The sequence below is a fragment of the Streptomyces sp. N35 genome (assembly GCF_016464295.1).
In the GTDB taxonomy this organism is placed as follows: Bacteria; Actinomycetota; Actinomycetes; order Streptomycetales; family Streptomycetaceae; genus Streptomyces.
Genome location: NZ_JAEIMH010000015.1, coordinates 6,224 through 63,894, shown reverse-complemented (window position 1 = coordinate 63,894; position 57,671 = coordinate 6,224). Strand labels below are relative to the sequence as shown.

Here is a 57,671-nt window from a genome sequence, read left to right as displayed (position 1 = left end):
GGCAAGCAGGTCTACGAACTCGGTATCGCGGACGCGATCTTCGAGGGCGCGGACTTCCTGGAGCAGTCGCTGATCTGGACCGCGTCCGTCCTCAAGGGCGAGATCAAGATCGAGCGCGCCGAGATCGACCGCGGCGAGGCCTGGGACCAGGCCGTCGCCAAGGGCCGCTTCATCGCGGACAGCAAGGTGCACGGTGCGGCCCCGGCCGCGTACCGCGCCCTGGAGATCATCGAAGCCGCCAAGTCCGGTGATCTGCAGGCCGGCTTCGACGCCGAGGACACCGCGCTCGCCGACCTGATCATGGGTGGCGAACTGCGCTCCGGCATCTACGCGTTCAACCTGGTGCAGAAGCGCGGCAAGCGCCCGGCGGGCGCCCCGTCCAAGGACCTGGCCCGCCCGGTCACCAAGGTCGGCGTCGTGGGTGCGGGCCTGATGGCCTCGCAGCTGGCGCTGCTCTTCCTGCGCCGCCTCGAGGTACCGGTCGTCCTGACCGACATCGACCAGGAGCGCATCGACAAGGGCGTCGGCTACGTCCACGCCGAGATCGACAAGCTGCTCCTGAAGTCCCGTATCAACCAGGACAAGGCGAACCGCCTCAAGGCCCTGGTGACGGGCTCGCTGGACAAGGCCGCCGGCTTCTCCGACGCCGACTTCGTCATCGAGGCCGTCTTCGAGGAGATGGGCGTCAAGCAGCAGGTGTTCGCGGAGGTCGAGGCGGTCGCTCCGGCGCACGCGATCCTCGCCACCAACACCTCCTCGCTGTCGGTGAGCGAGATGGCCTCGAAGCTCAAGCACCCCGAGCGGGTCGTGGGCTTCCACTTCTTCAACCCGGTCGCGGTGCTTCCGCTGCTCGAGATCGTGCGCGGCGAGAAGACCGACGACGCCTCGCTGGCCACGGCGTTCGGTGTCGCCAAGAAGCTGAAGAAGACCGCGGTGCTCGTGAAGGACGCCCCGGCGTTCGTCGTGAACCGCATCCTCACGCGCTTCATGGGCGAGATCCAGAACGTGATCGACGAGGGCACCCCGGTCGCCGTCGCGGAGAAGGCGGTCGAGCCGCTCGGCCTGCCGATGTCGCCGCTGGTGCTGCTCGAACTGGTCGGCCCGGCCATCGGTCTGCACGTGTCGGAGACGCTCAACCGGTCCTTCCCGGACCGCTTCACGGTCTCCCCGAACCTCGCCGCCGTGGTGAAGGCCGGCAAGCGCGGCTTCTACGTCTACGACTCCGGCAAGCCGGAGCTGGACCCCGAGGTCGCGGCGCTCCTGAAGCAGGGCGATGTCGTCCTGACCGAGGAGCAGGTGCGGGACCGGGTCCTCGACGCGGTGGCGCAGGAGATCGGGCTCATGCTCGACGAGGGCGTCGTGGCCGAGGCCCAGGACATCGACCTCTGCCTGATCACGGGCGCCGGCTGGCCGTTCCACCTCGGTGGCGTGACGCCGTACCTCGACCGTGAGGGCGTGTCGGAGCGGGTGAACGGCAAGCGGTTCCTCGCCGCGGGCGTGGCGAGCGTGCCCGCGTAAGCACACCGGGCACTGCGCACGGGCCGTACGGGAGTTGATCCTGTACGGCCCGTGTGCGTTCGTGCGTCCCCCGGGGACCGGTGACGTATCAGTGAGCGGACGCGCTCGGACGTCTGGTCGGACATGGGCTCATTCCGCAGGCATGGGGACAATGGGTCCATGTCCACGCTCCTGATCATCGACGCCGCCAACGTCATCGGCTCCGTCCCCGACGGCTGGTGGCGCGACCGGCGCGCGGCCGCCGTACGCCTGCGGGACAAGCTCGTCCCGTACGCGACCGAGGGCCTGCCGCCCGCCCACCCGGGCCCGCTCGACATCGTCCTGGTCGTCGAGGGCCGGGCGCGCGGCGTGGAGAGTGTGCCGGGGGTGCGCGTGGACGAGGCGCCCGGCAGCGGGGACGACCGGATCGTGGAGCTGGCGGCAGCGGCCGCGGGCCCGTGCGTGGTCGTCACGGCCGACCGGGAACTGCGGGGCAGGGTGGGCGAGTCGGGGGCGGTGTGCTTGGGTCCGCGGGCCGTGTACTAGGGCCACCCGCGGCGTCGACGGAACTCGGGTTCGATTACCTTGGTGCGGACACCATCGACACCGTGGGCCGGCCCTCCCCCCACCCGGGCCCCACTCCCCTGCGCGTACGCGACACGTCCGCGGCGCGGGGCCGTGAGGAAGAGGGACCCGCACCATGTCGCACGCAGCCCCGCAGGGCCGCCGCGCCCGCAGCGGCCGACCCGCGCGCCGCCGCAAGGGCCGCATCGTCCTGCTGACCCTGCTCGCCCTGGTCCTGGCGCTCGGCGGCACCGCGTGGTGGCTCTACTCGGACCTCAACTCCAATATCTCCGCGGTGGATCTCGACAAGGCCCTGGGCAAGGACCGCCCCGAGAAGCAGGCGGCCTCCGGCCAGAACCTGCTGATCCTCGGCTCCGACTCCCGCGCGGGCGCCAATGCCTCCCTGGGTACGGGCCAGGCGGCGGGCGCCCGCGCGGACACCGCGCTCGTGGTGCACATCCCCGAGGGCCGCACACGGGCCACCGCCGTGAGCATCCCGCGCGACACACTGGTGACACGCCCCGAGTGCGCCAAGGACGACGGCTCCACACTGCCGCCCGCGAAGCGCGTGATGTTCAACTCCGTGTACTCCACGGCGGGTCCGGCCTGCGTGGTCAAGACCGTGGAGGCGATGTCCGGAGTGCGGATGGACCACTTCATGGAGATCGACTTCGCGGGGTTCAAGGGTCTTGTCGACGCGATAGGCGGGGTGACCGTCACCGTCGACGAACCGATCGAGGACAAGTCCAGCGGCCTCTCGCTGACGAAGGGCACCCACAAGCTGGACGGGACGCAGTCCCTGGCCTTCGTGCGGACCAGGCACGGCGTCGGCGACGGCAGCGACCTCGGACGGATAGGGCTGCAACAGCAGTTCATGGTCGCGCTGCTCGGCGAGATCAAGCGGCAGGACCTTCTCGGCAGCCCCACCAAGACGTACCGCATCGCGGACCGCCTCACGGAATCTCTCACGACGGACGCCGAGCTCGCGTCCCTGACCGCGCTCGCGGACTTCGGCCGGAGCCTCCAGGCGATCGATCCGTCCACGATGGAGACGGTGATGCTGCCCGTCGCCTACGACCGGGCGGACCCGAACCGGGTGGTCGCGGCGGAGCCCCAGGCGGGCGCCCTGTGGAAGGCGCTCCGCGGCGACCAGCCGGTCCCCGAGTCCGCCAGGAAGTCCCCCGCGACCGGCGGTTGAGCACCTGGGCCCGCGCGGGATCACCCCGGCCCCGAGCGCTCGTACAGCACGGTCCCTCCCACCACCCCCGCCCGCTGATACCCCCCGCGCTCCAGCGCCTTCCGCAGGCCCTTCACCCGCTCCACCCCGTACGGCTTCCCGCGTGCGTCGTCCACGACCAGGGCCGGCGGGCGGGTGGTCATCTCCTCGCGGAAGGTCGTCCAGCCGCCGCGTACCGCGTACTTCTCGCCCACCTGCGGGCCGTTGCGGCCCCCGCTGTAGTTGGTGAGCAGGCCCGCCGTCAGGAAGCGGCTGGCGGGTACGCGGTCGGCCAGCCAGTACGTCTCGGGATGTATGCCCCAGATGAGGACGCGGTCGCCGGGCTGGGTGCGGGCCTGCACGGCGGCGGCGACACGGGCCGCGTGGGCGAGTTCGGGGCGCGGCGTCAGCAAGCCCCACACAAGGAAGAACACGCAGGTGCAGGCCGTGGTCAGCAGGGCCGTGGGAAGCCAGACCCGGGGCAGGATCTGCAGCGCGGCGGTGCCCAACAGGACGAGCGGCGGGATGAGTTGAAGGTAGTAGTGGCCGAAGAAGTGGAATCCGAGGCAGACCGCCGCCGTCGACGAGCCGAGCCAGAGCCAGAGGTCGGCGGCTCCGGTGCGGGCGATCCGCAGCACGCGCACGATCGGCTGGAGTACGCCCGCGCAGGCCACGGTCAGCAACGCGGTGTTGCCCAACGCCCGGAAGAGCACGTGGAGTTCGGAGCCGGCGAACGAGGCGTAGGCTCCGGAGCCGGTGACCGTCCAGAAGAGGAAGCCGGTGGGGGTGGTCACCAGGGCCGCGGCGAGCAGCGGCGCGAGGCCACCGGCGGCCAGGCGCAGCAGTGCGCCGCGGGGTCGGCCGGACTGCCACAGCAGCCAGAGCACGGGCAGCAGCACCGCCGCACCCGTCTGCTTCGTCAGAAAGGCGGCGGCGACGGCGAGGCCCGCGCAGCCCCAACGGCGCCGGTCCGCACACCACATGGCGGCCGCGGTGCACGGCAGCATGAAGACCTCGAAGGTGGCGGCCTGGGTGTCCTCGGGATTGAGGCCGATGGACAGCAGCACCGAGAGGATCCCGGCCGTGCGGCCGGCGCCGTCGCCCCAGCGGCGGCGGGCGAGTGCGGCGAGCAGCGCCGCGGTCAGGAACACCGCCGCGATGGCGAGGATCTTCAGGGGAACGAGGGAGTCGTCGCCGAACAGTGCGAACGCGCCCTGGTAGAGCCAGGGCACGAGGGGCGGCTTGCGGTCGACCACCGTCTCGTACAGCTCACCGCCCGAGCCCAGCATCCTCGCCTGGGTGGCGAGAAAGCCCTCGTCGGGGTTCCACACCGGCCAGACGAAGGACGGGATCCGGGTGACGCAGGCGAGCACGGCGAGGACCGCGAGCAGTCTCGGCCAGTAGCGGGTGCCTGCTGAGGACGGTGCGGGCTGATCGTCACCGGTACGCGGCCGGGGCACCGGACGCGTACTGGTCCGGTGAATGGGCAGCCCCTGTACGGAACGTGACGACGCGGAAGGCTCGGCGAGCATAGGGGCCAAGCTAACGGCCCCGCAGCCCTCACCGAAGCGGGACATACGGGGCCGAAGGGTTACGCAGGAAACTCACGTGTGATGACAGGGAGTTGTGCGCCGGGGTCAGCGGCCGGGTCAGTCGACCACCGGTTCACGTGGCGGCAGATGCTTGCCGAGGCGGCTGTGCTTGCGCCCGTACAGGAAATAGATGATCACGCCGAGGACCATCCAGATGCCGAAGCGCAGCCAGGTCTCCGCGGGCAGGTTGAGCATCAGCCAGAGCGAGGCCGCGACCGAGAGGATCGGGACGAACGGGACCAGCGGGGTGCGGAAGGAGCGCGGCAGGTCGGGGCGCTTCTTGCGCAGGATCACCACGCCGATGGCGACCACGACGAAGGCGAACAGGGTGCCGATGTTGACCAGTTCGGCGAGTTCGTCGATCGAGGTGAAGCCGGCCACGATCGCCACGATCACACCGAGCAGGATCGTCGAGCGGTACGGGGTGCCGAAGCGCGGGTGGACGACGGAGAAAGGCTTGGGCAGCAGTCCGTCACGGCTCATCGCGAAGAACACCCGGGTCTGGCCCATGAGCAGGATCAGGCAGACGGTCGTCAGGCCGACGGCCGCGCCGAAGCTGATCAGGCCCGCCCAGAAGGGATGGCCCACCGATTTGAAGGCGTCGGCGAGCGGGGCGTCCGTCGAGAGTTCGGTGTACTTCTGCATACCGGTCACGACGATCGAGACCAGCACATAGAGCAGGGTGCAGATGAGCAGCGAGCCGAGGATGCCGCGCGGGACGTCCCGCTGCGGGTTCTTGGTCTCCTCCGCTGCCGTGGCCACGATGTCGAAGCCGATGAACGCGAAGAAGACCACGGCGGCCGCGGTGAAGATGCCCATCACGCCGAAGTTGGTGGGCGCCCAGCCGAACATCAGCTGGATCAGCGGCGAGGTGATGTCGCTGCCGGCCTCGCCCGGCTGGGACGGCGGGATGAACGGGTTGTAGTTGGAACCCGTGATGAAGAAGGCGCCGACGAGGATCACGACCAGTACGACGCTGACCTTGAGGGCCACGACGACGGCGCTCACCCGGGAGGAGAGCTTCATCCCGGCGATCAGGATGCCCGTGAGCAGCAGGACGAGCAGACAGGCCAGGATGTCGAAGCCGAAGTCGCCGTCCCGCGTTCCCGTGAGGGCGTCGGGCAGGTGCAGACCGGCCGTGTCCATCAGGGAGCGCACATAGCCGGACCAGCCGACCGCGACCACCGCGCAGCCGAGCGCCATCTCCAGGATGAGGTCCCAGCCGATGATCCATGCGGGCAGTTCACCGAGGGAGGCGTACGCGAAGGTGTACGCGGATCCGGCCACAGGGACGGTCGAGGCGAACTCGGCGTAGCAGAGCGCCGCGAGCGCGCAGACCAGGCCGGCGACCACGAAGGCGAGGGCGACGGCCGGGCCCGCGGTCTCCTTGGCGATCTTTCCGGTGAGGACGAAGATGCCGGTGCCGATGATCACGCCGACGCCGAAGACCGTGAGATCGAGGGCGGAGAGCGATTTCTTGAGTGCGTGCTCGGGTTCCTCCGTGTCACGCATCGACTGCTCGACGGATTTGGTGCGGAACAGTCCGCCCCCGGCGTTGCGTGTGTCCTGCGGTGTGGTCACCGGTGTGCCTCCCTGCGCTCGTGTCGAGGGCCATGATCGGGATGGTGGGCCGACGGGTACCCGTGACCGGGCCCTACGCCACAGGACCGGCCCCCCCCGGCCCCCCGGTGAGGGCCGCCCGGCCGGGGCCTTGATGACGCTCGGTGCCAAAGATCAGTCCCGGGCCGGCTCCACGGTCTCGCTCGCGGCGCTCTCGTAGCGGCCGTCCAGCTTGGACACCAGACCGGTGACCTGGCGCGCGATATCCGGTGCGGTCAGGCCGATCTCGGCCATGACCTCCTTGCGCGAGGCATGGTCGAGGAAGCGCGGCGGGATGCCGAAGTCCCGCAGCGGTACGTCCACGCCCGCGTCGCGCAGCGCCTGGGCGATGGCGGACCCGACACCGCCGGCGCGGCCGTTGTCCTCGACGGTGACGACGACGCGGTGCTGCTCCGCGAGCGGGGCGAGCGCCTCGTCGACCGGCTTCACCCAGCGGGGGTCGACGACCGTGGTGGAGATGCCCTGCTTGTCGAGCAGACCGGCGATCTCCAGGCACATCGGGGCGAGCGCGCCGACGGAGACAAGGAGGACATCCGGGCGGTCCGTGCCTGCCTTGCGCAGCAGGTCCATGCCGCCGACCTTGCCGACCTCGGGCACGGCCGGGCCGACCAGGCCCTTGGAGAAGCGCACGACGGTCGGTGCGTCATCGACGTCGACGGCCTCGCGCAGCTGCGCGCGCAGCTGCTGGGCGTCGCGCGGCGCGGCCAGGCGCAGGCCCGGGACGCACTGCAGGATCGACATGTCCCACATGCCGTTGTGCGAGGCGCCGTCCGTACCGGTGACGCCGGCGCGGTCGAGCACGAAGGTGACACCGCACTTGTGCAGGGCCACGTCCATGAGCAGCTGGTCGAAGGCGCGGTTGAGGAACGTCGCGTACACGGCGAAGACCGGGTGCAGCCCGCCCGTCGCGAGCCCGGCGGCGGAGACCGCGCCGTGCTGCTCGGCGATGCCGACGTCGAAGATGCGGTCGGGGAAGGCGGCCTGGAACTTCTTCAGGCCGACCGGCTGCAGCATCGCGGCGGTGATCGCCACGATGTCCTTGCGCTCCCTGCCGAGCTCGACCATCTCGTCACCGAAGACGCTGGTCCAGTCGGCGCCGGAGGCGGCGACCGGCAGACCCGTGTCCGGGTGGATCACGCCGACGGCGTGGAAACGATCGGCCTCGTCCTGGACGGCGGGCTGGTAGCCGCGGCCCTTCTCGGTGAGGCAGTGCACGATCACCGGGCCGCCGAAGCGCTTGGCGCGCATCAGGGCGGACTCCAGGGCCTGGATGTCGTGGCCGTCGATCGGGCCGACGTACTTGAGGCCGAGGTCCTCGAACATGCCCTGCGGGGCGATGAAGTCCTTGAGGCCCTTCTTGGCGCCGTGCAGCGTCTCGTAGAGCGGGCGCCCGACGACGGGCGTCTTCTCCAGGAGGTCCTTCGTACGGGACAGGAAACGCTCGTACCCGTCCGTCGTGCGCAGGGTGGCCAGGTGGTTCGCGAGGCCGCCGATGGTGGGGGCGTACGAACGCTCGTTGTCGTTGACGACGATCACCAGCGGGCGGTCCTTGGCGGCGGCGATGTTGTTCAGCGCCTCCCAGGCCATACCGCCGGTGAGGGCGCCGTCACCGATCACGGCGACGACATGGTCGTCCTTGCCGAGGACCTCATTGGCCTTGGCGAGGCCGTCGGCCCAGCCGAGCACCGTGGAGGCGTGACTGTTCTCGATCACGTCGTGCTCGGACTCGGCGCGCGAGGGGTAGCCGGACAGGCCGCCCTTGGCGCGCAGGTTCGAGAAGTCCTGGCGGCCGGTGAGCAGCTTGTGCACATAGCTCTGGTGGCCGGTGTCGAGCAGCACCCTGTCCTTGGGCGACTCGAAGACGCGGTGCAGGGCGATGGTGAGCTCGACGACGCCGAGGTTCGGGCCGAGGTGGCCGCCGGTCTTGGAGACCGCGTCGACCAGGAAGGTCCGGATCTCAGCGGCCAGCTGGTCCAGCTGCTCATGGCTGAGCCGGTCCAGGTCGCGCGGCCCCTTGATACGGGTCAGCAGGCCCACCCGTGCCTCCTAGCGGTTGTGTTTCGGTCGAGCTGAAAAAGCGGTGCCGGGTCTGTCGAGTCTAATGTTCCGCCCGGCAAGGGCGTCGTCGGGTATGTCACGCGTTCGGCGGTACGGAGAGGTGTTCGCGCGGTGTACTCGTCCGGTCCGCCTCTGTGCACCACCGTGTACGGCCCTGTCCCGCGAGGACGCCGGGTGGGCGCTGCGGGTTGCGCCTGGCGCGGGCGCAATTCCCGCCTCCCCGGCCGAGCCGCGAAAGCCCGGCCCGCACCGCTCACCGCTCGGCCACCGAAAGGGTCACGTCCGGCACGTCCGGCTGTACGGAGATGTCGTCCTGTACCGGGACGCCCTTCTGCGCCGAGACGTCCTCCTGTGCGGGGACGTCCTCCTGTACGGAGACATCGTCCTGTACGGAGAGTTCGCCACCGCCCCGCCCGCAGCGCTTGCACGCCCCGCGGCGGCGCAGGTGGTACGCGAGGGCGGCCACGCCGAGCGCCGCGCCCCACACCGCCCAGAAGACGCTGGGGCCCGTCACGCCCCAGCCCGCTTCGTCGCCGACCATGCGCAGGCTCATCAGCCCCGCGGGGATCAGCGCCACCGCGACGACGGTGGCCGGGATCACTGCGAGCGGCGGCGGCACCCGGCGGCCCGCCAGGAACAGCGTCCAGCGGGGGAACACCTCACCCCAGCGCGCCGTCAGACCGTGGGTGAGCGCCGCCCCGCCGAGCGACACGAGTCCCATGGCCAGCCCCGTCTCCGGCATGCCCGGGGTGTTCTGCATCTCCGCCAGGAATTCGTCCGTGATCCCCAGCGGCCATCCGAAGTACCACGCGACCCGGGTGACCTCGTACGGGATCTGCGAGAGCACCGCCACCCACACCGCCCGCCGGCCCCAGCGGCGCAGGGCCGCCTGATCCGTGCCGTGCCGGTGGCCGCGTCCGCAGCGCACGCACGATCCGGCGGTCCAGCGCCGGTACGCGAGCGCCGCGAGGGCCCACAGCAGGCCGCCGGCGAAGACGATGATCAGGTGCACGCGGTGCCAGTAAAGAATGTCGGCCACACCGTCCTGCGGTCCGGGCACCCCGGTGAAGGCGAACACGATCAGGACGGGCCACAGCGCGGCCACGGCGATCAGTGTGTAGTCGGGGATCACCAGGGCCAGCGCGACCCCGCTGCCCCAGCCGTACCAGAGCAGCGCGGTGCGCAGCCGCCCGTGGCCGAAGCCCCGCGCCAGCGCCACCCCGGCGGCCACGCCGAGCAGGCCGAGAACACCCGCCACCGTGCCGACCGCTTGCGCCGGGGCGCCCTCGAGGAGCGATGCGGAGCGGTGGTCCTCGTCGATGGGCGCGAACGGGTAGGCCACGGCATCCCCGCCGAGCGCCCAGTACACCCCGAACACGCCGTACAGCAGCGACCACAGCGCCGCCGCGTAACCGAACCAGTTGACCTTCATCGGCCCTCACCTCCGCGTCGTTTGATCCGATGGCGCTGTCCTTCGCCTGGATCCGATGGCTCGATCCTTCGCCGTCCGGCGTCGCGTCCGCCCCTGCCGATCGGCCTCGCTTGCGGCAGGTACGGCGGGACGGGGGTGCCGAACGGCAGGGGGCGGGCGTACGGGCAGGTCATAGGGTCGCGGTCATGGACAACAAGGGGCGGGCGATGGCGCGTTGGGCGGGGCCGGTGGCCGGTGCCTGCGGAGGTGTCTCGCTGGTGGTGACAGCCGCCCTCACTGCGACCGGCGGGTCAACGGGCCCTGAGGCACTGGCCGTTGTGGAGCTCGGGGCGCTGCTGGCCCTGACGGTGTTCGCGGCCCGCTGGTCCGCCCGGCGCGCGGGGGTGGCGCTGACGGCCCTGGCCGCGGCCGCCGGACCGCTGTCGCTGCTGCGCCGGGCGCCGGTGACGCAGGCGCTCGTCGCGGGCGTGGCCGCCTGGCTGCTCGTGGCGCTCGCCGCCGTGGGGACGGGGCTGTATCTGCGCCTGCTCGACCGGCGTCGCGAGCGGTCGGTCCTGGCGGCACAGCGTGAGCAGCGGCTGCGCCTCGCTGCCGATCTGCACGACTTCGTGGCACACGACGTGAGCGAAATGCTGGCGCTGGCCCAGGCGGGCCAGATGCTCGCCGCGCACGATCCGGCCGCCGGGGCGGCCCAGTTGGCCGCGATCGAGTCGGCGGCCCGGCGCGCGCTGTCCTCCCTGGACCGCACGGTGCATGTCCTGCACAGGGACGGCGCCGGGGCGCAGGAGGCGGGCCGGGCACCGCTGCCGGGTCTTGCCCAACTTCCGGAGCTGGTGGGCCGGTTCGACGCGGCGGGCGGCGCGCACGCGGTGCTCGACTGCTCCGCCCAGGACGCGCAGATCTCGCGCGAGGTGTCCATGACCGCCTACCGGGTGGTCGTCGAGGCGCTGACGAACATACGGCGGCACGCACGGGACGCGACCCGCGTGGAGGTCACGGTGACGGGTCCCGGTGCGGAAGGGCTGCGTGTGCGCGTACGCGACGACGGCAGGCCCGTGCGCCCCGGGTTCCGCAGGACGGGGCGGGCCGGCGGCGGCCGCGGCCTGGCCGGTCTGTCCGCCCAAGTGGCCGCGCTGGGCGGCGAGTTGGCCGCGGGTCCGGCGCTGGGCGGCGGCTGGCGGCTCACGGCCCGGCTGCCGGCACGAGGGCCGGAGCGGTGAGGCCTGCGCATGACATGATCGGCACAATGGACCACGCCACGCCTGGGGCCTGCCCTACGACGACGGCGGCGCCGTGACGACGGCGACCCCGTGGATGGCGACGCCATGACGGCGCCCCCCGGGACGACGGCGTCCCCGGGACTACGGCGACCTCGTGACGCCGGCAACGCCATGAAGACGGCGGCCCCAAGACGACGGCGACCCATGAAGACGGTGCCCCTATGACGATCCGCATCCTCCTCGCCGACGACCAGCAGGCGATCCGGTACGCGTTCCGGATCCTGCTCGACGCGCAGCCGGACATGACGGTGGTCGCCGAGGCCGCCGACGGGAAGTCAGCAGTGGAACAGGCCCTGCATCTGCGCCCCGACGTGGTGCTCGCCGACATCCGCATGCCCGGGCTCGACGGCCTGGAGGTCACCAAGGCGCTGGCGGGACCGGAGGCCGCCGACCCGATACGGGTGGTCGTGGTCACGACGTTCGACCTGGACGAATACGTCCACACCGCGCTGCGCAACGGCGCCTCGGGGTTCCTGCTCAAGCGCTCGGGCCCGGCGCTCCTCGCGGAGGCGGTCCGCGCCGCGGTCGCGGGCGAGGCGCTGATCAGCCCGCAGGTGACCGTACGGCTGCTGAGGCAGCTGACGCCGTCACCGCGCGCCCGTACCGCCCCTGCGCCCGCCCCGTACGAACCGCTGACCGAACGCGAACTCGCGGTGGTGGAGCGGGTCGCGCGCGGCGAGACGAACGCGGAAATGGCGGCCGCCCTGGCCTTGGCCCCCGGCACGGTGAAGAACCATCTCGCGGTGATCCAGCGGAAGTTGAACGCCCGCAACCGCGTGGCCGTGGCGGTCTGGGCCTGGGACACCGGTGTGGTGAGCTGAACCGGCTCCGAGCCGGACCCGCGCACCCCGGCCGGCCGGACGCCGAAGCCCGGCGCCTGCCGGGCGGGAAAGCCGAAGCCCGGCACCCCGCGAAGAGGCACCGGGCTGGGGCGTGAGCGGGATTACGCGCGGCCCGCCGACTTCTGGGTCTTGCGGGTGACCGAGTCGATGACGACCGTGGCGAGGAGCACTCCACCGGTGATCATGTACTGGATCGGGGTGGCGATGCCCTCGAGCGCGAGTCCGTACTGGATCGACGTGATGACGAGGACACCGAGCAGGGCGTTCCAGGTGCGGCCCCGGCCGCCGAAGAGGCTGGTGCCGCCGATCACGGCCGCGGCGATGACGTTCATCAGGAGGTCACCGGCGCCGGCGCTCTGGTTCGCCGCCGCGATCTTGGAGGCCCAGAAGAGACCGCCGACCGCCGCGAAGAAGCCCGCGATGGCGAAGACGGAGATCCGGATCGCCGTGACGTTGATACCGGCACGGCGCGAGGCCTCGACGCTGCCGCCGAGCGCGAAGATCTTGCGGCCGTACGCGGTGCGACGGAGCAGGAAGTCCGTCGCGACCAGCACGATCGCGAAGAGCAGCGTGGCGAGCGGCAGGCCCTTGTACTGGTTGAACATGATCGCCACGGCGAACGCCGCGACCGCGAGCAGCACCGTACGAAGAATGATCTCGCTCAGCGGCCGGGACGGAATGCCCGCGGCCTCACGGCGGCGGGCGGCGAAGAAGGCCGAGAAGAAGTACAGGGCCACGGCCACGACGGCGAGGCCGTACGCGGCGGCGACATCGGTGAAGTAGTACGTGGTGAGCCTGCCGACCACTCCGTCGCCGTCGATGTTGATCGTGCCGTTGGAGCCCAGGATCTGGAGCATGAAGCCGTTCCAGAACAGCAGGCCGGCCAGCGTCACGGCGAAGGCGGGCGCGCCGATCCGGGCGAAGAAGAACCCGTGCAGGGCGCCGATGACGGCGCCGGCCGCGAGGGCGGTGAGCACGGCGAGCCACTCGTTGACACCGTGCGTGATGCTCATCACGGCCATGATCGCGGCCGAGACACCGCTGACCGAGCCGACCGAGAGGTCGATCTCGCCGAGCAGCAGCACGAAGATGATGCCGACCGACATCATGCCGGTGGCCACCATGGCGACGAAGATGTTGTTGAGGTTCTCCGCGCCCAGGAAGGCCGAGTTCAGGCTCTGGAAGATCGCGCAGATGGCGATCAGACCCACGACGACCGGCATGGCGCCCAGGTCACCGGCGCGCATCTTGCGCTTGAACTCGCCGATGTAGCCGGCGAAGCCCTGCTCGCGCACGAGGAGACGGGGGTCGACGACGGTGACGGCGTCCGCGGCCGCGGCCGGGGCGTCAACCGGCGCTTTGGTCTTGTCGATGCTCACTTCTGAGCCTCCGCGTTACTGCGCGCCGCACGACGGGTCACGGCGTTCTCCGTGGCTCCGGTGATGGCGGAGATGATCTCTTCCTGCGAGGTCGTCCTGACCTCGAACACACCGTTGTTGCGGCCGAGTCGCAGGACGGCGACCTTGTCCGCGACGGCCTTCACATCGGCCATGTTGTGGCTGATGAGGATGACCGCGTGGCCGCGCTCGCGCAGCCGCTCGACCAGGTCGAGCACCTGCGCGGTCTGCTCGACGCCGAGTGCCGCGGTGGGCTCGTCCAGGATGACCAGCTTGGGCTCGCCGAGCAGCGAGCGGGCGATGGCCACCACCTGGCGCTGACCGCCGGAGAGCGAGGCGACGGGGATGCGCACGCTGGGGATGCGGATCGACAGGGTCTGCAGGAGCTCGCGCGCGCGGCGCTCCATCTCGACCTCGTCGAGCACGCCGCGGCGGCGGATCTCGCGGCCGAGGAACAGGTTGCCGACGACGTCGATGTTGTCGCACAGCGCGAGGTCCTGGTAGACGGTCGCGATGCCCAGGTCCTGGGCGTCGTGCGGCTTGTTGACGGTGACCTTGCTGCCTTCCCACTCGATGACGCCGTCATCGATGGGGTGCACACCCGCGATCGTCTTGACCAGGGTGGACTTTCCGGCACCGTTGTCGCCGACCAGGGCGACCACCTCGCCGGCGTGGACCTCGAGCTCTACATCGGTGAGCGCCTGGACGGCACCGAATCGCTTGGAGACCCCGCGCAACGCCAGCACGGGCGTAGCGGACACGTGAACCATCTCCTTCGCCGCCTGAGCCTGACCCGGCGGGAGGTTGTACAGAGGAGTGAGGGGTGTTCCGTCCGGCGCCCCGCCGTTGAGCTGCGGGGCTTTCGGCGGCGGGGCGCCGGACGTGCTTCCACGGGAGCGCGACTTCAACAGGTGCGCAAGTCCCGCAGGGAACAGGGGAGTTGCCTTACGGCAAGTCCGTGGGGCCGAAGGGCTGCCGGTACGGCGGCCGCCCCTGGGCCCCTGGGGACTACTTCAGGCCGATCTTGTCGCAGGCGGCCTTGTACTTGGCCGTGCAGATCTCGTCGACGGTGTAGTAGTTCTCCTTGATGACCGTGTCCTTGATGTTCTCCTGCGTGAGGGAGAGCACCGGGACGATCACGGACGGGATGCCCTTGTCGGTGCCGCTGTCGACCGTGCTGGTCTCCAGGCCGGCGCCGTCCAGCTTGCCCGTCTTGGCGATCGAGACGGCCATCTTGGCGACGGTCTCGGCCTCGGCCGGGTAGGACTTGAAGACGCTCATGTACTGCTCACCGGAGATGATGCGCTGCACGGCGGCGAGCTCGGCGTCCTGGCCGGTGACCGGCGGGAGCTTGGCGAGGCCGGCACCCTTGAGGGCGGTGATGATGCCGCCCGCCATGCCGTCGTTGGCGGAGTAGACGCCGTCGATCTTGTCCTTGCCGAGGGCGGAGATGGCGCCCTCCATGTTGGCGTTGGCGTTCTCCGGCTTCCACTCCTTGGTGTCGTACTCCTTGCCGATCTTCACCTTGCCGTCGAGGACGGAGTGGGCGCCCTTCTTGAACTGCGCGGCGTTCGGGTCGGTGACGGAGCCGTTCATCATGACGATCTGGCCGCCCTCGGCCTTGTCGCCGAGCGCCTTCAGGAGGGCCTCGCCCTGGGTCTTGCCGACCTCTTCGTTGTCGAAGGAGGTGTAGGCGGAGATCGGGCCCTCGGCCAGGCGGTCGTAGGCCACGACCGGGATGCCGGCGTCCTTGGCCTTCTTCACACCGTTGGCGACGGCCTTGTAGTCGACCGCGTCCAGGATCAGCACGTCGACCTTCTTGGTGATCATCGTGTCGATCTGCTGCGACTGGACGGTCGCGTCCTGCTTGGCGTTCAGGTACTCGAGCTTGCCCTTGCCATTGGTGAGCTTGCCGATCTGCTCTTCAATGATGGGCTTGTCGAACTTCTCGTAACGAGCCGTCTGGTTCTCCGGCAGGAGCAGACCGACGGTGATGTCGTCACCCTTGGCCTTGCCGCCGTTGGACTCTTCGGCCTTGTCGCCGGACTCGGCGGCGCTACCACAGGCGGCGAGAGAAACAGCCATGGCGGTCGAGGCGATGGCTATGGCCGCACGACGCATACGCGTATTCACTGGGGAAACCTCCCTGACGAGGCCGCGTCGTTGCGGCCGAGGTGGCAGTGAGTCAACTCGGCCCCGTTGCCAGCGTCAAGGAGTTAATACTTAACGAGATGACAACGGTGCCATTCGTTATCTAAGTGAAGACAGGAGTCGGCGCCGTACGGAGCTCGCCATCGACGGCGGCGCCCTGGACGGATTGGTCGATCAAGGTCGAATCGCCCATCTCGCTGAGCGCGAGGGCGAGGGCCCCGAGAACCTCGGCGCGGCCGCCAAGTGCCCCCGGGAGTACGGAGAGTTGGCGGGCCGCACTGGGGATGGCATAGCGTCCCACCGACTCGCGGATGGGCGCCAGGACCAGCTCGCCGGACTCGGCGAGGTCCCCGCCGAGCACGACCCTCGACGGGTTGAGCAGATTGCAGAGATTGGCGACCCCGCTGCCGATGTGCCGGCCCACGTCCGAGATCACCCGGCGGCAGCCGGGGTCCCCTTCGCGGGCGAGCGCGACCACCTTGTCCATGGTCAGGTCCGTGCCGTGGCTGGACTGCAGCAGCGGCAGCACATAGCGCGCGGCCGCGAAGGTCTCCAGGCAGCCGCGGTTGCCGCAGCGGCAGACCGGCCCCGACTCGTCGAGGGTGATGTGCCCGATCTCGCCCGCCGTGCCGCCCGGGCCCCGGTAGATCTCCCCGTTGATCACCAGGCCCGCGCCGACCCCGCTGGCGACCTTGATGTACGCGAGGTCCTTGACCCCGCGCCCGCTCCCCCAGACCAGCTCGCCGAGCGCGCCGAGGTTGGCGTCATTGTCGACCGAGACCGGGACGCCGAGGCGTTCGGACAGCTCCTGAGCAGGGTTGATGCCCTGCCAGCCCGGCAGGATCGAGGTCGAGCCGAGCGTGCCGGACTCCACGTCGATGGGGCCGGGGACACCGAGTCCCACGCCGGCGACCTTGGCGCGGTCCACGCCGGTGGACTCGATCAGCCGGCTGACCAGGACTTCCGCCCGGTCGAAGCCCTGCGCCGAGGACGCGTCCACGTCCAGCGGCTCGGACTCCTCGGCCAGCACCTGGTGCGCGAGGTTGCCGATGGCGACGCGTAGATGCGTATGCCCGAAATCAACCCCTACGACCAGGCCCGCGTCCCCGCTGAGCGAGACGCTGCGGGCGCGGCGGCCGCCCGCCGATGTGGGCGTGACCTCGACGGTTCCGCCGTCCTTGAGCTCGCGCACGATATTGGAGACTGTGGCCGCTGAGAGGCCCGTCGTCCTGGCGATCTCCGCCTGGGTGAGCGAGCCTGCCATCCGCACGGCCCTCACGACCCGCTCGAGATTGGCCCGGTGCAGCGACGACTGCGACCCCGGAGTCTGCACGACGACCTCCTTGCCGGGGCCGCGGCGTCATTGCAGCCCCCCGACTATCTCCAACTTATGAACTCTAAGCTGAGCCTGAGGGGTTGCGCCCCGTCAAGCCCTTGAGAGAAAGAGAACGGACGGAACGAGGACTGGCCCGGGGTCACAATTCGGACTACGACCTGGTGAGCGGAGTGATCGAGTCCGCCGCACGGCAGAGCGCCCGCCACGCAGTGGAGCCCGGGCTGCGGCAACCCGGGCTCCACTCCGTACAAGAAGGGTCCGCTTCACGGACCCCGCCGTCAGACCCGGCGGGCAGTCGGACAGAGGACAGCAGGTGTCAGCGGAAGGTGCCCTGCGACACTGAACCGGCAATCCGGCGCTGGAAGATGACATACACGATCAGCACAGGCACCACGGTGATCACGATCGCCGCGAACAGCGCACCGTAGTCGATGTCGTAGACCTGTGAGGCCGCGTAGGCGGACATCCCCTGGGTCAGGACCCAGTTGTCCTGGTCGGTGTTGAGAGCCACCGGCAGCAGGAACTGGTTCCAGAGTCCCAGGAAGTTGAAGATCGCCACCGCTGCCATACCCGGGCTGGCCATCGGCAGCATGACCTGGAAGAACGCCCGCCAGTCACCGGCACCGTCGATCAGCGCGGCCTCGTAGACGTCATGCGGCAGTGACCGGAAGAACGAATAGAGGAAGAACATCGTGAACGGCAGCGCGAACGCGACGTACGTGAGGATCAATCCCAGACGCGTGTTCAGCAGCCCGAAGTTCTGCAGCTGGAAGAACAGCGGCACGATCGCCAGGAAGACCGGGAAGGTCAGTCCGGCCAGCATCGTGTAGTAGATCAGCCGGCGGCCGGGGAACTGGAACCTGGCAAGGATGTAGGCGCACATCGCGCCAAGGAGCATGACCAGGACCAGTGCGGAGACAACGACGATCACCGAGTTCAGGAAGTACGACCCGATGTTCGCGTCGGACCACGCGTTCGCGTAGTTCTCGACCTTCCACTCCGTGGGGAGCGAGAAGGGCGACGACAGGATGTCGCCCGTCGACTTGAACGACGACATCAGCACCCACAGCATGGGCACGATCACGATCACGGCCCATACGGAGAGCAGGGTGTGTGCGATCGCCGCGAACCTGCGGTCGCTGCTGTTGGTCCTCTTCACCAGCTTCTGGTCGGCCACCAGGCTCGGGTCGACGGCTGTGGCGCTCATCGAGCACCTCCTTCAGCTCCAGCAGGCAGAGCCCCGCTTTCAACGCCCGCAGGTGGAGCCTTGCGCCGGGGGGCCTTCTCCTTCTTGTCCTCGCCACCGCCGGTCAGTCGGTTGACGGTGAACACCAGCGCCGCGAACACCAGGGTGACAACAGCGAGGACGACACCCATCGCGGTCGCGTATCCGAACTGCCCCTTGCGGAAGGCGGTGGTGAACAGATGCTGGCTGATCGTGAGCGTCGAGTTGTCCGGCCCACCGTTCGGCAACAGCGCCTGGACGAAGACGAAGGCGTCCAGCGCGGCGATACCCAGATAGATGTACGCCGTCTGCACGCTGTCCCGGATCGCCGGCAGAGTGATCGAGATCGTCGTCCGGAACCGCCCGGCCCCGTCGATCTTGGCCGCCTCGTACAACTCGCCGGGGACACCCTTGATCGCCGCGATGAAGAGCACCGCGTAGAACCCGACGAGCCCCCAGACGAAGACGAACATCAGGGCCGGCATCGCCGTCGACTTCTCGCCGAGCCAGGCGAACGACTCGAAGTCGAGACCGAGTTTGTTGAGCATGCCGTTGAGCAGGCCGGCGTTCGGGTCGTACATCTGGGCCCAGATCAGACCGACGATGATCGCCGGAACGACGTAGGGGAAGAACGAGATGATCCGGTAGAACGACGCACCCTTGATCCCTCGGACGGGGCCCTTGCTGGGCCCGCCCAGGGTGATGGCCACCGCGACCCCGAGGGCGAGCGTCAAGGTCACCAACGGCACTACGGCCGCAAGCAGCGCGACGTTGCGCAACGCCTTCAGGAAGACGTCGTCCTCGAACATCTTGGTGAAGTTGTCGAGGCCGACGAAGTTGTAGTCGGGGCTGTATCCGCGCCAGTCGGTCATCGCCCAGTAGATCGCCTGGATGAACGGATACAGGACGAAGAGGACGAAGACGGTCAACGGGATACCGAGGAACGCGAGGAAGAACGTCACCCGGTCGAAGGTGAGCTTGCGGCGCCGGGGCCGCCCGCGGGTTCGGTTTTGGTGATCGTGTCACTCATGGCGGTACTAGCTGACCTCGAACTTCTCGATGGAGTCGTCTTCGCGGATCTTGTCGGAGATCTTCTGCAGAGCCGAGGTCAGGCCCTTGGCGTCGAGGTCACCGGCGAGGAAGGAGTTCCACGGCACCAGCATGTCGGTGTTGATGCCGTACGCGCCGACGAAGTTGAAGGTGAAGATGTTCTCGCCCGCGGCCTCGAGCATCTTCGACTGCGAGACGAGCGCGGATGAGCCGTAACCGTCCGCGGGCACGGTGCCCTTGACGATGGTCGGGGCCAGCTTCGTCTTGGAGAAGTTGGAGGCCGCCTCGTTGGACAGCATCGCCCGCAGCACCTCCTTGCCGCCGGCCGCGTTCTTGCCCTGCTTGGGGACGATGAACGGCTCGCCCGCGGCTGCGTGGACCGCCTCGTAGGGCATCTTCGAGCCGGAGGTGAGCGTCATGGACGGGATGCCGGTCATCTTGAAGTCGGCCTTGGTGGCGTCCTTCATCTCGTTCTCGATCCAGCCACCGGTCGGGTAGAGCAGCGCCTTCTGGTCGTTGCTCCAGATCGCCTGGGCCTTCTGGAACTGGGTGCCGGAGCCGCCCGGGACGAACATCTTCTCCTTGACCATCTTCTCCATGATCTTGAGAACGCCCTGGACGGCCGGGAGCGACCAGGAGTCCTTGTCCAGCTTCTCGAGGGCGATGCGAACCTCGTCGCCACCCTCCTTGATCGCCGACTCGATGAGCAGCGTCTGGTAGTAGGTCGCGGCTTCCTTGCCGTGGACGAAGAGGTACTTGCCCTTCTCCTTGGCCTTCTTGCCGAGCTCGTACGCCTCGTCCCAGGTCTTCGGGGCGGTCCAGCCGTTCGCCTCGAACAGCGACTGGGAGTACCAGACGCCGTAGACCGTCATCACGTAGTTGAGCGCGACGAACTTGCCGTTGTACGTACCGGGGTCCTTGACGCCGGCGTACACCGTGTCGGCGATCTTCTTGCCCTCGTAGTTGTTGGCCTCGAAGACGTCGTCCAGCGTCTCGAGCTGCTCGAGGATGCTGAGGAAGCCGATCTGGTCCTCACCGGAGTTGTCGATGAGGTCCGGCGGGTTGCCGCCGACGAAGCGGGGCTGGAGCTGCGGGGCGATGTCGACGACCGGCTTGACGTCGACCTTGACACCGGCGATCTGCTTCGGGACGACCGTGCCCGCGAAGGTGACGTAGTCGACGCCGTAGCCACCGTCGAAGATGGCCGCTTCCACCTTGGAGTTCTTGGCGACGCCGAACGGGTTCTTGGCCGAGGTCTCGCCCTTCGGCTTCTTGTCCTCGCTGTCGGAGGAGGGAGAGCCACATGCAGTCGCCATCGATGCCGCGGCCGCTGCTGCGATCGCCCCGCGGAGGAACGTCCGCCTGTCAAGAGACCCCATACGAGTCGTCATCTCTGCATCCTCACTGATCGATTCGATCTTCCTGGTTTCACTGCGTGTTCGGCCGCCAGGGCCAGGTCGGCGATGCGCTTGCCGCACTTACCTGTGAGTGCGGCTTCGGATGAGTCTCCGCGTGGGATATCCGCGTGGGACATCGACGGAGAGGCACATCCGGGGCGTTTCACCGTTGTTTCGGAGCCGCTCAGCGGAACCGATGGTGATCAGCTGCGAGATGCACGGCGCCGTGACCGACGCTCCTGATCAGATCGCGATGATCTACGCCGAGGGTGGATCCCCTACTCAAGTCCTCGCCTCCCCAGGACTCAGGCGGTGCAGCGGAATCCACCGGCGCCCGCGAACAGTTGAAGCTCTAAGTGCTGCTGCATTCATGAGATGGGTGAACTGTTGACGCCAGGGCGTTCCAGGCCCCCTGCTCCCCCGCCTCGCACCCGCTTCCGCAGGATGCTCGGACGCCGACAGGTATAGTCCACTTCCCTTCAACTGGGCAAGATCGAATGCAGGTTTGGATGCCAGTCTTTCCTGAGTTGAGACCTCACGGATATCCAGCGCCCTGAGCACCCGGGACCGGAGGGGAGCATTCCGGGCGTTCGGGAAGTCCCAGCAGAGCGCTCGAAACGGTCCTGCGCCCTGCTGGCCCGACCTCGCGGCCCGCTCCCACATGCCGCTCCGGCCGATTCCCGCCACCACTCCCCCGCGCGGCACTGCAACACCCTTGACACCACTGGGCACTTGGCGACCTACTGGACGATGCGCCGACCGTTGACAACGTTGTCCACATCGAGGGAGGGACGCTGATGCCTGGGTCTTCTCGCAGATCCCCGCGCAGTCACCACCGCCGCAGACCGTCCAAGTCCATAGCCATGCTCGGCACGGCCTGCGCCTTGGCCGTGATCATGTCCGGCCAGGGCGCCGCCGTCGCCGCGCCGCCCCAGGCGCCCGCCGCGGCCAAGGAGTTCACGTCCTCGTTCGAGGACGACCAGGCGCCGGTCGACTGGCGCAACACCCCAGAGACGGGACCCGACGGCAAGAAGCGGGCCGCCGGGGTCGACGGCGGATTCAGCAGTGGCATTCCGGGCAATGTCACCGACCGCGTCACCGAGGTCCGCGCGAGCGGCGAGAACGCGGGGTCCGGCGAGGTCAAGGAGAACCTGGTCGACCTGGAGTCCTCGTCCAAGTGGCTCACCTTCGCGCCGACCGGCTGGGTCGAGTTCGATCTGGACGATCCGGTCAAGGTCGTGACGTATGCGCTGACGTCGGCCAATGATCACGCCGAGCGCGACCCCAAGGACTGGAAGCTGCAGGGCTCCGCCGACGGCAAGGAGTGGACGACCCTCGACACCCGGACCGGCGAGAGCTTCGCCGAGCGCTTCCAGACCAAGACGTACGCGTTCGAGAACTCCACCGCGTACGCGCACTACCGCATCGACTTCACCGCGAACAACGGAGCGGGCGACGCGCTGCAGCTGGCCGATGTGCAGTTCTCCGACGGCGATACGAGCCAGCCGGTCCCCGAGGACATGCAGAGCGCGGTCGACCGCGGGCCGAGCGGCTCGCCGACCGCGAAGTCCGGCGCCGGGTTCACCGGGAAGCGGGCGCTGCGCTATGCCGGGACGCACAAGCCGGACGGGCGCGCGTACTCGTACAACAAGATCTTCGATGTCGATGTGGCGGTCGAGCGCAATACGGAACTCTCGTACCGCATCTTCCCGCAGATGCCGGAGAGCGAGCCGGATCTCAAATACCCGGCGACCTTCGCCAGTGTGGATCTCGCCTTCACCGACGGGACGTATCTGAGCGATCTCGGCGCGGTCGACGCGCACGGCGGAAAGCTCACGCCGCAGGGGCAGGCCGCGGCGAAGCGGCTCTACGTCAACCAGTGGAACCACGTGGCCTCGGACATCGGCCGGGTGGCACGCGGAAAGACCATCGACCGGATTCTGGTCGCGTACGACGCACCGAAGGGGCCGGCGAAATTCCGCGGCTGGCTCGATGACATATCCATCGCCCCGAAGGCGCCCGAAAAGGTGCACAGCAACCTCTCGGACTACGCCTCGACGACCCGCGGCACCAATTCCAGCGGAGGCTTCTCGCGCGGCAACACCTTCCCCGCCACGGCCGTGCCGCACGGCTTCAACTTCTGGACGCCGGTGACCAACGCCGGCTCGCTCAGCTGGCTCTACGACTATCAGCGGGGCAACAACGCGGACAATCTGCCGGCGATCCAGGCGTTCAGCGCCAGCCATGAGCCGAGCCCGTGGATGGGCGAGCGCCAGACGTTCCAGGTGCTGCCGTCCAAGGACGCCGGAACGCCCGAACTCGACCGGTCCAAGCGGGCGTTGCCCTTCACCCACGCGGACGAGACCGCGAAGCCGCACTACTACGCGGTGAAGTCGACGAACGGCATCACATCCGAGATCACGCCGACGGACCATGCGGCGCTGATGCGCTTCACGTATCCGGACGACAACGCCTCGGTGATCTTCGACAACGTCTCGGACAAGGCCGGGCTCACGCTCGACACCGACAAGGGCGTCGTGACCGGGTACTCGGACGTGAAGAGCGGTCTGTCGACCGGAGCCACGCGCCTCTTCGTGTACGGGACCTTCGACAAACCCGTCACGAGCGGCGCCGCCTCCGGGGTGAAGGGCCACTTCCGCTTCGACGCGGGCGCGGACCGCACGGTGACGATGCGGATCGCGACCTCGCTGATCTCGGTGGACCAGGCGAAGGCGAACCTGGACGCGGAGCTCCCGGCGGGCCGGTCGTTCTCCGCGGTGAAGTCCGCCGCGCAGAAGCAGTGGGACGACATCCTCGGCCGGGTGACGGTCGAGGGCGCGACGCACGACCAGCTGGTGACGCTCTACTCCTCGCTGTACCGGCTGTACCTGTACCCCAACTCCGGTTTCGAGAAGGTCGGTTCGAAGCACCTGTACGCGAGCCCCTTCTCACCGGCCGAGAAGCCGGACACCCCGACGCACACCGGCGCGAAGATCGTCGAGGGCAAGGTGTACGTCAACAACGGGTTCTGGGACACGTACCGGACGACCTGGCCCGCGTACTCCTTCCTCACTCCCGGCAAGGCCGGTGAGCTGGTGGACGGATTCGTCCAGCAGTACAAGGACGGCGGCTGGATATCCCGCTGGTCCTCGCCGGGTTACGCGGATCTGATGACCGGCACGTCCTCGGACGTCGCCTTCGCGGACGCGTATGTGAAGGGCGTGGACTTCGACGCCTCCGCGGCCTATGAGGCGGCCCTGAAGAACGCCACCGTGGTGCCTCCGTCGTCGGGCGTGGGCCGCAAGGGAATGGAGACGTCCCCCTTCCTCGGTTACGCGTCGACGGAGACCCACGAGGGCCTGTCCTGGTCACTCGAGGGCTATCTCAACGACTACGGCATCGCACAGATGGGACGGAAGCTCTACCGCGAGACCGGAGACAAGCGCTACAAGGAGGAGTCGGACTACTTCCTCAACAGGGCGCAGAACTATGTGAAGTTGTTCGATGCCGCCGCCGGTGGCGGGGACACGGACAGCAAGGGCTTCTTCCAGGGCCGCGACCTGAAGGGCGACTGGCGCGTCCCGTCCGGCGAGTACGACCCGCGGATCTGGGGTTACGACTACACCGAGACGAACGGGTGGGGTTACGCGTTCACCGCGCCGCAGGACTCCCGCGGTCTGGCCAATCTGTACGGGGGCCGATCAGGGCTCGGCGACAAGCTGGACACGTACTTCTCGACGCCCGAGACCGCGTCGCCGGAGTTCAAGGGCTCGTACGGCGGCGTGATCCACGAGATGACCGAGGCGCGGGACGTCCGGATGGGCATGTACGGGCACTCGAACCAGGTCGCCCACCACGCCACGTACATGTACAACGCGGCCTCACAGCCCTGGAAGACACAGGAGAAGGTCCGCGAGGTGCTGTCGCGTCTCTACGTCGGCAGCGAGATCGGGCAGGGCTACCACGGCGACGAGGACAACGGCGAGCAGTCGGCCTGGTACCTCTTCTCCGCGCTCGGTTTCTACCCGCTCGTCATGGGCAGCGGCGAGTACGCGATCGGCTCGCCGCTGTTCGAGAAGGCGACGGTCCGTATGGACAACGGGCGGACGCTGGTCGTGAAGGCGCCGAAGAACAGCGCGTCGAACATCTACGTCCAGGGGCTGAAGGTCAACGGCAAGAAGTGGTCGTCGACCGCACTTGCGCACTCGGTGATCGCGAAGGGCGGTGTCCTGGAGTTCGACATGGGTTCGAAGCCGTCGAAGTGGGGCACGGGAGGTTCGGCGGCCCCGGTGTCGATCACGCGCGACGACAAGGTGCCGTCGCCCCGGGACGATGTGCTGGCGGGTACGGGTGAGCTGTTCGACAACTCGTCCGCCACGTCCGCTGCTTCGTCCTCGGTGGACCTCCCGGTCTCCGGCCGTACGCGTGCGCTCCAGTACACCCTGACCTCGGCGGACAAGGCCAAGGCCCCGTCGGGCTGGGTGCTGCAGGGATCGTCGGACGGGTCGCGCTGGCGAGACCTGGACGAACGCTCGGGCGAGTCCTTCTCGTGGGACCGGCAGACGCGGGCGTTCACGGTGGACGACCCGGGTGCGTACGCGAAGTACCGGCTGGTGTTCGCGGGCGGCGAGGCGACGTTGGCGGAGGTGGAGCTGATCTCCTGACCCTCACGGTGTGATGCGAGGCGCCGGGGGGGGGGGGGGGGGCTCCCCCCCCGCCCCCGGGGGGGGGGCGGGGGGCGGGGGGGGCGGGGCCGGCGCCCCCCCCCCCCGGCGCTTTCGTGCAGCCGCGCAACCCTTTGCCTGACAGGGTTGTCTGCTACCTCGACGGAGCCCTGGCTCCCGGGCGTCAACTCACGTGAGCGGAAGGCGTGTTCATGAGGCGAGCGATTGCCGTTGCGTCGCTGTTCCTCGCGGCTGTGGCCACCGGCTGCGGACAGACGGCGGGCGAAGGAGGAGCCTCCTCGGCCCTGTGCGCCTTCCTGGTCGTCCGCGAGGAGCGGACCTACGAGAGCGTGCACTACGAGGAGTTCACCGAGGGCGCCGAACTCGGCACCGCGTTCCAGCCCGCGTGCGACGACACTCCCAACGACCCGGAAGGCCTCATACCCGCCGAGTCCCTCACGGCGTACGCCGTCCGAGGCTTCGACCCGGCGGTCGCCCTCGCCGTCGGCAATGACCCGGACGAGCTGCAATTCGTCGCCGTACTCACCGCGGACAACAGGCTGCCGGCAGAAGTCGAGGAGGCGATCGAGGCCGCCCGCTGAGCTGTCCTTCGGTCAGAACCCGCCCCGGTGCAGGCGCCCTTCGTAGCGGGCCTCGAGGGTCGCGTTGCGTTCGAAGCCGCCCGGGAGGTTCGCGGAGATGTAGACCGGGACGTCGTATCCCTCGGCGATCAGCAGGGCCACGCTGTCGGCCACCACCATCTGGGCCAGGGTCGAGGACGTGAGGGTGGAGACGCCGCACAGGTGGCCGCCGCCGGGCAGCGGCAGCAGGGCGTCGCCCGCGGGTGCGCCGTTGTCGAGCACCGCGTCCGCCAGGTCGGCGAGGCGCTTACCGCTGGCGTGCAGGGCGGGGACGGAGCGGGTGTGTTCCATCGAGGTGATGGCCACGAGGCGGTGGCCCTTCGCCTTGACCAACTGCGCCATGTCGACGATGGAGTTGTTGACCCCCGAGTTCGAGATGATCACGAAGAGGTCCTGCGGGCTCGGCGTGCTCAACTCGTAGAGCCGCGCGGCGAGACCCGGCCGGCGTTCGAGCAGCGGGTCGGCCAGCACCGAACGGTCCTCGCCGCCGCGGAGCACCAGGTCGCCGAGGCCGATCCGGTTCGTGGGGATGAGGCCTCCCGCGCGCCCGGAGATCTCCAGCGCCGTGGCCTGTGAGTGGCCGGTGCCGAAGGCGTGGATCACTCCGTCGGCCGCGACACAGTCCGCGAACAGGCGGGCCGCCGCCACCACCGCCTCCTTGTTGGCGTCGATCGCCGCGTCGAGGGAGGCGCGCGCCCGGTCGGCGAAGAGGCTCGCGCTGATCTGTGGGGCGTCGGTCATGGAGGGATCTCGCTCTCATCCTTCGGTTCATTGAACCGATCATTGATGGATTAGCTGAAACAATGAACCAGCCTGATCAAGGCGTCAAGAGGCCCGCGAGCGCCACGGCCCCCGCCCCGCCGTCCCGAACAGCCGTCAGACTCAGTCCCATTGACTCCACTCGTACGGCGAGACGACCGGCGAGCGGACCGCCGGGCGCGATCAAGCCGCCGGTGGCGACGAGGAGTTCTCCGGCCTGGGCGCCCAACGCGCCCAGCTTGTCGACCAGTTCGTCGGCCGCGCGGTCGAGCAGAGCGCCCGCCGCCGGATCACCGTCCGCCTCCGCCTCGACCACCAGCGGGCTCAGCGCGGCGAGGGCGGCCGGCGGCCGGGAGTACGCCCAGTCGGCGATGGCGTCCCTGAGCCGCCCCGCACGCTCACCCGCCGGGACGGCCCGCTCCAGTACGCGCTCCACCAGCAGCCCCCGCGGGCCGCGCCCGTCCAAGGCCCACAACGCGGCCCGCACGGCCTCCCGCCCCAGCCAGAATCCGCTGCCCTCATCGCCGAGCAGCCATCCGTGCCCGTCCACGACCCGCACGCTCCGGCGTCCGCCGATCCGCGCGGCGGTCGCACCCGTGCCCGCGATCAGGACGAGCCCGTCCGCCGGCGTCCCGGGTCCGGAGGCGAACGCGACCTCGGCGTCTCCGTACATCTCCAGTGCGGCCGCCTCGATCCCCAGCGACTCGAGGGCCCGCGCGAGGCAGGAGCCCGCGGTGTCCCGCCCGCGCCCGTATCCCCCGCCGGCGAATCCGCCCGCGACCAGCGCGCCCCGCTCCCGCATCCCGGCGGGCACCGCGGCGTCCAGGGCCGTGCGCAAGTGCCGCACGAGATCGTCGGGTTGCACGCCCAGTGCGTTGCCCGGGCCGCCGGCTCCCGTGCCGATCAACCGCCCCGTGCCGTCGGCGCAGAACGCGCGGGTGCGGGTGCCTCCGGCGTCCACGCCGATGCGCAGCAGTTCCTCGGCGGCACGTCGAGCCCCCTCGCGGGACGGCGGGACCTGATTCAATGATTCATCGATCACACCTCATGGTGGTTGATAAAATTTCGGCCTGACAAGAGCCGGACCATGAATCGACAGGAATCGAGTCGAGCGCACCGTGATCACCACCCTGATCCACTCCGAACTGCCCCGGCTGACCGCCTCGTTGCGCAAGGTCGCCGAGCAGGTGCTCACCGATCCGGCGGCCCTGGCCCACACCTCGGCGGCGGACCTCGGGCGCCGCACCGGCACATCACAGGCGACGGTCACCCGCTTCTGCCAGGCCATCGGGCTCGACTCCTACCAGGCGCTGCTGCTCGAACTCGCCAAGGAGCAAGGGCGGTTCGCCCAGGAGGGGTTCACGCGGGGGCAGCCGCTCGGGCCCGATATCGGCCCCGACGACACCCTGGACCAGGTGATCGAGGTCATCGCGCACGCCGATCTCCAGGCGCTGCGCGGCACCGTCGAGCGCCTCGATCGCGACGCCCTCGAGCGTGCGGCGCGGGCTGTGGCGAAGGCCCGCCGTATCGATGTCTACGGCGTGGGCGCTTCGGGGGTGCTGGCCCGTGAGGCGGAGGCGCGGCTGTTCGGGATCGGCTGCCAGGCCAGGGGCTGGACCGAGGTGCACGCCGCGGAGACTTCGGCGTCCCTGCTCACGCCCGCCGACGTGGCCATCGCGCTCTCGCACTCCGGCAGTACGCGCGAGGTGGTGAGCCCGCTGCGGCTGGCCGCCGAGCGAGGGGCCACCACGATCGCCATCACCTCCGACCACCGCTCCCCCGCGGCCCAGACCGCCTCCCTGCACCTTGCCTCGACCTCCGGCGAGACGAGCTTCCGGCACGGCGGCTTCGGCGCGCGGCACTCCGTCCTGCTGATCATCGACTGCCTGTACGCACGGGTGGCCCAGCTCTCGTACGACCGGGCCACGGCCTCGATCGCGCTCACGGAACACATCCGCGAGGAGCACGCGGCACGCGGACGGCGCCGTACCTAGCCGGGCGGGCCGCTCATCGGGGGCGGGCCGCTCACCCGGGGGCGCCGCTCACCCGGGGCGGCCCGCCGCATCGCGCGCCGTCAGCGCCTCGTAGTGCTCCACCTTCGCGTCCAACGCCCCCAGACAGTCCGCGAGTTCGGCAATCTGCCGCCGTACGGCCTCGCGGTGCCGGCGCAGCAGGGCGAGCCGGTCCGGTGCGCTCGTGTCACCCTGTCTGCGCAGCTGTGCGAAGCGCTGCATGTCGCGGATGGGCATCCCCGTGGTGCGCAGCCGGGTCAGGAACGCGAGCCATGCGAGGTCCTCCTCGCGGTACCGCCGCCGCCCGTCCGTCCCGCGCTCCACCCGGTCGAGGAGCCCGATCCGCTCGTAGTAGCGCAGTGTGTGGGCGCTCATTCCGGTGAGCTCGGAGGTCTCAGTGATGGTCCGGGTGCCGCGGACGGCGCCCGATACGCTCCCGCCCGTACGTGAGGCGCTCCCGCCGGTACGCGAGGCGCTCCGGCCTGTGCCTGATGCAGTCATGCCACAACCGTAGGCAGCCCGCGGCCGCCGGCCCCCGCGATCAGTGGTTCTCGAACACCTCCCGGGCAACGCCCACCGCGTTCAGGACCCGCGGGAACCCGGCGTACGACACGGTGTGCAGCAACGCCTCGATCACCTGGGCCGGGCTCAGGCCGACGTTCAGGGCCGCGCCGATGTGGACGCGCAGCTGCGGGGCGGTGTCGCCGAAGGCGGTCAGGGCGCCGACGGTGACCAGCTGACGGCGCTGCGGGCTGAGCCACGGCCGGTGGTAGACGTCGCCGAACGCGAACTCCACGATATAGCGGCCCAGATCGGGCGCGATGTCGCCCAGCGACTCGATCACCTCGAGCCCGTGCTCGCCGTCGATCCGCTTCAGGTTCTCGGCGCCGCGCTCGTAGCGGTCGCGGGGATCGTTCTGTACGGGCGGCTCGAACGTCACAACACGGTCGGCGAAGACCTTCCGCGCCACGGCGACGGCGTTCAGCGCCCGGGGAAAGCCCATGAACGGCACGGTGTGGATCAGCGCTTCGACGATCTCGGCGGGACGCACGCCGACCCGCAGGGCCGCGTCGATATGGAAGTCCAGCTGCGGTGCGGTGTCACCCTGGGCGGTGAGCGCGCCGATCGTCACCAACTGCCGCTGCCGCGGGTCGAGTCCGGGCCGCGAGTAGATGTCGCCGAACGCGAACTCCACGATGTAGCGGCCCAGATCGGGCGCGATGTCCTGCAAGGACCTGATGGTTTCGGCCCCGCGCTCGCCCGAGATCCGACGCAGGGTGGCGAAGCCACGGGCGTACCGGTCGGATTCCGCGGGCGCCGCGACGGCCGGTCCGGCCGCGGCGAGCGGTACGCCCGCCGCCCCCAGCCCGACGAGGGCGGCCTTGGCGACGGCGCGGCGGCTGGTGACGGGGTGCTGCTCTGGCTGAGTCATGGCGCCACCGTAGAAATTAGAGCGCGCGCTAACACAAGCCCGCCGAACCCCCCGGGCCCCCGAGCCCCCAAGCACCCGGGCCCCCGAGCCCCCAAGCCCCCAAGCCCCAGTCACCCTGCGTAATCAGACGCGGCGCGACAGAGGACCGCACCCCTTATAGGGTGAATAGTCCGATACGTAACTCCGATACGTGACGACGCATCGCGGACGTGACCAACGCATCGCGAACGTAGCGCGCACGCCCCCAAGGAGAGCGCCTTGTCGCAACCGGACCTCCCCCAGGCCCCCGGCCCCGAGCCCCAGCAGCCGGCGGACCGCTCCCGCCGCCGAATACGCCCCGCCCTGTACGCCGCAGGCGGGGCGGTCGTGGTGCTCGGCGGCCTGTACGTGGCGGGGCTGGTGTCCGAAGGGTCCGGGATACCCGAAGGGACCACGGTGGAGGGCGTGGATCTGGGCGGGCTGAGCGCGAGCCAGGCACGGGAGCGTCTGGAGCAGGAGCGGGGGAAGGCATGGGCGGCCCCGCAGCCCGTGCGGATCGGGGAGGAGACGGCCGAGCTGGATCCGGCCGAGGCGGGGCTCTCCGTGGACGCCGCCGCGACCGTCGAGCGGGCGAACGACACCAGCTCCAACCCGGTGACCGTGATCGCCGGCCTTTTCGGCGACAGCGACCGGCCGGTCGATCCCGTGGTCCGCGTGGACGAGGCCAGGACCAAGGACGCGCTGGCCGCGCTGGCGAAGAAGTACGACCGCGAGGAGCGCGACGGCGCCGTCGCCTTCAAGGCGGGCAAGCCGGACGTCACCGAGCCCCGCTCGGGCATCGCCCTCGACACCGGCCGCTCCCTCAGGACCCTGCGCTCCGCGTATCCGGCCGAGGAGGCCGTACGGCTCCCCGTCGACGAGACGAAGCCCAGGGTGACCGAAGCCGAAGTCACCCGCGCCGTCGACGAGTTCGCAACCCCGGCGGTGTCCGGGCCCGTCACCCTCACCGTCGGGGACAGCGAGCTGAAGCTGACGCCGGCCACGCTCGGCCGCCACCTCAGCCTCGAGGCCGACGTCCAGGGCAGGCTCACGGGGAAGCTGGACGCCGAGGGGCTGCTGAAGGACCCGGAGGTGTCCCGGCCCCTGAACAAGGCGATCGGCGCACCGGTCAACGCCCAACTGCGGCTCGACGGCGAGAAGGTGGTCGTCGCGGCCGACGGGAAGCCGGGACGCAAGGTCGACGCCAAGGCCCTCCATGCGGCCGTCTTTCCGCTGCTCACCAAGACGGGCGGCGCGCGCACCGCGACCGTCGCGACCGAGACCGTGCAGCCGGAGCTCACCGCGCAGAGCGTCAAGGAGCTGGGGATCAAGGAGCAGGTGTCCACGTTCACCGTGGAGTTCCCCACGGCCCCGTACCGCACGATCAACATCGGACGGGCCGCGGAGCTCATCAACGGCTCCCTCGTGCTCCCCGGCAAGGAGTGGAGCTTCAACCGCACGGTGGGCGAACGCACCGCGGAGAACGGCTTCACGGACGGCACGATGATCCTCAACGGCCGCTACTACAGCGCGCCCGGCGGCGGTGTCTCCGCCGTGGCGACGACGATGTTCAACGCGATGTTCTTCGCCGGCGTCAAGCCCGTCGAATACGGCGCGCACTCCTTCTACATCGAGCGCTACCCGGAGGGCCGTGAGGCCACGGTCGCCTGGGGCACCCTGGACCTGCGCTGGCTCAACGACTCGGGCCACGCGATCTACGTCCAGGCCACCGCCACGGACCACTCCATCACCATCACCTTCCTCGGCACGAAGAAGTACGACGAGGTGAAGTCGGTCAAGGGGCCGCGGACCAATATCACCGAGCCCAAGAAGATCGAGGGCAAGGGCGACAAGTGCGAACCGCAGACCCCGTACGAGGGGTTCGACGTGGAGGTCGAGCGCGTCCTCGTCAAGGACGGCCAGGAAGCCGGCCGGGAGACCTTCCGCACGCATTACACGCCGCGCGACGAGATCACCTGCGAGCCGGACACTCCCCCGGCACCGCAGGTCGACCCCGATCCGCTGCCCTCGCAGGGAAGTTGATCCACAGCCGCACTCCGGTCAGCGCGGCAGAGCCTCATTCCCCCGCCGCGGTCACCAACCCCTGGTCCACGAAGCTGTACGGCGGCAGCGGTCCGTTGACGCGGAAGACCAGGTGGGGGTGTGCCTGGCGCAGCTCCTCGACCGCGTTGGCCAGGTCAGCGGCAGAGTCGCGGTGCACGAGGAAGGACAGGTTGGCGATCCAGCCGGTGCTCTGCGGCGCGTCGCTGAGGGCGTCGGCCCGCGGCTCGAGCGCGTCGCGCACCATGATGGCGTCCGACGCTTCGCGTGCCTGTACCGCAGCGGCGACCCGCTCGCCCAGGCGCATCTTGTCCTCGTGACTGCCCCCGCCCGCCTTGCGGTTGCTCTCCACCAGGGCGCGCAGAGCGTCGTCCTGCGCCACCACGAGCCGCAGTACGGCTTCCTCGTCGTGCTGGACCTTCACGTTGTACTCGGCGCGGTCGCACAGGGCCCGCAGACGTTCCTTGTAGTGGTCCGCGTGCTGCTCCAGAGCGGCGGCCACCGCGCTGTCGTCCTCGGCCACGCTGCCGAAACGCATCGGCAGCACCGTGCCACCGGCACCCGCCTCGGACAGGACATGCTGATGGGCCAGCAGATCCCGGCGCTTGGGCCGCAGATCCTCGGGAGCATCGCCGGCGAGGGCGGCGAGACCGCCGCCGCGGACCACCCGGACCTTGCGGGCCGGATTCCCTATGCCGTCGATGCCGTCCGGCAGTTTCGGGTGCCCGGCGTCGGCGATTCCGTAGACGTACGTACTCATGCCTGCTCCTCCTCACGACGGCTGGACGAACGACTGGACGAGCGACGCGGCGAAGCCTTCGACTCGCCTTCCTTGCGGCCGCGGTTGAGCGCGTCCGACCCGGCCTGCACGGCGCCTTCCAGCGCCCCCTTGGACTTGCTCTGCGCACCCGACTGGGTCGAGTCGCCCACGAGCTCGCTCAGACCCGCGGGCTTCTTGCTGCCCGTCTCCAGGTCGAGCCGGTTGCACGCCTCGGCGAAGCGCAGGTAGGTGTCCACACTGGCGACGACCACACGGATATCGATCTTCAGGATCTCGATGCCGACGAGCGAGACGCGGACGAACGCGTCGATCACGAGTCCTCGGTCGAGGACCAGTTCCAGGACGTCGTAGAGTCCGCTGGTGCCTCCGCTGCCGCCCGCCTGCTGGGTGGTGGCGACCGTCATGGGCTCTTCTCCCTGTCTGTTGCACTTGGGTTCCGGTGGCCCCCGTGTGCCCGTCACGCCACCGCCCAACCTCCCGTGCTCCGACGATCTCGATGCCCGGTGGCTCGCAGCCGGAACATCCGGGCATGGCCGAACCCCCACCCGGAACGTCCGGGCGGGGGCGCGATGACGCGTCGGTCAGGCCGTGTGACCCGCAGGTCAGGCCTTGTCCTGCATGGAGCCGCGGGCCGGATTGCCCTGCTCGGCGGCCTTGGGGTCCTTCTCGTCCGCCTTGGCGCGCACGCCTTCCTCGATGCGCGCGCCGATCGACTTGTCGATGTTCGACCAGTACGCGAAGGCGCGCTGGAGGACCGGCTCGCTCACGCCGTTGAGCAGATGCCCGACGACGTTGTCGACGAGGCGGTCCCGTGCGGCGTCGTCGAGGACTTCGCGCACCATGGTCCCCGGCTGCCCCCAGTCGTCGTCCTCGGGATGCGAGACGTACGCGGCGCGGGTGATCTCCCCGTCCGCGGTCCAGCTCGGCGGGGCATGGCGGTCGCTGTCGGCCGCCGGTCCGCCCTTGGAGTTCGGCGCGTACACCGGGTCGGTGGCGTACCGGTACGCCATGGCCCCGTCCTTGGTGTACGTGTGCACCTCGCTCTTGGGAGCGTTGACCGGCAGCTGCTGGTAGTTGGACCCGATCCGGTGGCGGTGCGCGTCCGCGTACGAGAACAGCCGCCCCAGGAGCATCCGGTCGGGACTCGGTCCGATACCGGGGACGAAGTTGTTCGGCTGGAACGCCGCCTGCTCGATCTGGGCGTGGTTGTCCGTGGGGTTGCGGTCCAGGGTCATCCGGCCGACCTCGATCAGCGGGTAGTCGCCGTGCGGCCAGACCTTGGTCAGGTCGAACGGGTTGAACCGGTACGTCGCGGCCTCGTCGTACGGCATGACCTGCACGTACAGCGTCCAGCTCGGGAACTCCCCGTCGCGGATGTGCTCGAAGAGATCACGCGTGTGGTAATCGGTGTCGGCCGCGGCCATCTGGTCGGCCTCGTGCTGCGTGAAGAACTCGATGCCCTGGTCGGTCTTGAAGTGGTACTTCACCCAGAAGCGCTCGCCCTGCGCATTGATCCACATATACGTGTGGGAGGTGTAGCCGTTCATGTGGCGCCAGGTGCGCGGGATACCGCGGTCGCCCATCAACCAGGTGACCTGGTGGGCCGATTCGGGCGACAGGGTCCAGAAGTCCCACTGCATGTCGTGGTCGCGGAGGTTGTTGTCCGCCCGTCGTTTCTGGGACCGGATGAAGTGCTGGAACTTCATCGGGTCCTTCACGAAGAACACCGGGGTGTTGTTCCCCACCATGTCGTAGTTGCCTTCGGTGGTGTAGAACTTCACCGCGAATCCGCGGGGGTCACGCCAGGTGTCCGGGCTGCCGCGCTCGCCGGCGACGGTGGAGAAGCGGGTGACGAGTTCGGTGCGCGTGCCGGGCTGGAAGAGAGCGGCCTTCGTGTACGCGCTCACGTCCGCGGTCACCTCGAAGTGGCCGAACGCGCCACTGCCCTTCGCGTGCGGCTGCCGCTCGGGGATCCGCTCCCGGTTGAACTGCGCCATCTGCTCGATCAGATACGAGTCCTGCAGCAGGATCGGTCCCCCGGCGCCGACCGTCAGCGAATGTTCGTCGCTCTCGACCGGGGCTCCGGAGTCGGTGGTGGTCGCCTTGCCGGTGTGGTCGGTCATGGGGGCTCCTTTCGTTCACGGTGTCCGTGGGACGGGCCCACGGACACCCGCGTGCCCACAAGTCACCCGAGAAATCATCGCGCCACGGGGCAATGCCCGCCATTTCTCGGCCGGGCACGCCGGCCTCCCCCGGCCGGGCCTGCTCGCGCCGCGCGAGCTCTTGCCACGCTGTGCCATCGGTGCAACGTTGATTACATGCTTACAGCCGAACAGCAGGAGAAAGTGCGCGGCTGGTTCGCCGGCCGTATCCCCCAGGGGCTCTTCGACGGTCCGCCCGACGTCACCGTGGACCGCGAGGAGATCACCGTCATCGGGCAGATCCCTGAGCCCGCCGTCGACGAGAAGGCCTCCGCCGCCGAGAAGGCCGCGGCGGTCGAGGGCCGTATCCAGGAGTTCCGCGAACGCACCAGGGACGAGCGCATCGGCGTCGCCCAGGAAGCCGAGCACCGCTTCCGCAAGAAGGTCTCCTGGGGCGTGCGCTGCGGGGACGAGAAGGCCCTGTTCACGCATGTCTCCGCCCCCGTGATGACCCGCCTTCGCCAGCCCGAGCGCCAAGTGCTCGACACCCTGGTCGCGGGCGGTGTGGCGCGCAGCCGCAGTGAGGCGCTCGCCTGGTGCGTACGCCTGGTGCAGCGCCATGCCGACGACTGGCTGACCGAGCTGCAGGACTCGCTTGAGACGGTACGCAGGGTGCGCGCGCAGGGCCCTGACGCCACCGGGTGAACGGGAAAACGCCTCGACAGATCTTCGCGGCCCCGCCTACGATCTTGGACAGCATCGCGTGCCGGTCACCGACCGGGTGAGGCATGGAGGTGCCGGAGATTGCCTGTGGAGGCATTCACCCGTGTCAGTTCAGTTCAACCACACCATCATCGCGTCCAAGGACGCTCGCGAGTCCGCCGAGTTCTTCGCGGAGCTGCTCGCCCTCGAAGTAGGCGCCCCCTGGGGGCCGTTCATCCCCGTCGCGCTCGACAACGGGGTGACGCTGGACTTCGCCACCGCGCCGGACGGCAACACCCCGCTGCAGCACTACGCCTTCCTCGTATCGGAAGACGTCTTCGACGCCGCGTACAAGAAGATCGCGGATCGCCGCATCGAGCACTGGGCGGACCCGCACCGGCGGCATCCGGGCGAGTACAACACCAACGACGGGGGCAAGGGCGTGTACTTCCTCGACCCGTCGGGGCATGCGATGGAGATCCTGACCGTGCCTTATGGCGGCTGGCCCAAGGCCTGACCGCCACGGCCCGCCACGTACCAAACGCCAGGGGGGGGACCCCCCCGCGGGGGGGGGGGGGCCCTCGGCCGGCCCGGGGCCGCACTCCTCGGACGAGGAGTGCGGCCCTTGCGCCGTACCGGGTCCCTTACTTGCGGATCAGGGAGCGCAGCACGTACTGCATGATGCCGCCGTTGCGGTAGTAGTCCGCCTCACCGGGGGTGTCGATACGGACGACCGCGTCGAACTCCACACCGGTGTCGGTGGTGACCTTGACCGTGCGCGGCGTGGTGCCGTTGTTGAGCTCCTCGACGCCGGTGAAGGAGAAGGTCTCCTCGCCGGTCAGGCCGAGGGACTCGGCCGAGGCGCCCTCCGGGTACTGCAGCGGCAGGACGCCCATGCCGATGAGGTTCGAGCGGTGGATGCGCTCGTACGACTCGGCGATGACGGCCTTGACGCCGAGCAGCGCGGTGCCCTTGGCGGCCCAGTCGCGGGACGAGCCGGAGCCGTACTCCTTGCCGGCCAGGACGACCAGCGGGATGCCCTGGTCGATGTAGTTGCGCGAGGCGTCGTAGATGAACGAGACCGGCGCGTCCGCCTGCGTGAAGTCGCGGGTGAAGCCGCCCTCGGTGCCCGGCGCGATCTGGTTGCGCAGGCGGATGTTGGCGAACGTGCCGCGGATCATGACCTCGTGGTTACCACGGCGCGAGCCGTAGGAGTTGAAGTCGCGACGCTCCACACCGTGCTCGGTGAGGTACTTGCCGGCCGGGGTGTCGGCCTTGATCGCACCGGCCGGGGAGATGTGGTCGGTGGTGACCGAGTCGCCCAGCTTGGCCAGCACGCGGGCGTCCGCGATGTCGGAGACCGGGGTGGTCTCCATCGTCATGCCCTCGAAGTAAGGGGGCTTGCGGACGTACGTGGACTCGCTGTCCCACTCGAAGGTGTTGCCGGTCGGGATCGGCAGCGCCTGCCACTGGGCGTCGCCCGCGAAGACGTCCTGGTAGGACTTGTTGAACATGTCCTCGCCGATGGCGTTCGCCACGACGTCGTTGACCTCGGCCTCGGTGGGCCAGATGTCGGCCAGGTAGACCGGCTTGCCGTCCTGGTCGATGCCGAGCGCCTCGGTGGTGATGTCCACCTTCATCGAACCGGCGAGGGCGTACGCGACGACCAGCGGCGGGGACGCCAGGTAGTTCATCTTGACGTCGGGGTTGATGCGGCCCTCGAAGTTACGGTTGCCGGAGAGCACCGAAGTCACGGCCAGGTCATGGTCGTTGACGGCCTTCGAGACCTCCTCGGGCAGCGGGCCCGAGTTGCCGATGCAGGTGGTGCAGCCGTAACCGACCAGGTTGAAGCCGACCTTGTCGAGGTAGGGGGTGAGCCCGGCCTTGTCGAAGTAGTCGGTGACGACCTTCGAACCCGGCGCCAGGGTCGTCTTCACCCACGGCTTGCGGGTCAGGCCCTTCTCGACGGCCTTCTTCGCGACGAGCGCGGCGGCGACCATCACGTACGGGTTCGAGGTGTTGGTGCAGGAGGTGATCGCGGCGACGGTGACGGCGCCGTGGTCGATCTGGTACGTCGACCCGTCGGGGGCGGTCACGGTGACCGGGTTCGTCGGGACGCCGTTGGTGTGCGCCGGGGCGTCGGAGGCCGGGAAGGACTCCTTGCCCGCCTCCTCGTCGTCGGCGACGTAGTTGCGTACGTCGACGGCGAACTGCTCGGCGGCGTTCGCGAGGACGATGCGGTCCTGCGGGCGCTTCGGGCCGGCGATGGACGGGACGACGGTGGAGAGGTCGAGCTCGAGCTTCTCGGAGAAGTCCGGCTCGGCGGCCGGGTCCAGCCAGAGGCCCTGCTCCTTGGCGTACGCCTCGACGAGCGCCAGCTGCTGGGCGTCACGCCCGGTCAGCTTCAGGTACTTGATGGTCTCGTCGTCGATCGGGAAGATCGCGGCGGTGGAGCCGAACTCCGGAGACATGTTGCCGATGGTGGCGCGGTTGGCGAGGCTCGTGGCCGCCACACCCTCGCCGTAGAACTCGACGAACTTGCCGACGACGCCGTGCTTGCGCAGCATCTCGGTGATCGTGAGCACGAGGTCCGTGGCGGTGGTGCCCGGCTTCAGCTCACCGGTCAGCTTGAAGCCGACGACGCGCGGGATGAGCATGGAGACCGGCTGGCCCAGCATCGCGGCCTCGGCCTCGATACCGCCGACGCCCCAGCCCAGGACGCCCAGGCCGTTGACCATCGTGGTGTGCGAGTCGGTGCCGACGAGGGTGTCGGGGTACGCCTGGCCGTTACGGACCATGACCGTACGAGCGAGGTGCTCGATGTTGACCTGGTGCACGATGCCGGTGCCCGGCGGGACGACCTTGAAGTCGTCGAACGCGGTCTGGCCCCAGCGCAGGAACTGGTAGCGCTCCTTGTTGCGGCCGTACTCCAGCTCCACGTTCTGGCCGAAGGCCTCCGCGGTACCGAACTTGTCGGCGATGACGGAGTGGTCGATGACCAGCTCGGCCGGGGAGAGCGGGTTGACCTTCGCGGGGTCGCCGCCGAGCTCCTTGACGGCCTCACGCATGGTGGCGAGGTCCACGACACAGGGCACGCCGGTGAAGTCCTGCATGATCACGCGAGCGGGCGTGAACTGGATCTCCTGGCTCGGCTGAGCCCCCGAGTCCCAGTTGCCGAGGGCGCGGATGTGGTCGGCGGTGATGTTCGCGCCGTCCTCGGTACGGAGCAGGTTCTCCAGGAGAACCTTGAGGCTGTAGGGAAGGCGTGCGGCGCCCTCGACCTTGTCCAGCCGGAAGATCTCGTAGGACTCGTCACCCACGCTCAGCGTGCTGCGGGCGTCGAAGCTGTTCGCCGACACGACAGTCTCCTTCATATATGTGCGCGTTCCACCGCATCCTGCCGTCACGCCCCCTGGGCGATCCGCTAAGGTAAGGCTTAGTTAGGGTCGCCTTACCGCCGGACCGACACCGGCGTGCGGCCGCGGTGCGCCTCGGCAGATATCTCGATGTCGAGATAACTCTAGTACATCGCCGGGGCCTGGTCATGCCCCGGCCTGTTGCGCTGGTCACGTACGGGTGCCCCCAAGGGCGTTCCCCATCCTGGTCAGGGCCTCGCGGAGCACCGCCGGCGAGGTGGCGAAGTTGAGGCGTACGCAGCCGGCGCCGCCGGTGCCGAAGACATGGCCCGAGCTGAGGGCGACCCGTGCGCGGTCGAGGAACATCCTGGCGGGTCCGGCCAGTTCGGAGACGATGCCGGGGCCGTCGAGCGGGTGCTCGTCGTGGAGCCCCAGTGCGGTGCAGTCGAGCCAGGCGAGATAGGTGCCCTCGGGCCTGAGGTAGCGGACGCCCGGCAGATGCTCCTGGGCCAAGTTTCCCAGCAGAGTCCGGTTGGCGTCGAGCCCGGCGATGAGCTCGTCGAGCCAGTCGGCGCCTTTCTCGTACGCCGCGGTGTGGGCGATGACGCCGAGGTGGCTGGGGCCGTGGCTCACCTCTTCGGGCAGCCGGCGCAGGTCGTCGGCGGCTCCGGGGCCGGCGATGGCGAGGGCCGCTTTGAGTCCGGCGAGGTTCCATGCCTTGGACGCCGACATCAGCGCGAAGGCGTTCTCGGAGCCCGGCACGCTCAGATACGGCGTGAAGACGGCGCCGGGCAGGACCAGCGGTGCGTGGATCTCGTCCGAGACGACGCGGACACCGTGCCGGCGGGCGAGCTCGGCGACCGTTTCCAGTTCGCGGCGGGTGTGCACGGCGCCGGTCGGGTTGTGCGGGTTGCTCATCAGGAAGGCGGCGCCCCGGCCGCCGTGGCGGGCCCGTAGGAACGCGTCCTCCAGGGCGGCGGGATCGATCCGGCCGTCGGGGCCGAGCGGCGCCTCGACGACCTCGCGCGCGTCATGGCCGACGAACGCGTAGAAGGGCGGATACACCGGCGAGCACACCACGACCGCGTCCCCGGGGCGGGTGATCAGGCGGAGCACCTCGACGACGCCCAGCATCACGTCGGGCACGATCGCCGTGCGCTCGACGGCCAGACCGTGCCACTGCCACCGCTCGGCGGCGAAGCCGGCCAGGGCCCGTGCGTAACCGTCGCCGTGGGCGTAACCGGTGTCGCCGAGGTCGATCGCGGCGTGCAGCGCGTCCGCGATCGCCGGGGCGAGGGGCACGTCCATCTCGGCCACCCACAGCGGGAGGACGTCCTCGGGGTACGTCCGCCATTTCACGCTGGTGCGGCGGCGGAGCTCATCGAGCGTGAGCTGGACGAGGGGGTCGGTTCGCTGGGCCTGTGCGGCCGGAAAGGTGTCCGAAGCGTGGTGGGCCATCGTGCCAGGACATCCGAAGCCTTGACGGAGGTCAACGGGGCGGACCGGGCTGGATCAGCTGCGCCCGCAGACCCTCCGCCGCATCGCGCACCTCGTCGGCCCGCGCCGTGTGTCCGCCGTCCGCCATGGTCTGCGCGAGGTCGTCGTGTTCGCGCACGATGAACCGTCCCAGGTTCACCCGCTGCCACCACGCGAGGCTGTCGTCGCCGGGATTCTCCAAAGTGGTGCGCAGGGCGAGCAGGGTGCGTGCGGCCGGTTCGAGCTGCCCCGCTCTGCGTTCGAGACCCGCGAGGTCCCGGAGGGCGGACACGCGATCCCACGCGGTCTCCTGCAGCGCGACGTACAGGCGCTGGGCACGCAGGGCCTGGGGCGGATCGCCGAGCCGGTCGAAGTCGCGCGCCAGGGAGGCGAGGGGACCGGGGTTCAGCTTGCCGGGGTTGCGGGGGTCCCGCAGCAGGCTCTGATTCAGCTCGATCTCGTCGAGGCGGCGGATGAGAGGGACCCGCGCGAACTCGGTCAGACCCTGGTCGGCCGCCAGATCGGTCCATGTCTCGAGGGGTTCGTCGGACGGGTCGGTGCCGAACATCGAGTCGTCCAGCCCCCGTGCCCACTCCCGCAGCACGGCCCCGTCGGCCTCCAGGTCCCGTATCTCGCTCAGCCCGCACGCCGTGTCGAAGTCCGTCGCACGTATCTCGTCGAGCAGCGGCAGGTCCTCCGCCCGGCCGTGCGACCCGATGAGTACGGCAGCGAGCCTGAGCTCGTCCGTCATCGACGACTCGGCCTCATGGCGGATCAGCTCGCGCAGTACGGGGAGATCCCCGTCCGCGCGGTCGAACTGGGCGGCCCGCAGGGCGAGTCGGCGCCGTACGGGATCGTCCTCCATCACCTGCCGCACCGCGCCGTCGCCTGCTCGCAGCGCGGCGAGGTCGACGCGTCCTGCCGCGAGGACCACCTCCCACAGCGGGGGCCGCGGGTGGTCGTCGAGGAGCCGGTAGGCGCATCCCTCCTCCGCGTTGAGGAGGACGAACTCGGGCTCGGTGCGCAGGAGGGCGGCATGGAGCAGGGTGATGAGTTCGACCGGGGAACGGTCGGGAAAACCCAGGGCGGCGCGGAGTTCGGTGCGCTCGTCGTCGATGCCGTAGTCCTCGCGGAGTTCGTCCTCCGTCTCCGTGACGGCCACGCGCAGGGCCTCTTCCCCGTCCTGCGGTGACAGGCGGAGGTAGTTCTCCCAGCCGGGCAGGCCGGTCAGGATGTCCAGCGCCTCGTCGACGGTGGACCCGATGATCCCGGCGCCGCCCTCCGAGGACGCGTACAGGACGGACCCGTCGGCGCACCGGAAGAACGTGCCCCCGGTGTCGTCCCCGGCCAGCACCTCGAGCTCTCCGCCCGAGGCGAGCCGCACCTCCTCGACATGGCCGTGCGCGGCCCGTTCGAGGTCGAAGGTGAAGGGGAAGGCGGCGAGGGCGGCCAGGCGGGGGTCCCGGCGCAGCAGACGGAGCGCTTGATCGGTCACGGCGGCGACCGTAACAGGGCGCCGTGACCCGCCCTCGGTTGCACCCTCGCCCGGCCGACCGGACGATCTCCGTATGTTCAGTGGCGCGCATGTGATCCTCTACAGCCCGGATGCCGACGCCGACCGGGCCTTCATCAAGGACGTCCTCGGCTTCGCGCATGTGGACGCCGGCCACGGCTGGCTGATCTTCAAGCTGCCGCCGGCGGAGGTCGCGGTCCATCCGACGGACGCCGAGCCGAAGCACGAGTTCTCTCTGATGTGCGACGACCTCGACGCCGTACGGGAAGGGCTCGCCCGGCACGGACTCGACTTCAGCCGGCCCGTCAGCGACCAGGGGTGGGGGCGGCTGACCGGGGTGCGGATGCCGAGCGGGGCCGAACTTCCGCTGTACCAGCCGCTGCATCCGGTGGCGCACGGCCTTTGAGCGGTGCCCGAACGCGGCGTGCGCGTCTGACGTCCTTCGGTGCGGGTACTCGTGGCGCGGTACCCCACCGTCAGGAGACAGGTATGCCTCTCACGTTCCGCAAGAGTTTCCGGATCCTTCCCGGAGTCCGCCTGAACATCAACCGCCGCTCCTGGTCGTTCACCACCGGCGGCCGGCACGGACCGCGCCGAACTCACAGCAGTACGGGCCGGCGCACCACGTCCATGGACCTTCCCGGGCCCTTCGGGTGGCGGAAAACCACACAATCCGGGCGACCCCGTCGCAACCGGCGCAGCTGGTTGGGCAGGTGACGGAGGACCGGCCACCCGGACGGACGTGCTCCGTTTCCCCTCTATCTCACATCCGGTATACGGTCGCGCCATGGCAGACGACTACCTCGTACGCATCGGCAAGCTCATCCGTGACGCCCGGCAACACCGGGGCTGGACACAGTCGCAGCTCGCCGAGGCACTCGGTACCAGCCAGAGCGCCGTCAACCGCATCGAACGCGGCAACCAGAACATCAGCCTTGAGATGATCGCTCGAATCGGTGAAGCCCTCGACAGCGAGATCGTGTCGCTGGGCTACTCGGGGCCGATGCACCTCAGGGTCGTCGGCGGGCGCCGGCTGTCCGGCTCGATCGACGTCAAGACGAGCAAGAACGCATGCGTGGCGCTGCTCTGCGCCTCGCTGCTCAACAAGGGCCGCACCGTGCTGCGCAGGGTCGCACGGATCGAGGAGGTCTACCGCCTCCTCGAGGTCCTGAACTCCATCGGAGTCCGCGCCCGTTGGATCAACGACGGCAAGGACCTCGAGATCGTCCCGCCGGCCACGATCGACATGGACGCGATCGACTCGGCGGCGGCCATCCGCACCCGCTCGATCATCATGTTCCTCGGCCCGCTGCTGCACCGGATGGACCGCTTCAAGCTGCCGTACGCGGGCGGTTGCGACCTCGGTACGCGCACGATCGAGCCGCACATGATCGCGCTGCGCCGCTTCGGTCTGGACATCGCGGCGACCGACGGCATCTACCACGCGACGGTCGACCACTCGATCAAGCCGGACCGGCCGATCGTGCTGACCGAGCGCGGCGACACCGTGACCGAGAACGCGCTGCTCGCGGCCGCCCGCCACGACGGCACGACGGTCATCCGCAACGCGTCGTCCAACTACATGGTCCAGGACCTGTGCTTCTTCCTGGAGGCGCTCGGCGTCAAGGTCGAGGGCATCGGCACCACCACGCTCACGGTGCACGGCGTCGCGAACATCGACGTCGACGTGGACTACTCGCCCTCCGAGGACCCGGTCGAGGCGATGAGCCTGGTGGCCGCGGCCGTCGTGACCGAGTCCGAGCTCACCATCCGCCGCGTGCCGATCGAGTTCATGGAGATCGAGCTCGCGGTCCTGGAGGAGATGGGTCTCGACCACGACCGCTCGGCGGAGTACGCGGCGGACAACGGCCGTACGCGCCTGGTGGACCTGACCGTGCGGCCCTCGAAACTCGAGGCGCCGATCGACAAGATCCACCCGATGCCGTTCCCGGGTCTGAACATCGACAACGTCCCGTTCTTCGCGGCGATCGCGGCGGCGGCCCAGGGCAAGACCCTGATCCACGACTGGGTCTACGACAACCGCGCGATCTACCTCACGGACCTCAACCGCCTCGGCGGCCGGCTCCAGCTCCTGGACCCGCACCGCGTCCTGGTCGAGGGCCCGACCCGCTGGCGCGCGGCCGAGATGATGTGCCCGCCCGCGCTGCGTCCGGCGGTCGTCGTACTGCTCGCGATGATGGCGGCGGACGGCACGTCGGTCCTGCGCAACGTGTATGTGATCAACCGGGGTTACGAGGATCTCGCCGAGCGCCTCAACTCGGTGGGCGCTCAGATCGAGACCTTCCGGGACATCTAGCCGCTTCGGTTGCCCGAGTGTGTGAAGGCCCTCGTGTCGGGAGACCGGCCGAGGGCCTTCTCCATGTGGTCGAGGCGACGCTGCGTGTGGTGGCGCATCCAGAAGAGCCAGCAGGCGAAGGCGGTGCCGAACAACAGCGCGAGCAGGGCCGCGGGCCACTGGCCGGCTGCGGCGTACGCCACCGGGATCAGGGCCAGGATTCCCAGAAAGCCGTAGAGCGCCCAGGGACGCGCGCCCATTTCCTGGCGCCGCCGGGCGACAAGGCCGCGCATCACATCCCGCCCGTGCGGGTCATCGGGGACGCGGCCCTTCCACAACTGGCGTTCGGCCCGGCGGAGTTCCTCGCTGTCGACCCGTAGAGCCGACAGGACCGAACGGCGGCGCAGCAGGAACACCGCGGCCACTCCCCCGGTGATCAGTACGCCTCGCAGCAGCCACAAGGCCACCGGCTCATCCGGATCCGCCCACCGGAACACCCCCGCCACCAGGACGAACGAGACAGCGATCTGCGCGACCGGGCTCCGGTCGAAGCGGTGCTTCAGCCCGCGCATGGCAGTCAGCTCCCTTCCCTGTCGAGACCGTGTCCCTTCCGAGTACCCAGGCACCCCGTCGCACGCCTCGCCCACGGCAGTGACAGGATCCGTCGCCCGGCGCGTCCTAGGGATGAGCACGATGCGACAGCGGCGCCGAGGGGGAGGCAGCGGTGGGCAGACATGAGGAACGGCAGGAGGAGTTCCGGGAGTTCGCGGCCATGCGCGGCGCCCGGCTCTTTCGCACCGCACTGCTGTTGACCGGCGGCGACTGGCATGCGGCCGAGGATCTGGTGCAGACCGCACTCGGCAAGGCGTACGCCTCGTGGGGCAGGGTGCGGCGGGCCGACAATCCGGATGCCTACGTCCGGTCCGTCCTGGTGCGCACGCATCTCTCGCAGCGGCGCCTCAAATCGAGCGGCGAACGGCCGGCGTCCGAGCTGCCGGAGGGCGCGTACGGCGACGGGGACCCGGCGCTGCGGGTGGCGCTGCTGCAGGCGCTGGCCCAACTGCCGCCCAGGGACCGCGCGGTGCTCGTCCTGCGCTACTGGGAGGACCGCAGCGTGGAGCAGACGGCGGCGGAGCTGGGGCTGCGGGCCGGGACCGTACGCAATCGCTCGATGTCGGCGTTGGCGAAACTGCGCGACTTGCTGGACGGCGACCGCGAGTCGCTCACCACGAACTGACGAGGGGGTACATGAGATGGCCGATCTGGACGAGCAGCAACTGACACGGGCGATGGGGGAAGCGGTGGGCGGGGTGCGCCCGTCGACTCACGCGCTGGTGGAGGGGGGCGAGCGACGGGGGCGGCGGATCAAGGCACGGCGTCGAGCCGCGTACAGCACGGCGGCCTGTGTGCTCGCGGGCTTGGTGGCGGGGACGTCCTGGCTCGGGACGCGGCAGTCGGCGCCGGGTGAGGAGGTGCACATTCTGCCGGGGATGTCGGCCGGAGGGCCGGGGAATGTGACAATCCCGGACTTCTCCGGGTTGCCGGCCGATGCGGGCGCACCGCCTGGCAAGGAGCGGGCGACCGCCCGGGCGCTGGCCCGGACGTTGCAGACAGGCCTGCCGTTGCCGGGGATCTGGAACATCCAGCGCTACGAGGGTGAGGTCGCGCCCCGCAGCCCCTACGACGCCGTCGCCGCGCTGCGTCTCAGCACCGGAGATGCGGAGGTCACCCTCCACATCGCCCTCAATTCCCAGTACCATCTCGCCCCTTCCCTGGAGCGCTCCTACTCCTGCGATGCCCTCAAGGACCTCGACCGGACCGTCTTCGCCGGAGAGGGAAGAGTCACGTCGTGCGGCGTGCGCAACCTGGACGACGGCTCCGTGCTCATGCTGTACGAGGTCCAGCACGGGCACCAGGTGACCCCTCACGCCGATCTGCTGCGACGCGACGGGATGCGCATCGTTGCCGGAGCATCCATCGGATCGGGACCGGAGAATCCGGCGGCTGCCCGCAGGGTTCCGGTCACCCTGCTGGAGGTGGAGAAGATCGTCACCGACGACCGCTGGCAGGTCTACGTCGCCCCCGAGGTCAACGAACGCGCCAAGAACATCGCGCCGTTCGAAGAACTTCACGGAGTCGCGGCCAACATTGCCCGCAGGGAAACGGACTAACCCACCGCCGCCACCCCGTCCAGCTCCACCAGACACTCCGCGTCCCAGAGCCGGACGGTACCGATCACCGCCATGGCCGGGTAGTCGCGACCCGCCAACCGCCGCCAGATGCGGCCCAGTTCAGGCGCGTGTTCCCGATAGTCGGCCACGTCCGTCGCGTACACCGTGACGCGGGCGAGGTCCTTCGGGGCCCCGCCCGCTGCCGCGAGGGCCGCCAGGAGGTTGGTCAGGGCCTGCTCGAACTGTTCCGCCAGCGTCGTGCCGACGACCTTGCCCTCGACGTCCAAGGCGGTCTGGCCCGCCAGGAACACCAGGCGCGACCCGGTGACGGTGACCGCGTGCGAGAAGCCCGTCGCCGGCGACAGGGAGGCGGGGTTGATGCGTTCCAGGCTCATGCGGGACCGGGCTCCTTCGGGGACGCAGTGGATGGAGAGGACGGGGCGGACGAGGCGGACGCGGCGGACGGGGCGAGGGACTTGTACAGCTCCTTGGCGATGATCTCGCGTTGGACCTCGCTCGCCCCCTCGTAGATACGCGGCGCGCGGACCTCCCGGTAGAGGTGTTCGAGCAGGTGCCCGCGCTGCAGGGCGAGGGCGCCGTGCAACTGGACCGCCGCGTCCACGACCTGCTGCGCCGTCTCCGTCGCGAGCAGCTTCGCCATGGCGGCGCGCCGCGGAACGTCCGGTTCGCCCCGGTCGTACGCGGCCGCCGCGGCGTAGACGAGCAGCCGCGCCGCCTCCGTGCGCGTGGCCAGCTCGGCCACCTGATGGGAGACCGCCTGCAGATCCTTCAACACCCCGCCGAACCCCGGAGGGAACCCCGCCTGCACCTCCCCCCCCCCCCCCCCCACCGCCTGGCGTTCGGCGGTGTGCGCGACGGTCGCGTCCAGGGCCGCCTGCGCCATCCCGAGCGCGAACGCGCCCACGCTCGGGCGGAACAGGTTGAGCGTGGTCATGGCCACCCGGAAGCCCTGGTCGACGGAGCCGAGGACATCCTCCGGGCCCACCCGTACACCGTCGAAGGCCAGCGAGCCGATGGGGTGCGGCGAGAGCATCTCCAGGGGTTCGCCGAAAAGCCCCGGCCGGTCGGCCGGCACCAGGAACGCCGTCACTCCGCGCGCGCCCGCCCCCGGGGTCGTACGGGCGAAGACGGTGTAGAAATCAGCGCCGGGCGCGTTGGAGATCCAGCATTTCGATCCGCTGAGCAGCCAGCCGTCGCCCTCGGCGCGGGCCTCGAGGGAGAGCGCCCCCGCATCCGACCCCGCCCCCGGCTCGCTCAGTGCGAAGGCCGCGACCGCCCGGCCCGCCGAGACCTCCGGCAGCCAGCGGGCGCGCTGAGCCTCGGTGCCACAAGCATGCACAGGGTGCGCGCCAAGCCCCTGGAGCGCGAGCGCCGTCTCCGCCTCCGTACAGCCGTACGCGAGCGACTCCCGCATCAGGCACAGCTCGAGGGAGCCGGAGGTGAACAGGCGGGAGAGCAGGCCGAGTTCACCGAGGGCGGCCACCAACGGGCGGTTCACCTCTCCCGGTTCGCCCGATTCGGCGAGCGGGCGCAATCGGGTGGCGGCCAGCTCCCGCAGCTCGGCACACCACTGAAGTTCCTTGGGATCCAGGGCGAACTCCGGCACGGTGGTGCTCCCTCCGACGGACGTATCGCGCGGACTTATCGCGCACCGTTGACTGTCGTCATCATCACGATACGCTCGTTGCGCGACCCCACCACAGTGAAGGGGCAGCCAATATGGAGCCGACACCGCTCAGCACGTCCGCCCACGCCGACACCTTCGCGCGGGACCACCTGCCTCCCGCGGATCAGTGGCCGGAACTCACCTTCGACCTGCCCGAGCTGCACTATCCCGACCGCCTCAACTGCGGGGCCGAGCTGCTCGATGCGACCGTCGAGCGCTTCGGTGCCTCGCGGCCCGTGTTCCGCACCGGCTCCGGCGAGGTGTGGACGTACGGACAACTGCAGGGTCATGTCGACCGGATCGCCCAGGTGCTCACCGCGGAGCTGGGTGTCGTGCCCGGAAACCGGGTGCTCCTTCGCGGGCCCACCGGTCCGTGGCTCGCGGCCTGCTGGCTGGCCGTGATGAAGGCGGGCGCGGTGGCCGTGACGGTCCTCGCCCAGCATCGCGCGCAGGAGCTGGCCACGATGTGCGAGATCGCCCAGGTCGGCCACGCGCTGTGCGACGCGCGGTTCCTCGAAGACCTCAAGGATGTGCCCGGCCTGCGGGTCACGCCCTTCGGCGGTGACACCCCCGACGATCTGTGCCGGCTCGCCGAGCATCAGCCCGAGTGGTTCGCACCGGTCGAGACGGCCGCCGACGATGTCGCGCTGATCGCCTTCACCAGCGGGACGACGGGGCGGCCGAAGGGCTGTATCCACTTCCACCGCGATGTCCTCGCGATCGCCGACACCTTCTCGCGCCATGTACTGAAGCCCGAACCGGACGATGTGTTCGCGGGCAGTCCCCCGCTCGGCTTCACGTTCGGTCTCGGCGGTCTCGTGATCTTCCCGATGCGGGCCGGCGCGAGTGCGCTCCTTCTCGAACAGGCCGGTCCCAAGCAGCTGTTGCCGGCCATCGCCGAGCACGGGGTCTCCGTGGTGTTCACCGCGCCGACCGCGTACCGCGCGCTGCTCGACGAGATCGACAAGGGCGCGGACGTACGGACGCTGCGGCGCTGTGTGTCCGCCGGCGAGAATCTGCCGGCCGCAACCTGGCAGTCCTGGTACGAGCGGACCGGGCTGAGGATCATCAACGGGATCGGGGCCACCGAGCTGCTCCATATCTTCATCTCCGCCGCCGACGACGCCATCCGCCCGGGCGCCACCGGCACCCCCGTCCCCGGCTGGACCGCGCGTGTGGTCGACGGCGAGGGCAAGCAGGTCGCCGACGGGGAGCCCGGGCTGCTCGCGGTACGTGGCCCTGTCGGCTGCCGCTATCTGTCGGATCCGCGGCAGTCGGAGTACGTCCGCGACGGCTGGAACATCACCGGCGACACCTATGTCCGCGAGCCCGACGGCTACTTCCGCTACGTGGCCCGCGCGGACGACATGATCATCTCGGCCGGGTACAACATCGCGGGCCCGGAGGTCGAGGACGCGCTGCTCAGGCACCCCGACGTCCTGGAAGCCGCGGTCGTCGGACAGCCGGACGAGCGGCGCGGACAGGTCGTCGCCGCCTATGTGGTGCTGCGGGACGGTGCACCGCGTACACCGCAGACGGCCGAGGCGCTGCGGGAGTTCGTGAAGGCCGAACTGGTGCCGTACAAGTGCCCGCGCCTGATCGAATTCCCCGAGGCCCTGCCGCGTACGCCGACGGGGAAGCTGCAGCGCTTCAAGCTGCGCGTTCTAGAGTGATCACGTGGCAGAGCAGCAGACTCCGCGATCCTTGATCGTCACGTTCTACGGGGCCTACGGGCGCCGCCTCCAAGGGCCCGTACCGGTGGCCGAGTTGATCCGGCTGCTCGACGCGGTCGGGGTGGACGCGCCGGCGGTGCGCTCCTCGGTGTCGCGTCTGAAGCGGCGCGGGCTGCTCGTGCCGCAACGCACCGGGCAGGGCGCCGCGGGGTACGCGCTGTCCGGCGAGGCGCGGCGGCTGCTCGACGACGGGGACCGGCGGATCTACGCCGAGGGGGCGCCCTCCCTGCGGGACGGCTGGGTGCTCGCGGTGTTCTCGGTGCCGGAGGCCGAGCGCAGCAAACGCCATGTGCTCCGCTCCCAACTGGCTCGGCTCGGTTTCGGCACGGCGGCGCCCGGCGTCTGGATCGCACCCGCGCGCCTGCACGAGGAGACGCGGCACACGCTGGAGCGGCTCCAACTCGACCGGTACGTCGATCTGTTCCGCGGTGAGCATCTGGGGTTCTCGGCGACCGCGGAATCGGTGGCCCGCTGGTGGGATCTGGCCGCGCTCGCCACACTGCACAGGGAATTCCTCGACCGGCATGAACCCGTGCTCGCCGCTTGGGAATCCCGCACGGACACGCCCGCCGAAGAGGCGTACCGTGACTATCTCCGGGCGCTCGACTCCTGGCGTCACCTCCCGTACGCCGACCCCGTCCTGCCCGCGGAACTGCTGCCGCCCGACTGGCCCGGCAGCAGATCGGCGGAGGTGTTCGGGCAGCTGCACCGGCGGCTGAGGGGCGCCGGGGCTCGGTTCGCGGAGCTCCCGGGCGCCTGAGAAGTGTCTACTCCAGGGTCAGACGCGGCTTCGGTCCGTCCGTGCGGCCGGTCTGCGGGCGGCGGCTGCCCGCCCGGTACGGGAGCGGCCAGGCGATCCCGGGTCCGGAGTAGCCCTGTTCGGCCGCCGCGTGCAGGGTCCAGTGCGGGTCGTACAGATGCGGCCGTGCGAGGGCGCACAGATCGGTGCGGCCCGCCAGGATCAGCGAGTTGACGTCGTCCCACGACGAGATCGCCCCCACCGCGATCACCGGAATCCCGGTCTCCTGCCGGATCCGGTCGGCGTACGGGGTCTGGTACGAGCGGCCGTACGCGGGCTGCTCCTCGGCCACCACCTGCCCGGTCGACACATCGACGGCGTCCGCGCCGTGCGCCGCGAAGGCCCGGGCGATCCGCACGGCGTCGTCCCCGCTGGTGCCGCCCTCGGCCCAGTCGGTGGCGGAGATCCGTACCGTCAGCGGCTTCTCCTCGGGCCAGATGGCCCGTACCGCGTCGAAGACCTCAAGGGGATAGCGCAGCCGGTTCTCCAGCGAGCCGCCGTATTCATCCGTGCGGAGATTCGTCAGCGGCGACAGGAAGCTGGACAGCAAGTAGCCGTGCGCGCAGTGCAGTTCGAGCAGATCGAATCCGCAGCGCTCGGCCCGCCAGGCTGCGGCGGCGAACTGCTCGCGGATCTCGGTGAGCCCGTCCCGGGTGAGCTCCCGCGGGGTCCGGCTGCCTTGCTTGTACGGGAGCGGGGAGGGCGCGGCCAGGGGCCAGTTTCCCTCGTCGAGGGGTTCGTCGATGCCCTCCCACATCAGTTTGGTGGAGCCCTTGCGGCCGGAGTGGCCGAGCTGCAGACCGATCGCGGTGCCGGGCGCCTGCTGGTGGACGAAGGCGGTGATTCGGCTCCAGGCGTCGGACTGCTGCGGGTTCCACAGGCCCGCGCAGCCGGGCGTGATCCGGCCCTCGGGGCTGACGCAGACCATCTCGGTCATCACCAGGCCGGCCCCGCCGAGCGCGCGGGCGCCGAGGTGCACCAGATGGAAGTCGCCGGGGACGCCGTCGACGGCCGAGTACATGTCCATCGGCGAGACGACCACGCGGTTGCGCAGCTCGAGACCGCCGATCCGCAGCGGTGTGAACATGGGCGGAGTCCCGGGCGGGCAGCCGAACTCGCGCTCCACCTCCGCGGTGAACTCCGGGTCCCTGAGCCGCAGATTGTCATGGGTCACGCGGCGGCTGCGGGTGAGCAGATTGAACGCGAACTGCCGCGGCTGCTGGTCCGCATAGCGCCCGAGCTCCTCGAACCACTCGAGGCTTGCTCGGGCCGCCCGCTGTGTGGAGGTCACGACGGGGCGCCGCTCCTCCTCGTACGCCCGAAGTGCCTGCTCGATCGTGGGCTGTTCCTCGATGCAGGCGACGAGGGCGAGGGCGTCCTCGACGGCGAGTTTGGTGCCGGAGCCGATGGAGAAGTGCGCGGTGTGGGCGGCGTCGCCGAGGAGCACCGTGTGCCCGTGGGACCAGCGGTCGTTGACGACGGTGCGGAAGCGGATCCAGCTGGAGTTGTTGGACCGCAGCGGGCGTCCGTCGAGCGCGTCGGCGAAGAGTTTGGCGCAGCGTTCCACCGACTCGCGCTCGCCGAGCCCGTCGAAGCCGGCCGCCTTCCAGACCTCTTCGCGCATCTCGACGATCACGGTGGATTCGCCGTCGTTGTACGGATAGCCGTGCAGCTGCATCACGCCGTGTTCGGTCTCGGCGATCTCGAAGCGGAAAGCGTCGAAGGCGAAGTCCGCGGCCAGCCAGATGTAGCGGCAGCGGTGCTCCTCGATCCGCGGGCCGAAGACGTCGGCGTGGGCCTCACGGGTCAGGCTGTTCACCCCGTCTGCGGCGATCACCAGGTCGTACGAGGCGGCCAGTTCGGCCGCGGGTGGCGCCTGCGTGCGGAAGCGGAGCTCGACGCCGAGGTCCCGGCAGCGCCCGTGCAGGATCTGCAGGAGCCGCTTGCGCCCGAGCGCGGCGAAGCCATGGCCGCCCGAGGTGGAGCGGTGGCCGCGGTGCACGATGTCGATATCGTCCCAGCGCACGAACTCCCGCTGCATCGCCGCGTAGACCACCGGGTCGGCGTGCTCGATCCCGCCGAGGGTCTCGTCGGACAGGACGACCCCGAAGCCGAAGGTGTCGTCGGGTGCGTTGCGCTCCCAGACGGTGATCTCGCGGGCGGGGTCGAGGCGCTTGAGCAGCGCGGCGGCGTAGAGGCCGCCGGGCCCGCCGCCGATGACGGCGACCCGCAGGTGCCCCGGCACGGTCACTTCCCCTGCCACTTCGGCGGGCGCTTGGCGGTGAAGGCGGCATGGAACTCCGCGTAGTCCTCGCCGTTCATCAGCAGCGCCTGGGTCGCCGCGTCCATCTCCACGGCGGCGGCGAGCGGCATGTCGAGCTCGGCCGTGAGCAGGGCCTTCGTCTGCGCGTACGCGAGGGCAGGTCCCTCGGCGAGCCGGTGGGCCAGGGCCTGCGCGGCCTCGTCGGAGCGGCCCTCGTCGGTCAGCTCGCTGATCAGCCCGATCCGTTCGGCCTCGGGCGCCCGCACCGTATCGCCGAGCATGAGCAGCCGGGTCGCATGGCCGAGCCCGACGATCCGGGGCAGCAGATAGGCCGCGCCCATGTCGCCGCCGGACAGTCCGACCTTGGTGAACAGGAACGCGAACCGTGCCGAAGGGTCGGCGACCCGGAAGTCCGCGGCGAGTGCGAGCACGGCACCGGCGCCCGCGGCCACGCCGTGCAGTGCGGCGATCACCGGGAAGGGGCACTCGCGGATCGCGCGCACGACCTGGCCGGTCATGCGGTTGAAGTCGAGCAGCTGTGAGGTGTCCATCCCGAGCGTGGCACCGATGATCTCGTCGACATCGCCACCGGAGCAGAAACCCCGGCCCTCACCGGCCAGGACCAGCGCGCGGACGGTCTTCTCGCGGGCCAGCTCGGCGAGCAGATCCCGCAGATCGGCGTACGCGCCGAAGGTCAGCGCATTGAGCTTCTCGGGCCGGGCGAGCGTCACCGTGGCCACGGAGCTCTCATCGACGCTCACCCTCAGGTGGCGCCACTCGGAGGTGCGGGACGCGGAACCGGTGAACGGGCTCATACCGAGGCCTCCTGCGGGCGGCGTGTGCGGCCCTTCGAAGCTATCACTCGGATATGACCGCCGTCACGAGTGCGCGATAAGGCAGCCACCGATTCTCTCCCACGCGCCCCAAAGGTCCCTATTTATGTGGCGTACGTCCCACTTCACCCCGGCCCGGTGGCTCTACTGGCATCGGGGTTACGCTTCCTATGGTTGAAAGCAGGACAGCCTGCCTCTGAACGGACCCGCCTTGCACGAACTCCCTGCCTCTTGGCGCATCGCGCTGCCGCACACCGTTGCGGCCGTGCCTGTCGCCCGTGCCCTGGTCCGTACGGCACTGCAGGACCTCGACGCCGATCAGGCCGCGGACTGCGACACGGCGGAGCTGCTCACCGCGGAGCTGGTGGCGAACGCCGTCGAGCACACCTCCGGCGACGCCCCGATCGAGCTGGTGGTGGAGCTGCTGCCGACCGGCTGCCAGGTCGAGGTGCACGATCCCTCGCCCGCGCCGCCGGGCGATCTGACCCGCCCGAAGCCGGACGAACACCCCGACCCGTGGCAGGAACACGGCCGGGGGCTGCTGCTGATCCGCGCCCTGAGCCAGGCATGCGGACACCGCCTCACCGATTCCGGCAAGGCGGTGTGGTTCACGCTTCCGGCACGGCCGGCGCTCTGATATCCCGGGCCGTCAGCCCAGGGTCGCGACCATGACGGCCTTGATGGTGTGCAGCCGGTTCTCGGCCTCGTCGAAGACCACCGAGTGCGCCGACTCGAAGACCTCGTCGGTGACTTCGAGCGAGTCGAGCCCGTACTGCTCGTGGATCTCCTGGCCGACCTTGGTACCGAGGTCATGGAACGCGGGCAGGCAGTGCAGGAACTTCACGTCCGGATTGCCGCTCGCGCGCAGCACCTCCATCGTCACGGCGTACGGCGTCAGGGCGGCGATCCGCTCGGCCCAGACCTCCTTGGGCTCCCCCATCGAGACCCAGACGTCGGTGACGACGAAGTCCGCGCCGCGCACGCCCCCCTCGACATCCTCGGTGAACGTGATCCGCGCACCGCTCTTCCCGGCCAGCTCGCGGGCCTGCGCCACGATCTCGTCGGCCGGCCAGTAGGCGCGGGGCGCGACGATCCGTACGTCCATGCCGAGCAGCGCGCCGGTCACCAGATACGAGTTGCCCATGTTGAAACGGGCGTCGCCGAGATAGGCGAACGAGATGTCCGTGAGCGGCTTGGTGCTGTGCTCGGTCATGGTGAGCACATCGGCGAGCATCTGGGTCGGGTGCCAGTCGTCGGTCAGCCCGTTCCAGACCGGCACTCCGGCATACGCGGCGAGCTCCTCGACCCCGGCCTGGCTGTCACCGCGGAACTCGATCCCGTCGAACATCCGGCCGAGCACCCGGGCCGTGTCCTTCATCGACTCCTTGTGCCCTATCTGCGAGCCCGACGGGTCGAGACAGGTGGTGGACGCCCCCTGGTCGGCGGCCGCGACCTCGAACGCGCAGCGTGTGCGGGTCGAGGTCTTCTCGAAGATCAGCGCGATGTTCTTCCCGGCCAGCCGCTTGACCTCCGCGCCGGCCTTCTTCGCCGCCTTGAGCTCGGCGGCAAGGTCGACCAGACCGATGAACTCCTCGGCCGTGAAGTCGAGCTCCTTGACGAAGGAACGCCCGGTCAGGTGGGTGGCCATGCGCATGCTCCAGGACTGGTGGGGACGATCAATAGACTGCAACTATATACGAGGGTCAGTAAATGTATACCGCGCGGCGGGGGCTCAGCCCACGGCACCCCGCTCGACCGGACAGCTCATGCACCGCGGCCCGCCGCGGCCGCGGCCCAGCTCACTGCCCCGGATCTCGATGACCTCGATGCCTTCCTTGCGCAGATACGTGTTGGTGGTGGCGTTCCGCTCGTACGCGATCACGACGCCGGGCTCGACGGCGAGCACGTTGCAGCCGTCGTCCCACTGCTCCCGCTCGGCGGAGTGGACGTCCTGGACGGCGGTCAGGACACGGATCGAGCCGAGTCCGAGGGCCGCCGCGATGGCCCGGTGCATATGCTCGGGCGGATGGTCGGTGACCTTCAACTCCCGCTCGCCCACGCCCGGTTCGATGGTGTACGAGGGAAGCATGCCGAGTCCCGCGTACTGGGTGAACGTGTCGCCGTCCACCATCGTCATCACGGTGTCGAGGTGCATGAACGCCCGTCGCTTGGGCATGTCGAGCGCCACGATGCTGCGGGCGGAGCCGGCCGCGAAGAGCTTGTGCGCCAGCATTTCCACGGCCTGCGGGGTGGTCCGTTCACTCATCCCGATCAGTACTGCCCCGTTGCCGATGACGAGGACGTCGCCGCCCTCGATGGTCGACGGGTAGTCGGACTGGCCCTCGGACCAGTGGTGGAACGTTCCGGCCCCGGACCCCGTGAACAGCGGATGGTGCCGGTAGATCGCCTCGAAGTGCACGGTCTCGCGCTGCCGCGCGGGCCAGCGCATCGCGTTGATCGAGACCCCGTCGTAGATCCAGGCGGAGGTGTCGCGGGTGAAGAGGTGGTTGGGCAGCGGCCCGAGCAGGAAGTCGTCCAGCTCCATGGTGTGGAAGCGCACGGAGGTGGGCTCGGGGTGCCGCTCCAGGTACTCGCGCTTGGTCATCCCGCCGACCAGCGCGGACACCAGATCCGCGGCGCTCATCGTCTCGAAGGCCGCGCGCAGGGTCGGGGTGGCCAGGGGGCCGTAGGCCTTCTCGTCGAAGACGCGGTCGAGGACGAGGGTGCGGGCGGCGGGGAGGTTCAGCGTCTCTTGGAGCAGGTCGCCGAAGAGGTGCACCTCGACGCCGCGGTCGCGCAGGACGTCGGCGAATCCGTCGTGCTCCTGGCGGGCCCGGCGGACCCACAGAACGTCGTCGAAGAGGAGGGTGTCCTTGTTGCTGGGCGTAAGGCGCTTCAGCTCCAGGTCGGGCCGGTGCAGGATGACTCGACGGAGGCGGCCGGTTTCGGAGTCGACATGGAATCCCATGACGACATCGTGCCCACATTCAGCCCCTGCGGCGCTTGAGCAGATCCGAACGAAGTTCGGCTGCGGGGGGGCCTGAGGGCCAAGCCCCCAGTTCCGGGAAGGGGCGGGATGGGGGAAAGAGAATCCCCCACCCCGCATCCCCACCCGCCCGAGCGCGCCCTACAGCCGGGGGTCCACCGGCTCCGACTCCAGCGCAAGCACCGCGAACACCGCCTCGTGCACCCGCCACAGCGGCTCACCCGAGCCCAGGCGGGACAGGGCCTCGACCCCGAGTGCGTACTCGCGCAGGGCGAGGGACCGCTTGTGGCCCAGGAAACGGTTGCGCAGCCGCTCCAGGTTCTCCGGGCGCGTGTACTCCGCCCCGTAGATGATCCGGAGGTACTCACGCCCGCGGCACTTGATCCCGGGCTGGACGAGCCGCCCCTTGCCGTCGCGCACCAGCGCACCGAGCGGCTTGACGACCATGCCCTCGCCGCCGCGCCCGGTCATCTCCAGCCACCAGTCGATGCCGGCCTGCACCGACTGAGGCGAACCGGTGTCCACGTAGAGGCGACGCGTCGTCTGCAGCAGCCCGGACGAGTCGGCCGCGACCAGCCGGTCGAGCAGCGCCAACTGCTCGTCGTGCGGGACGGACGCCATGCTCCGGCCCTGGACCGCGAGGATCTGGGAGGGCGCGGGCCGCACCCCCTCCCGGCCGTCCGTGGGCCA

Annotated in this window: 47 protein-coding genes and 1 pseudogene (1 of these 48 cut by a window edge); 19 read left to right on the top strand and 29 right to left on the bottom strand. The window is 69.7% G+C overall.

Annotated elements, in window-relative coordinates:
• The 3 genes from JAO81_RS11270 to JAO81_RS11260 form a co-directional block, all read left to right on the top strand.
• Window positions 1-1,518, top strand: partial view of a 3-hydroxyacyl-CoA dehydrogenase NAD-binding domain-containing protein gene (locus tag JAO81_RS11270; RefSeq protein ID WP_199547647.1) — the 3' portion only. 612 nt of this gene lie to the left of the window's left edge; only the last 1,518 of its 2,130 coding nucleotides appear in the window; the start codon falls outside the window, past its left edge; the stop codon is at window positions 1,516-1,518.
• Window positions 1,519-1,677: 159 nt separating this feature from the next.
• Window positions 1,678-2,043, top strand: a complete 366-nt coding sequence (locus tag JAO81_RS11265) for an NYN domain-containing protein (RefSeq protein WP_165335094.1) — start codon at window positions 1,678-1,680, stop codon at window positions 2,041-2,043.
• Between the two features lie 154 nt (window positions 2,044-2,197).
• Window positions 2,198-3,259 carry an LCP family protein gene (locus tag JAO81_RS11260; RefSeq protein WP_199547646.1) on the top strand — a complete coding sequence of 354 codons (1,062 nt, stop codon included), beginning with the start codon at window positions 2,198-2,200 and terminating at the stop codon, window positions 3,257-3,259.
• A gap of 20 nt (window positions 3,260-3,279) precedes the next feature.
• Here JAO81_RS11260 and JAO81_RS11255 read toward each other — a convergent pair whose 3' ends face one another.
• The 4 genes from JAO81_RS11255 to JAO81_RS11240 all read right to left on the bottom strand — a co-directional run bounded on the left by JAO81_RS11255 (window position 3,280) and on the right by JAO81_RS11240 (window position 9,979).
• On the bottom strand, window positions 3,280-4,809 hold the full coding sequence (locus tag JAO81_RS11255; protein WP_199547645.1) for a glycosyltransferase family 39 protein: 1,530 nt from the start codon (window positions 4,807-4,809) through the stop codon (window positions 3,280-3,282).
• 117 nt (window positions 4,810-4,926) lie between these two features.
• Window positions 4,927-6,381, bottom strand: a complete 1,455-nt coding sequence (locus JAO81_RS11250; RefSeq protein WP_199547698.1) for an amino acid permease — start codon at window positions 6,379-6,381, stop codon at window positions 4,927-4,929.
• Window positions 6,382-6,603: 222 nt separating this feature from the next.
• On the bottom strand, window positions 6,604-8,526 hold the full coding sequence (gene dxs / locus JAO81_RS11245) for a 1-deoxy-D-xylulose-5-phosphate synthase (protein ID WP_165333978.1): 1,923 nt from the start codon (window positions 8,524-8,526) through the stop codon (window positions 6,604-6,606).
• 274 nt (window positions 8,527-8,800) lie between these two features.
• A complete protein-coding gene (locus tag JAO81_RS11240) occupies window positions 8,801-9,979 on the bottom strand; it encodes an NYN domain-containing protein (RefSeq protein WP_199547644.1) in 1,179 nt (392 codons plus the stop codon).
• 185 nt (window positions 9,980-10,164) lie between these two features.
• Between JAO81_RS11240 and JAO81_RS11235 the strand changes: the two genes are divergently transcribed.
• Both JAO81_RS11235 and JAO81_RS11230 read left to right on the top strand, forming a co-directional pair.
• Window positions 10,165-11,199: a sensor histidine kinase gene (locus tag JAO81_RS11235; protein WP_233415207.1), complete on the top strand. Its 1,035-nt coding sequence runs from the start codon at window positions 10,165-10,167 to the stop codon at window positions 11,197-11,199.
• Between the two features lie 221 nt (window positions 11,200-11,420).
• Complete coding sequence (locus JAO81_RS11230) at window positions 11,421-12,080, top strand: response regulator transcription factor (RefSeq protein ID WP_199547643.1); 660 nt, start codon at window positions 11,421-11,423, stop codon at window positions 12,078-12,080.
• Between the two features lie 122 nt (window positions 12,081-12,202).
• Here JAO81_RS11230 and JAO81_RS11225 read toward each other — a convergent pair whose 3' ends face one another.
• From JAO81_RS11225 to ngcE, 7 genes are all read right to left on the bottom strand, one after another.
• Window positions 12,203-13,480, bottom strand: a complete 1,278-nt coding sequence (locus JAO81_RS11225; protein ID WP_199547642.1) for a sugar ABC transporter permease — start codon at window positions 13,478-13,480, stop codon at window positions 12,203-12,205.
• A complete protein-coding gene (locus JAO81_RS11220) occupies window positions 13,477-14,268 on the bottom strand; it encodes an ATP-binding cassette domain-containing protein (protein ID WP_199547641.1) in 792 nt (263 codons plus the stop codon). Before JAO81_RS11220 ends, JAO81_RS11225 begins: the two co-directional genes overlap by 4 nt.
• Window positions 14,269-14,506: 238 nt before the next feature.
• On the bottom strand, window positions 14,507-15,619 hold the full coding sequence (locus tag JAO81_RS11215) for a sugar ABC transporter substrate-binding protein (RefSeq protein WP_199547696.1): 1,113 nt from the start codon (window positions 15,617-15,619) through the stop codon (window positions 14,507-14,509).
• Between the two features lie 133 nt (window positions 15,620-15,752).
• Complete coding sequence (locus tag JAO81_RS11210; protein ID WP_199547640.1) at window positions 15,753-16,982, bottom strand: ROK family transcriptional regulator; 1,230 nt, start codon at window positions 16,980-16,982, stop codon at window positions 15,753-15,755.
• A 319-nt stretch (window positions 16,983-17,301) separates the two neighbouring features.
• Window positions 17,302-18,192, bottom strand: coding sequence for a carbohydrate ABC transporter permease (locus JAO81_RS11205; protein WP_199547639.1), 891 nt, complete (start codon window positions 18,190-18,192; stop codon window positions 17,302-17,304).
• Window positions 18,189-19,172, bottom strand: coding sequence for a carbohydrate ABC transporter permease (locus tag JAO81_RS11200; RefSeq protein ID WP_199547638.1), 984 nt, complete (start codon window positions 19,170-19,172; stop codon window positions 18,189-18,191). The genes JAO81_RS11205 and JAO81_RS11200 overlap by 4 nt, the downstream gene beginning before the upstream one ends.
• 75 nt (window positions 19,173-19,247) lie before the next feature.
• The gene (gene ngcE, locus JAO81_RS11195; protein WP_233415206.1) at window positions 19,248-20,576 is read right to left on the bottom strand and encodes an N-acetylglucosamine/diacetylchitobiose ABC transporter substrate-binding protein; all 1,329 of its coding nucleotides are present in this window, start codon (window positions 20,574-20,576) and stop codon (window positions 19,248-19,250) included.
• Window positions 20,577-21,520: 944 nt separating this feature from the next.
• Here ngcE and JAO81_RS11190 point away from each other — a divergent pair.
• Window positions 21,521-25,321: a GH92 family glycosyl hydrolase gene (locus JAO81_RS11190; RefSeq protein ID WP_233415219.1), complete on the top strand. Its 3,801-nt coding sequence runs from the start codon at window positions 21,521-21,523 to the stop codon at window positions 25,319-25,321.
• A 212-nt stretch (window positions 25,322-25,533) separates the two neighbouring features.
• Window positions 25,534-25,923, top strand: coding sequence for a DUF6281 family protein (locus tag JAO81_RS11185; RefSeq protein ID WP_199547635.1), 390 nt, complete (start codon window positions 25,534-25,536; stop codon window positions 25,921-25,923).
• 12 nt (window positions 25,924-25,935) lie between these two features.
• Here the strand turns inward: JAO81_RS11185 and JAO81_RS11180 are convergent, their stop codons facing one another.
• Complete coding sequence (locus JAO81_RS11180; RefSeq protein WP_199547634.1) at window positions 25,936-26,703, bottom strand: sugar isomerase domain-containing protein; 768 nt, start codon at window positions 26,701-26,703, stop codon at window positions 25,936-25,938.
• A gap of 76 nt (window positions 26,704-26,779) precedes the next feature.
• Window positions 26,780-27,763 carry a BadF/BadG/BcrA/BcrD ATPase family protein gene (locus JAO81_RS11175; RefSeq protein WP_307813300.1) on the bottom strand — a complete coding sequence of 328 codons (984 nt, stop codon included), beginning with the start codon at window positions 27,761-27,763 and terminating at the stop codon, window positions 26,780-26,782.
• Between the two features lie 76 nt (window positions 27,764-27,839).
• On the opposite strand from JAO81_RS11175, the gene JAO81_RS11170 reads away from it, so the two are divergent.
• The gene (locus tag JAO81_RS11170; protein WP_307813299.1) at window positions 27,840-28,715 is read left to right on the top strand and encodes a MurR/RpiR family transcriptional regulator; all 876 of its coding nucleotides are present in this window, start codon (window positions 27,840-27,842) and stop codon (window positions 28,713-28,715) included.
• Between the two features lie 48 nt (window positions 28,716-28,763).
• Here the strand turns inward: JAO81_RS11170 and JAO81_RS11165 are convergent, their stop codons facing one another.
• Both JAO81_RS11165 and JAO81_RS11160 read right to left on the bottom strand, forming a co-directional pair.
• The gene (locus tag JAO81_RS11165) at window positions 28,764-29,234 is read right to left on the bottom strand and encodes a MerR family transcriptional regulator (protein ID WP_199547633.1); all 471 of its coding nucleotides are present in this window, start codon (window positions 29,232-29,234) and stop codon (window positions 28,764-28,766) included.
• A gap of 40 nt (window positions 29,235-29,274) precedes the next feature.
• Window positions 29,275-30,165, bottom strand: a complete 891-nt coding sequence (locus JAO81_RS11160; RefSeq protein ID WP_199547632.1) for a carboxymuconolactone decarboxylase family protein — start codon at window positions 30,163-30,165, stop codon at window positions 29,275-29,277.
• 258 nt (window positions 30,166-30,423) lie between these two features.
• Between JAO81_RS11160 and JAO81_RS11155 the strand changes: the two genes are divergently transcribed.
• Window positions 30,424-32,226 carry a VanW family protein gene (locus JAO81_RS11155; RefSeq protein WP_233415205.1) on the top strand — a complete coding sequence of 601 codons (1,803 nt, stop codon included), beginning with the start codon at window positions 30,424-30,426 and terminating at the stop codon, window positions 32,224-32,226.
• 34 nt (window positions 32,227-32,260) lie between these two features.
• On the opposite strand, the gene JAO81_RS11150 is transcribed toward JAO81_RS11155, so the two are convergent.
• From JAO81_RS11150 to JAO81_RS11140, 3 genes are all read right to left on the bottom strand, one after another.
• Window positions 32,261-33,004 (bottom strand): GvpL/GvpF family gas vesicle protein, encoded by a 744-nt coding sequence (locus JAO81_RS11150; RefSeq protein ID WP_199547631.1) that lies wholly within the window; start codon window positions 33,002-33,004, stop codon window positions 32,261-32,263.
• Window positions 33,001-33,429 carry a gas vesicle structural protein GvpA gene (locus JAO81_RS11145; protein ID WP_199547630.1) on the bottom strand — a complete coding sequence of 143 codons (429 nt, stop codon included), beginning with the start codon at window positions 33,427-33,429 and terminating at the stop codon, window positions 33,001-33,003. Before JAO81_RS11145 ends, JAO81_RS11150 begins: the two co-directional genes overlap by 4 nt.
• A 198-nt stretch (window positions 33,430-33,627) precedes the next feature.
• Window positions 33,628-35,148: a catalase gene (locus JAO81_RS11140; RefSeq protein WP_199547629.1), complete on the bottom strand. Its 1,521-nt coding sequence runs from the start codon at window positions 35,146-35,148 to the stop codon at window positions 33,628-33,630.
• 195 nt (window positions 35,149-35,343) lie between these two features.
• Here JAO81_RS11140 and JAO81_RS11135 point away from each other — a divergent pair, with 195 nt between their 5' ends.
• A complete protein-coding gene (locus JAO81_RS11135; RefSeq protein WP_199547628.1) occupies window positions 35,344-35,871 on the top strand; it encodes a hypothetical protein in 528 nt (175 codons plus the stop codon).
• Between the two features lie 121 nt (window positions 35,872-35,992).
• Complete coding sequence (locus JAO81_RS11130) at window positions 35,993-36,385, top strand: VOC family protein (RefSeq protein WP_199547627.1); 393 nt, start codon at window positions 35,993-35,995, stop codon at window positions 36,383-36,385.
• Window positions 36,386-36,512: 127 nt separating this feature from the next.
• Here JAO81_RS11130 and acnA read toward each other — a convergent pair whose 3' ends face one another.
• The 3 genes from acnA to JAO81_RS11115 all read right to left on the bottom strand — a co-directional run bounded on the left by acnA (window position 36,513) and on the right by JAO81_RS11115 (window position 42,195).
• Window positions 36,513-39,227 (bottom strand): aconitate hydratase AcnA, encoded by a 2,715-nt coding sequence (gene acnA, locus JAO81_RS11125; protein ID WP_199547626.1) that lies wholly within the window; start codon window positions 39,225-39,227, stop codon window positions 36,513-36,515.
• 207 nt (window positions 39,228-39,434) lie between these two features.
• A complete protein-coding gene (locus JAO81_RS11120) occupies window positions 39,435-40,682 on the bottom strand; it encodes a MalY/PatB family protein (RefSeq protein WP_199547625.1) in 1,248 nt (415 codons plus the stop codon).
• A 31-nt stretch (window positions 40,683-40,713) separates the two neighbouring features.
• The gene (locus tag JAO81_RS11115; RefSeq protein WP_199547624.1) at window positions 40,714-42,195 is read right to left on the bottom strand and encodes a hypothetical protein; all 1,482 of its coding nucleotides are present in this window, start codon (window positions 42,193-42,195) and stop codon (window positions 40,714-40,716) included.
• 73 nt (window positions 42,196-42,268) lie between these two features.
• Here JAO81_RS11115 and JAO81_RS11110 point away from each other — a divergent pair, with 73 nt between their 5' ends.
• From JAO81_RS11110 to JAO81_RS11100, 3 genes are all read left to right on the top strand, one after another.
• Window positions 42,269-42,619 carry a VOC family protein gene (locus tag JAO81_RS11110; protein ID WP_199547623.1) on the top strand — a complete coding sequence of 117 codons (351 nt, stop codon included), beginning with the start codon at window positions 42,269-42,271 and terminating at the stop codon, window positions 42,617-42,619.
• 83 nt (window positions 42,620-42,702) lie between these two features.
• A complete protein-coding gene (locus JAO81_RS11105; RefSeq protein WP_199547622.1) occupies window positions 42,703-42,930 on the top strand; it encodes a DUF4236 domain-containing protein in 228 nt (75 codons plus the stop codon).
• 70 nt (window positions 42,931-43,000) lie between these two features.
• Entirely contained in the window at window positions 43,001-44,530 is a 1,530-nt protein-coding gene (locus JAO81_RS11100; protein WP_165333837.1) for a UDP-N-acetylglucosamine 1-carboxyvinyltransferase, read from the top strand.
• Here the strand turns inward: JAO81_RS11100 and JAO81_RS11095 are convergent.
• Window positions 44,527-45,081: a hypothetical protein gene (locus JAO81_RS11095; RefSeq protein WP_199547621.1), complete on the bottom strand. Its 555-nt coding sequence runs from the start codon at window positions 45,079-45,081 to the stop codon at window positions 44,527-44,529. The genes JAO81_RS11100 and JAO81_RS11095 overlap by 4 nt on opposite strands.
• Window positions 45,082-45,233: 152 nt before the next feature.
• On the opposite strand from JAO81_RS11095, the gene JAO81_RS11090 reads away from it, so the two are divergent.
• Window positions 45,234-45,746 (top strand): SigE family RNA polymerase sigma factor, encoded by a 513-nt coding sequence (locus JAO81_RS11090; RefSeq protein WP_307813297.1) that lies wholly within the window; start codon window positions 45,234-45,236, stop codon window positions 45,744-45,746.
• A gap of 16 nt (window positions 45,747-45,762) precedes the next feature.
• The gene (locus tag JAO81_RS11085) at window positions 45,763-46,680 is read left to right on the top strand and encodes a hypothetical protein (protein WP_199547620.1); all 918 of its coding nucleotides are present in this window, start codon (window positions 45,763-45,765) and stop codon (window positions 46,678-46,680) included.
• Here the strand turns inward: JAO81_RS11085 and JAO81_RS11080 are convergent.
• Window positions 46,677-47,075 (bottom strand): RidA family protein, encoded by a 399-nt coding sequence (locus JAO81_RS11080; RefSeq protein WP_199547619.1) that lies wholly within the window; start codon window positions 47,073-47,075, stop codon window positions 46,677-46,679. The genes JAO81_RS11085 and JAO81_RS11080 overlap by 4 nt on opposite strands.
• On the bottom strand, window positions 47,072-48,307 hold the full coding sequence (locus tag JAO81_RS11075; RefSeq protein WP_199547618.1) for an acyl-CoA dehydrogenase family protein: 1,236 nt from the start codon (window positions 48,305-48,307) through the stop codon (window positions 47,072-47,074). Before JAO81_RS11075 ends, JAO81_RS11080 begins: the two co-directional genes overlap by 4 nt.
• 113 nt (window positions 48,308-48,420) lie before the next feature.
• Between JAO81_RS11075 and JAO81_RS11070 the strand changes: the two genes are divergently transcribed.
• Both JAO81_RS11070 and JAO81_RS11065 read left to right on the top strand, forming a co-directional pair.
• The gene (locus JAO81_RS11070; RefSeq protein WP_199547617.1) at window positions 48,421-50,040 is read left to right on the top strand and encodes an AMP-binding protein; all 1,620 of its coding nucleotides are present in this window, start codon (window positions 48,421-48,423) and stop codon (window positions 50,038-50,040) included.
• Window positions 50,041-50,044: 4 nt separating this feature from the next.
• Window positions 50,045-50,860 (top strand): PaaX family transcriptional regulator C-terminal domain-containing protein, encoded by an 816-nt coding sequence (locus JAO81_RS11065; RefSeq protein ID WP_199547616.1) that lies wholly within the window; start codon window positions 50,045-50,047, stop codon window positions 50,858-50,860.
• A gap of 7 nt (window positions 50,861-50,867) precedes the next feature.
• On the opposite strand, the gene JAO81_RS11060 is transcribed toward JAO81_RS11065, so the two are convergent.
• Together JAO81_RS11060 and JAO81_RS11055 are read right to left on the bottom strand one after the other, a co-directional pair.
• Window positions 50,868-53,132 carry a bifunctional salicylyl-CoA 5-hydroxylase/oxidoreductase gene (locus JAO81_RS11060; RefSeq protein WP_199547691.1) on the bottom strand — a complete coding sequence of 755 codons (2,265 nt, stop codon included), beginning with the start codon at window positions 53,130-53,132 and terminating at the stop codon, window positions 50,868-50,870.
• Between the two features lie 14 nt (window positions 53,133-53,146).
• Window positions 53,147-53,977 (bottom strand): enoyl-CoA hydratase family protein, encoded by an 831-nt coding sequence (locus tag JAO81_RS11055; RefSeq protein ID WP_199547615.1) that lies wholly within the window; start codon window positions 53,975-53,977, stop codon window positions 53,147-53,149.
• A gap of 214 nt (window positions 53,978-54,191) precedes the next feature.
• Here JAO81_RS11055 and JAO81_RS11050 point away from each other — a divergent pair, with 214 nt between their 5' ends.
• Complete coding sequence (locus tag JAO81_RS11050; protein WP_199547690.1) at window positions 54,192-54,632, top strand: ATP-binding protein; 441 nt, start codon at window positions 54,192-54,194, stop codon at window positions 54,630-54,632.
• Window positions 54,633-54,644: 12 nt separating this feature from the next.
• Here the strand turns inward: JAO81_RS11050 and argF are convergent, their stop codons facing one another.
• From argF to JAO81_RS42385, 3 genes and pseudogenes are all read right to left on the bottom strand, one after another.
• Window positions 54,645-55,643 carry an ornithine carbamoyltransferase gene (argF, locus tag JAO81_RS11045; protein ID WP_199547614.1) on the bottom strand — a complete coding sequence of 333 codons (999 nt, stop codon included), beginning with the start codon at window positions 55,641-55,643 and terminating at the stop codon, window positions 54,645-54,647.
• An 84-nt stretch (window positions 55,644-55,727) separates the two neighbouring features.
• A complete protein-coding gene (locus JAO81_RS11040; protein WP_199547613.1) occupies window positions 55,728-56,963 on the bottom strand; it encodes an arginine deiminase in 1,236 nt (411 codons plus the stop codon).
• Window positions 56,964-57,122: 159 nt separating this feature from the next.
• Window positions 57,123-57,671, bottom strand: a pseudogene (locus JAO81_RS42385) (polynucleotide kinase-phosphatase); the annotation flags it as partial.

What these genes read in the sequence shown, in the direction of transcription:
- JAO81_RS11260 (WP_199547646.1), top strand. Translation starts at nt 2,198, where the DNA reads ATGTCGCACGCAGCCCCGCAGGGCCGCCGCGCCCGCAGCGGCCGACCC.
- JAO81_RS11085 (WP_199547620.1), top strand. Translation starts at nt 45,763, where the DNA reads ATGGCCGATCTGGACGAGCAGCAACTGACACGGGCGATGGGGGAAGCG.
- JAO81_RS11080 (WP_199547619.1), bottom strand. Translation starts at nt 47,075, where the DNA reads ATGAGCCTGGAACGCATCAACCCCGCCTCCCTGTCGCCGGCGACGGGC.
- JAO81_RS11190 (WP_233415219.1), top strand. Translation starts at nt 21,521, where the DNA reads ATGCTCGGCACGGCCTGCGCCTTGGCCGTGATCATGTCCGGCCAGGGC.
- JAO81_RS11250 (WP_199547698.1), bottom strand. Translation starts at nt 6,381, where the DNA reads ATGCGTGACACGGAGGAACCCGAGCACGCACTCAAGAAATCGCTCTCC.
- JAO81_RS11095 (WP_199547621.1), bottom strand. Translation starts at nt 45,081, where the DNA reads ATGCGCGGGCTGAAGCACCGCTTCGACCGGAGCCCGGTCGCGCAGATC.
- JAO81_RS11160 (WP_199547632.1), bottom strand. Translation starts at nt 30,165, where the DNA reads ATGACTCAGCCAGAGCAGCACCCCGTCACCAGCCGCCGCGCCGTCGCC.
- JAO81_RS11230 (WP_199547643.1), top strand. Translation starts at nt 11,421, where the DNA reads ATGACGATCCGCATCCTCCTCGCCGACGACCAGCAGGCGATCCGGTAC.
- JAO81_RS11255 (WP_199547645.1), bottom strand. Translation starts at nt 4,809, where the DNA reads ATGCTCGCCGAGCCTTCCGCGTCGTCACGTTCCGTACAGGGGCTGCCC.
- JAO81_RS11185 (WP_199547635.1), top strand. Translation starts at nt 25,534, where the DNA reads ATGAGGCGAGCGATTGCCGTTGCGTCGCTGTTCCTCGCGGCTGTGGCC.
- JAO81_RS11265 (WP_165335094.1), top strand. Translation starts at nt 1,678, where the DNA reads ATGTCCACGCTCCTGATCATCGACGCCGCCAACGTCATCGGCTCCGTC.
- JAO81_RS11040 (WP_199547613.1), bottom strand. Translation starts at nt 56,963, where the DNA reads ATGGGATTCCATGTCGACTCCGAAACCGGCCGCCTCCGTCGAGTCATC.
- JAO81_RS11220 (WP_199547641.1), bottom strand. Translation starts at nt 14,268, where the DNA reads ATGGTTCACGTGTCCGCTACGCCCGTGCTGGCGTTGCGCGGGGTCTCC.
- JAO81_RS11140 (WP_199547629.1), bottom strand. Translation starts at nt 35,148, where the DNA reads ATGACCGACCACACCGGCAAGGCGACCACCACCGACTCCGGAGCCCCG.
- ngcE (WP_233415206.1), bottom strand. Translation starts at nt 20,576, where the DNA reads ATGGCGACTGCATGTGGCTCTCCCTCCTCCGACAGCGAGGACAAGAAG.
- JAO81_RS11240 (WP_199547644.1), bottom strand. Translation starts at nt 9,979, where the DNA reads ATGAAGGTCAACTGGTTCGGTTACGCGGCGGCGCTGTGGTCGCTGCTG.
- JAO81_RS11180 (WP_199547634.1), bottom strand. Translation starts at nt 26,703, where the DNA reads ATGACCGACGCCCCACAGATCAGCGCGAGCCTCTTCGCCGACCGGGCG.
- JAO81_RS11120 (WP_199547625.1), bottom strand. Translation starts at nt 40,682, where the DNA reads ATGGCCCACCACGCTTCGGACACCTTTCCGGCCGCACAGGCCCAGCGA.
- JAO81_RS11055 (WP_199547615.1), bottom strand. Translation starts at nt 53,977, where the DNA reads ATGAGCCCGTTCACCGGTTCCGCGTCCCGCACCTCCGAGTGGCGCCAC.
- argF (WP_199547614.1), bottom strand. Translation starts at nt 55,643, where the DNA reads ATGGCCACCCACCTGACCGGGCGTTCCTTCGTCAAGGAGCTCGACTTC.
- JAO81_RS11135 (WP_199547628.1), top strand. Translation starts at nt 35,344, where the DNA reads ATGCTTACAGCCGAACAGCAGGAGAAAGTGCGCGGCTGGTTCGCCGGC.
- JAO81_RS11235 (WP_233415207.1), top strand. Translation starts at nt 10,165, where the DNA reads ATGGACAACAAGGGGCGGGCGATGGCGCGTTGGGCGGGGCCGGTGGCC.
- JAO81_RS11165 (WP_199547633.1), bottom strand. Translation starts at nt 29,234, where the DNA reads ATGACTGCATCAGGCACAGGCCGGAGCGCCTCGCGTACCGGCGGGAGC.
- JAO81_RS11145 (WP_199547630.1), bottom strand. Translation starts at nt 33,429, where the DNA reads ATGACGGTCGCCACCACCCAGCAGGCGGGCGGCAGCGGAGGCACCAGC.
- JAO81_RS11110 (WP_199547623.1), top strand. Translation starts at nt 42,269, where the DNA reads ATGTTCAGTGGCGCGCATGTGATCCTCTACAGCCCGGATGCCGACGCC.
- JAO81_RS11205 (WP_199547639.1), bottom strand. Translation starts at nt 18,192, where the DNA reads ATGAGCGCCACAGCCGTCGACCCGAGCCTGGTGGCCGACCAGAAGCTG.
- JAO81_RS11070 (WP_199547617.1), top strand. Translation starts at nt 48,421, where the DNA reads ATGGAGCCGACACCGCTCAGCACGTCCGCCCACGCCGACACCTTCGCG.
- JAO81_RS11215 (WP_199547696.1), bottom strand. Translation starts at nt 15,619, where the DNA reads ATGCGTCGTGCGGCCATAGCCATCGCCTCGACCGCCATGGCTGTTTCT.
- JAO81_RS11105 (WP_199547622.1), top strand. Translation starts at nt 42,703, where the DNA reads ATGCCTCTCACGTTCCGCAAGAGTTTCCGGATCCTTCCCGGAGTCCGC.
- JAO81_RS11150 (WP_199547631.1), bottom strand. Translation starts at nt 33,004, where the DNA reads ATGAGTACGTACGTCTACGGAATCGCCGACGCCGGGCACCCGAAACTG.
- JAO81_RS11100 (WP_165333837.1), top strand. Translation starts at nt 43,001, where the DNA reads ATGGCAGACGACTACCTCGTACGCATCGGCAAGCTCATCCGTGACGCC.